The sequence below is a fragment of the Demequina sp. NBRC 110057 genome, from assembly GCF_002090175.1.
Taxonomy (GTDB): Bacteria; Actinomycetota; Actinomycetes; order Actinomycetales; family Demequinaceae; genus Demequina.
Window position 1 is genome coordinate 560,705 of the sequence record NZ_BBRN01000004.1, and the last position, 56,120, is coordinate 616,824.

General features: G+C 71.4%; 52 protein-coding genes, 1 tRNA gene and 1 pseudogene (2 of these 54 running past the window's edge). 23 read left to right on the forward strand and 31 right to left on the reverse strand.

What is annotated here, in order from left to right; genetic code table 11:
* The 5 genes from B7K26_RS07610 to B7K26_RS07625 all read right to left on the reverse strand — a co-directional run.
* A protein-coding gene (locus B7K26_RS07610; RefSeq protein ID WP_159449644.1) for a CDP-alcohol phosphatidyltransferase family protein crosses the window boundary here: on the reverse strand, window positions 1-171 show its 5' portion. 480 nt of this gene lie to the left of the window's left edge; the window shows 171 of its 651 coding nt (coding positions 1-171); it begins with the start codon at window positions 169-171; the stop codon falls past the left edge of the window.
* Between the two features lie 18 nt (window positions 172-189).
* Entirely contained in the window at window positions 190-342 is a 153-nt protein-coding gene (locus tag B7K26_RS12945; protein WP_159449645.1) for a hypothetical protein, read from the reverse strand.
* A gap of 66 nt (window positions 343-408) precedes the next feature.
* On the reverse strand, window positions 409-735 hold the full coding sequence (locus B7K26_RS07615; protein WP_084078329.1) for a plasmid stabilization protein: 327 nt from the start codon (window positions 733-735) through the stop codon (window positions 409-411).
* A 114-nt stretch (window positions 736-849) separates the two neighbouring features.
* Entirely contained in the window at window positions 850-2,532 is a 1,683-nt protein-coding gene (locus B7K26_RS07620) for an alpha/beta-hydrolase family protein (RefSeq protein ID WP_084078331.1), read from the reverse strand.
* Between the two features lie 77 nt (window positions 2,533-2,609).
* Window positions 2,610-6,020, reverse strand: coding sequence for a proline dehydrogenase family protein (locus tag B7K26_RS07625; RefSeq protein ID WP_084078332.1), 3,411 nt, complete (start codon window positions 6,018-6,020; stop codon window positions 2,610-2,612).
* Window positions 6,021-6,102: 82 nt separating this feature from the next.
* Between B7K26_RS07625 and B7K26_RS07630 the strand changes: the two genes are divergently transcribed.
* Window positions 6,103-6,999, forward strand: a complete 897-nt coding sequence (locus tag B7K26_RS07630; RefSeq protein ID WP_084078333.1) for a LysR substrate-binding domain-containing protein — start codon at window positions 6,103-6,105, stop codon at window positions 6,997-6,999.
* Here the strand turns inward: B7K26_RS07630 and B7K26_RS07635 are convergent.
* Entirely contained in the window at window positions 6,941-7,765 is an 825-nt protein-coding gene (locus tag B7K26_RS07635; RefSeq protein WP_084078334.1) for an EI24 domain-containing protein, read from the reverse strand. The genes B7K26_RS07630 and B7K26_RS07635 overlap by 59 nt on opposite strands.
* A gap of 90 nt (window positions 7,766-7,855) precedes the next feature.
* Here B7K26_RS07635 and B7K26_RS07640 point away from each other — a divergent pair, with 90 nt between their 5' ends.
* Entirely contained in the window at window positions 7,856-9,295 is a 1,440-nt protein-coding gene (locus B7K26_RS07640) for an amidohydrolase (protein ID WP_084078336.1), read from the forward strand.
* 80 nt (window positions 9,296-9,375) lie between these two features.
* Here B7K26_RS07640 and B7K26_RS07645 read toward each other — a convergent pair whose 3' ends face one another.
* Entirely contained in the window at window positions 9,376-9,804 is a 429-nt protein-coding gene (locus tag B7K26_RS07645) for an OsmC family peroxiredoxin (RefSeq protein ID WP_084078337.1), read from the reverse strand.
* Between the two features lie 76 nt (window positions 9,805-9,880).
* Here B7K26_RS07645 and B7K26_RS07650 point away from each other — a divergent pair, with 76 nt between their 5' ends.
* The 3 genes and pseudogenes from B7K26_RS07650 to B7K26_RS13230 all read left to right on the forward strand — a co-directional run.
* Window positions 9,881-10,507 carry an alpha/beta hydrolase gene (locus B7K26_RS07650; protein WP_084078339.1) on the forward strand — a complete coding sequence of 209 codons (627 nt, stop codon included), beginning with the start codon at window positions 9,881-9,883 and terminating at the stop codon, window positions 10,505-10,507.
* A gap of 41 nt (window positions 10,508-10,548) precedes the next feature.
* Window positions 10,549-10,692 carry a hypothetical protein gene (locus B7K26_RS12950; protein ID WP_159449646.1) on the forward strand — a complete coding sequence of 48 codons (144 nt, stop codon included), beginning with the start codon at window positions 10,549-10,551 and terminating at the stop codon, window positions 10,690-10,692.
* 42 nt (window positions 10,693-10,734) lie between these two features.
* Window positions 10,735-12,003: pseudogene (locus B7K26_RS13230) on the forward strand (DUF222 domain-containing protein); the annotation flags it as partial.
* 418 nt (window positions 12,004-12,421) lie between these two features.
* Here B7K26_RS13230 and B7K26_RS07665 read toward each other — a convergent pair.
* Both B7K26_RS07665 and B7K26_RS07670 read right to left on the reverse strand, forming a co-directional pair.
* Complete coding sequence (locus B7K26_RS07665) at window positions 12,422-13,486, reverse strand: NUDIX domain-containing protein (RefSeq protein ID WP_307188081.1); 1,065 nt, start codon at window positions 13,484-13,486, stop codon at window positions 12,422-12,424.
* 49 nt (window positions 13,487-13,535) lie between these two features.
* Window positions 13,536-14,357 (reverse strand): M23 family metallopeptidase, encoded by an 822-nt coding sequence (locus tag B7K26_RS07670; RefSeq protein ID WP_084078343.1) that lies wholly within the window; start codon window positions 14,355-14,357, stop codon window positions 13,536-13,538.
* A gap of 284 nt (window positions 14,358-14,641) precedes the next feature.
* On the opposite strand from B7K26_RS07670, the gene B7K26_RS07675 reads away from it, so the two are divergent.
* Window positions 14,642-16,348 carry a M15 family metallopeptidase gene (locus B7K26_RS07675; RefSeq protein ID WP_084078345.1) on the forward strand — a complete coding sequence of 569 codons (1,707 nt, stop codon included), beginning with the start codon at window positions 14,642-14,644 and terminating at the stop codon, window positions 16,346-16,348.
* A 53-nt stretch (window positions 16,349-16,401) separates the two neighbouring features.
* Entirely contained in the window at window positions 16,402-18,285 is a 1,884-nt protein-coding gene (locus B7K26_RS07680; protein WP_084078346.1) for a DEAD/DEAH box helicase, read from the forward strand.
* A gap of 68 nt (window positions 18,286-18,353) precedes the next feature.
* On the opposite strand, the gene B7K26_RS07685 is transcribed toward B7K26_RS07680, so the two are convergent.
* Genes B7K26_RS07685 through B7K26_RS07695 form a run of 3 tightly spaced genes read right to left on the reverse strand, consistent with a single transcriptional unit; the run spans window position 18,354 to window position 20,939 of the window.
* On the reverse strand, window positions 18,354-18,635 hold the full coding sequence (locus B7K26_RS07685; RefSeq protein ID WP_084078347.1) for a hypothetical protein: 282 nt from the start codon (window positions 18,633-18,635) through the stop codon (window positions 18,354-18,356).
* A 43-nt stretch (window positions 18,636-18,678) separates the two neighbouring features.
* Window positions 18,679-20,352, reverse strand: a complete 1,674-nt coding sequence (locus B7K26_RS07690; RefSeq protein WP_084078348.1) for an AarF/ABC1/UbiB kinase family protein — start codon at window positions 20,350-20,352, stop codon at window positions 18,679-18,681.
* Between the two features lie 38 nt (window positions 20,353-20,390).
* On the reverse strand, window positions 20,391-20,939 hold the full coding sequence (locus B7K26_RS07695; RefSeq protein WP_234998740.1) for a PadR family transcriptional regulator: 549 nt from the start codon (window positions 20,937-20,939) through the stop codon (window positions 20,391-20,393).
* A 129-nt stretch (window positions 20,940-21,068) separates the two neighbouring features.
* Here B7K26_RS07695 and B7K26_RS07700 point away from each other — a divergent pair, with 129 nt between their 5' ends.
* From B7K26_RS07700 to B7K26_RS07720, 5 genes are all read left to right on the forward strand, one after another.
* The gene (locus B7K26_RS07700; RefSeq protein ID WP_084078349.1) at window positions 21,069-21,845 is read left to right on the forward strand and encodes an enoyl-CoA hydratase/isomerase family protein; all 777 of its coding nucleotides are present in this window, start codon (window positions 21,069-21,071) and stop codon (window positions 21,843-21,845) included.
* Window positions 21,842-22,681, forward strand: a complete 840-nt coding sequence (locus tag B7K26_RS07705) for an NAD(P)-dependent oxidoreductase (RefSeq protein WP_084078350.1) — start codon at window positions 21,842-21,844, stop codon at window positions 22,679-22,681. Before B7K26_RS07700 ends, B7K26_RS07705 begins: the two co-directional genes overlap by 4 nt.
* A gap of 47 nt (window positions 22,682-22,728) precedes the next feature.
* Window positions 22,729-24,285 (forward strand): SDR family oxidoreductase, encoded by a 1,557-nt coding sequence (locus B7K26_RS07710; RefSeq protein WP_084078351.1) that lies wholly within the window; start codon window positions 22,729-22,731, stop codon window positions 24,283-24,285.
* A 98-nt stretch (window positions 24,286-24,383) separates the two neighbouring features.
* Window positions 24,384-26,819: a glycosyltransferase family 2 protein gene (locus B7K26_RS07715; RefSeq protein ID WP_084078352.1), complete on the forward strand. Its 2,436-nt coding sequence runs from the start codon at window positions 24,384-24,386 to the stop codon at window positions 26,817-26,819.
* A 16-nt stretch (window positions 26,820-26,835) separates the two neighbouring features.
* Window positions 26,836-28,380, forward strand: a complete 1,545-nt coding sequence (locus tag B7K26_RS07720) for a chitinase (RefSeq protein ID WP_159449647.1) — start codon at window positions 26,836-26,838, stop codon at window positions 28,378-28,380.
* Between the two features lie 9 nt (window positions 28,381-28,389).
* Here B7K26_RS07720 and B7K26_RS07725 read toward each other — a convergent pair whose 3' ends face one another.
* The gene (locus B7K26_RS07725) at window positions 28,390-28,797 is read right to left on the reverse strand and encodes an NUDIX domain-containing protein (protein WP_084078354.1); all 408 of its coding nucleotides are present in this window, start codon (window positions 28,795-28,797) and stop codon (window positions 28,390-28,392) included.
* A gap of 75 nt (window positions 28,798-28,872) precedes the next feature.
* Entirely contained in the window at window positions 28,873-29,325 is a 453-nt protein-coding gene (locus B7K26_RS07730; protein WP_084078355.1) for a hypothetical protein, read from the reverse strand.
* 96 nt (window positions 29,326-29,421) lie between these two features.
* Between B7K26_RS07730 and B7K26_RS07735 the strand changes: the two genes are divergently transcribed.
* The 3 genes from B7K26_RS07735 to B7K26_RS07745 are packed head-to-tail and all read left to right on the forward strand — an operon-like array spanning window position 29,422 to window position 32,300.
* Entirely contained in the window at window positions 29,422-30,555 is a 1,134-nt protein-coding gene (locus tag B7K26_RS07735; RefSeq protein WP_084078356.1) for a class I SAM-dependent methyltransferase, read from the forward strand.
* A 10-nt stretch (window positions 30,556-30,565) separates the two neighbouring features.
* Window positions 30,566-32,086 (forward strand): SDR family NAD(P)-dependent oxidoreductase, encoded by a 1,521-nt coding sequence (locus B7K26_RS07740; protein WP_084078357.1) that lies wholly within the window; start codon window positions 30,566-30,568, stop codon window positions 32,084-32,086.
* A gap of 4 nt (window positions 32,087-32,090) precedes the next feature.
* Window positions 32,091-32,300: a hypothetical protein gene (locus B7K26_RS07745; protein ID WP_084078358.1), complete on the forward strand. Its 210-nt coding sequence runs from the start codon at window positions 32,091-32,093 to the stop codon at window positions 32,298-32,300.
* A 94-nt stretch (window positions 32,301-32,394) separates the two neighbouring features.
* Here B7K26_RS07745 and B7K26_RS07750 read toward each other — a convergent pair.
* From B7K26_RS07750 to B7K26_RS07760, 3 genes are all read right to left on the reverse strand, one after another.
* Window positions 32,395-32,468: transfer RNA gene (locus tag B7K26_RS07750), tRNA-Pro, on the reverse strand.
* A gap of 92 nt (window positions 32,469-32,560) precedes the next feature.
* Window positions 32,561-33,175, reverse strand: a complete 615-nt coding sequence (locus B7K26_RS07755; RefSeq protein ID WP_234998741.1) for a YitT family protein — start codon at window positions 33,173-33,175, stop codon at window positions 32,561-32,563.
* Between the two features lie 175 nt (window positions 33,176-33,350).
* On the reverse strand, window positions 33,351-34,568 hold the full coding sequence (locus tag B7K26_RS07760; RefSeq protein WP_200811013.1) for a cobalamin-independent methionine synthase II family protein: 1,218 nt from the start codon (window positions 34,566-34,568) through the stop codon (window positions 33,351-33,353).
* Window positions 34,569-34,800: 232 nt separating this feature from the next.
* Here B7K26_RS07760 and B7K26_RS07765 point away from each other — a divergent pair, with 232 nt between their 5' ends.
* A complete protein-coding gene (locus tag B7K26_RS07765) occupies window positions 34,801-35,439 on the forward strand; it encodes a Pr6Pr family membrane protein (protein ID WP_084078359.1) in 639 nt (212 codons plus the stop codon).
* A gap of 10 nt (window positions 35,440-35,449) precedes the next feature.
* Window positions 35,450-36,586, forward strand: coding sequence for an NAD(P)/FAD-dependent oxidoreductase (locus B7K26_RS07770; RefSeq protein ID WP_084078360.1), 1,137 nt, complete (start codon window positions 35,450-35,452; stop codon window positions 36,584-36,586).
* Here B7K26_RS07770 and B7K26_RS07775 read toward each other — a convergent pair.
* From B7K26_RS07775 to B7K26_RS07785, 3 genes are all read right to left on the reverse strand, one after another.
* Window positions 36,556-37,791: an MFS transporter gene (locus B7K26_RS07775; protein WP_084078361.1), complete on the reverse strand. Its 1,236-nt coding sequence runs from the start codon at window positions 37,789-37,791 to the stop codon at window positions 36,556-36,558. The genes B7K26_RS07770 and B7K26_RS07775 overlap by 31 nt on opposite strands.
* 91 nt (window positions 37,792-37,882) lie before the next feature.
* Entirely contained in the window at window positions 37,883-39,832 is a 1,950-nt protein-coding gene (locus tag B7K26_RS07780) for an acyl-CoA dehydrogenase (protein ID WP_084078362.1), read from the reverse strand.
* Window positions 39,833-39,875: 43 nt separating this feature from the next.
* Complete coding sequence (locus B7K26_RS07785) at window positions 39,876-40,496, reverse strand: TetR/AcrR family transcriptional regulator (RefSeq protein WP_159449648.1); 621 nt, start codon at window positions 40,494-40,496, stop codon at window positions 39,876-39,878.
* An 88-nt stretch (window positions 40,497-40,584) separates the two neighbouring features.
* Between B7K26_RS07785 and B7K26_RS07790 the strand changes: the two genes are divergently transcribed.
* The 5 genes from B7K26_RS07790 to B7K26_RS07810 are packed head-to-tail and all read left to right on the forward strand — an operon-like array spanning window position 40,585 to window position 46,330.
* A complete protein-coding gene (locus tag B7K26_RS07790) occupies window positions 40,585-41,853 on the forward strand; it encodes an acetyl-CoA C-acetyltransferase (RefSeq protein WP_084078364.1) in 1,269 nt (422 codons plus the stop codon).
* Complete coding sequence (locus tag B7K26_RS07795) at window positions 41,853-43,202, forward strand: 3-oxoacyl-ACP reductase (protein WP_084078365.1); 1,350 nt, start codon at window positions 41,853-41,855, stop codon at window positions 43,200-43,202. Before B7K26_RS07790 ends, B7K26_RS07795 begins: the two co-directional genes overlap by 1 nt.
* Window positions 43,202-44,047, forward strand: a complete 846-nt coding sequence (locus B7K26_RS07800; protein ID WP_084078366.1) for a MaoC/PaaZ C-terminal domain-containing protein — start codon at window positions 43,202-43,204, stop codon at window positions 44,045-44,047. Before B7K26_RS07795 ends, B7K26_RS07800 begins: the two co-directional genes overlap by 1 nt.
* Window positions 44,044-44,571, forward strand: a complete 528-nt coding sequence (locus B7K26_RS07805; RefSeq protein ID WP_084078367.1) for a thioesterase family protein — start codon at window positions 44,044-44,046, stop codon at window positions 44,569-44,571. Before B7K26_RS07800 ends, B7K26_RS07805 begins: the two co-directional genes overlap by 4 nt.
* Window positions 44,572-44,608: 37 nt before the next feature.
* A complete protein-coding gene (locus B7K26_RS07810; RefSeq protein WP_084078368.1) occupies window positions 44,609-46,330 on the forward strand; it encodes an AMP-binding protein in 1,722 nt (573 codons plus the stop codon).
* Window positions 46,331-46,352: 22 nt separating this feature from the next.
* Here B7K26_RS07810 and B7K26_RS07815 read toward each other — a convergent pair whose 3' ends face one another.
* Window positions 46,353-47,519, reverse strand: a complete 1,167-nt coding sequence (locus B7K26_RS07815) for a diguanylate cyclase (protein ID WP_084078369.1) — start codon at window positions 47,517-47,519, stop codon at window positions 46,353-46,355.
* Window positions 47,520-47,614: 95 nt separating this feature from the next.
* On the opposite strand from B7K26_RS07815, the gene B7K26_RS07820 reads away from it, so the two are divergent.
* Window positions 47,615-48,037 (forward strand): DUF1801 domain-containing protein, encoded by a 423-nt coding sequence (locus B7K26_RS07820; protein ID WP_084078370.1) that lies wholly within the window; start codon window positions 47,615-47,617, stop codon window positions 48,035-48,037.
* A gap of 13 nt (window positions 48,038-48,050) precedes the next feature.
* On the opposite strand, the gene der is transcribed toward B7K26_RS07820, so the two are convergent.
* The 10 genes in view from der to B7K26_RS07870 are tightly spaced (at most 52 nt apart) and all read right to left on the reverse strand, a layout consistent with a single transcriptional unit that may run on beyond the window.
* Complete coding sequence (der, locus tag B7K26_RS07825; protein WP_084078371.1) at window positions 48,051-49,556, reverse strand: ribosome biogenesis GTPase Der; 1,506 nt, start codon at window positions 49,554-49,556, stop codon at window positions 48,051-48,053.
* A complete protein-coding gene (locus B7K26_RS07830) occupies window positions 49,553-50,239 on the reverse strand; it encodes a 1-acyl-sn-glycerol-3-phosphate acyltransferase (protein ID WP_084078372.1) in 687 nt (228 codons plus the stop codon). Before B7K26_RS07830 ends, der begins: the two co-directional genes overlap by 4 nt.
* The gene (gene cmk, locus B7K26_RS07835) at window positions 50,236-50,913 is read right to left on the reverse strand and encodes a (d)CMP kinase (protein ID WP_084078373.1); all 678 of its coding nucleotides are present in this window, start codon (window positions 50,911-50,913) and stop codon (window positions 50,236-50,238) included. The genes B7K26_RS07830 and cmk overlap by 4 nt, the downstream gene beginning before the upstream one ends.
* A complete protein-coding gene (locus B7K26_RS07840; protein ID WP_084078374.1) occupies window positions 50,910-51,959 on the reverse strand; it encodes a prephenate dehydrogenase in 1,050 nt (349 codons plus the stop codon). The genes cmk and B7K26_RS07840 overlap by 4 nt, the downstream gene beginning before the upstream one ends.
* Before the next feature lie 13 nt (window positions 51,960-51,972).
* A complete protein-coding gene (gene aroH / locus B7K26_RS07845; RefSeq protein ID WP_084078636.1) occupies window positions 51,973-52,335 on the reverse strand; it encodes a chorismate mutase in 363 nt (120 codons plus the stop codon).
* Window positions 52,336-52,387: 52 nt separating this feature from the next.
* Window positions 52,388-53,134 carry a pseudouridine synthase gene (locus tag B7K26_RS07850; protein WP_084078375.1) on the reverse strand — a complete coding sequence of 249 codons (747 nt, stop codon included), beginning with the start codon at window positions 53,132-53,134 and terminating at the stop codon, window positions 52,388-52,390.
* Entirely contained in the window at window positions 53,134-53,679 is a 546-nt protein-coding gene (gene scpB / locus B7K26_RS07855) for an SMC-Scp complex subunit ScpB (protein WP_084078376.1), read from the reverse strand. The genes B7K26_RS07850 and scpB overlap by 1 nt, the downstream gene beginning before the upstream one ends.
* On the reverse strand, window positions 53,672-54,541 hold the full coding sequence (locus tag B7K26_RS07860) for a ScpA family protein (RefSeq protein WP_234998742.1): 870 nt from the start codon (window positions 54,539-54,541) through the stop codon (window positions 53,672-53,674). Before B7K26_RS07860 ends, scpB begins: the two co-directional genes overlap by 8 nt.
* A gap of 5 nt (window positions 54,542-54,546) precedes the next feature.
* Window positions 54,547-55,371: a ParA family protein gene (locus B7K26_RS07865; RefSeq protein WP_375537578.1), complete on the reverse strand. Its 825-nt coding sequence runs from the start codon at window positions 55,369-55,371 to the stop codon at window positions 54,547-54,549.
* A 22-nt stretch (window positions 55,372-55,393) separates the two neighbouring features.
* Window positions 55,394-56,120, reverse strand: partial view of a site-specific tyrosine recombinase XerD gene (locus B7K26_RS07870; protein WP_084078378.1) — the 3' portion only. 200 nt of this gene lie beyond the right edge of the window; 727 of the gene's 927 nt are visible here — the last part of the coding sequence; its start codon lies beyond the right edge, outside the window; the stop codon is at window positions 55,394-55,396.

A 56,120-nucleotide genomic window follows, 5' to 3' on the forward strand; every position in this document is an offset into this window, starting at 1 on the left:
GGAGAAGCCGGCGCACGCGAGCACGATGATCGCGGCGACGTCCTGTTCCCCGATGAAGAGCCCGCCGAACACGGCGATGAGCAGGATCCGGACGAACGAGATCACGTTCGGGACCGTCCACACCGCGTGCGACACCGGGTAGGGCCGCTGCTCGGGAGGGGGGAGACTCACCCGAGCGATGCTACCGGACTACTCCTGGGGCGATTCCTGCGCGATCACCTTGTCGACGGTGGCCGCGGCGATGCGCGTTGCCTCGTCCTCCGAGGCGCCGCGCGCGAGCTCACGCGCCTTGATCTGCTCGAACTTGTAGTGCCGTGTGTCCACGGCGTGCTCCTCGGCCATGAGGCGCTCCCTTCGGGTGCGAACAGGGTCCTTCTCAGCGTAGGCCGGTCTCCCGGCGTCCGCGCGTCAGCGGCCAACGGCGCGTTCGAGTTCGGCCTTCGACATGCGCGAGCGGCCCTTGATGTTCCTGCGCTTGGCCTCGGCGTACAGCTGGTCCTTGGTGCGGCCCTGGGCACCGCTGTGGGAACGTTGGCCGCCACGGCGTCCGCTCGACATGTCCTCGGTCGACGTGCGCGAGGCCTGCTCCGACTCGCCGGCGCGCGCCCGCTCCTTGTTCACGGTGCGGGCGGCGACTTCTTCGGCCACCTCCGTCGACGCCCCGGAGTCGAGCTTGGACTCCTTGATGTGCTCGTACTGGCGTTCACGCTTCTTGCTCCATGCCCGCTGCGGCATCGGCCATCACCTCCGTGAGTCGCTTGCGTGGGCGACAACACGGGCGTCGCGTGGCGTTTTCCCGCGGCCGATGCGGTGGCGAGGCCCGTTCGGGTCTCGCCACCGCATCGGGCGTCAGCGGGTGAGGATCCAGTACGGGTCGTAGGTGGCGATCACCTGGGCGATGCGCTCGCGCGCCTCGTCCGTGAGGCCGGCGTCGCCGGTGACCTCCTCGAAGCCGTACAGCGCGATGTTCCCGTACTTGTGGCCCGCGTCCTCCGGCACACCCTGCGACAGGATGAGGTCGATGACGCCCTGGAAGGCCGTCACGCCGGGGATCCACACCATGTCGTCGCTCAGCATCGGCGAGCGCTGGTCGGCGTCGAGCCAATCCGGCTTGGACCAGATGACGGAGGGGCCAATCCACACGATCGGGTCGTCGCCGTGCTGCAGGTAGGCGACGCGGGGCTCGGCCCACTCCCCCTCCGGCTCGGCAAGGTCGCCACGCTGCTCGGCGAAGCGCACGCTCTCGCCGTCCTGGTACGTGGGGAGGTACATCGGCGAGCCCTCGTCGCGGCCGAACGTCGCCTCCTTCCACACCGTGGAGAAGCTCGGGGTGCCGGCGAGCACCGCGCCGTCGGTACGGGTGCGGAGGTCATCGACCGACTCGAAGGCGTTGTTGAGGCCGTACGAGCCGAGCGACAGCCCGTAGACCGTCAGCTGCGGGCGGTCGTCCTCGGGAAGCGCCGACCACCACTCGTATACGGCGTCGAACGCTGCGCGCGTGCCGGTGGGGGCCAGGTCGGGGGTCAGGAGCGCCGAGACGGGGCTCGGTGTCGCGCCGTACTGGACAGTGACGATGGCGGTGTCGCCCGCGTGCAGGTACTCGAAGCCGTCGATGGCGGCCGGGTCGAGCCAACCCGAACCTGTCGTCGCGGCGAGCAGGAGCTGGTCGCGGTCAGCGGCACCCGTGCGCTCAAGCTCCTGGACGGCCAGCTGCGCGCGCTCCTCGGGGGTGTCGGCGGCGTCGATGCCCACGTAGACGCGAATCGGCTCCTGGGCCTCGACGTCCGTGATCGACTCGATCTGCGCCGCGCTCGGGCCGCTGGCCACGATCTTGACTCCAGCCTGGCCCAGGTCCTCCCAGGCCACGAGGCTGTCGGGGCTTCCCGACCGTAGCTCACTCGTGGGCTGCGCGTATGCGGGGTCGTAGGTGTGGTTGCGCTGCCCGTACAGGCCGGTCAGGAGCAGCGACAGCAGCGACGTGCCGACGGCCACGATCACGAGGACGCCCACCGTGGTCGCCGCGCCCGCCCCGAGGCTGACGAGGGGCCCGCGGGGCCCCTCCTCGCGACGGCTGACCTTGGCGGTGAGGCGCACGACCAGCGGGCGCAGCCAGTTGTGGAGCCGCCGAATGCCGCGGCCGATGGCGAAGCCCAGCCACACTCCCAGCAGTGCGCCGATGACGATGTTCAGCCAGTGAAGCCCGTCGGCATCGGCCAGCCCCACTGCCTCGCGCACATCGTTCTGCCAGCGCACGCCGAGCGGCAGCACCGCCACGAAGGCCAGCACGTTCGCCGCGGCCACGATCCAGCCGGGTGCGGACGCGTCCCAGCGGATCCGTCCCACCGACGCCAGACGCACCAGGCGCCACGCGAGGACACCCAGCCCGTACCCGACCGCGAACGCGAGACCCGAGACGAGTCCCTGCCCCCAGGCGGGCCGCGGCAGCAGCGACGGGGTCAGCGACAACACCACGAACAGGACACCCAGCACCGACCCGACCACGTCGAGGCGCTTGACACTCCACTTGAGCATGCGGCCCTCCCTCCGGGCGCCACAGTAGCGCCAGCCGGTGCGCCGCGGGCCCCGAGGCTCGCGGCGACACCCGAGGTTCAGCCGCGCGGCGCGGGCACCTCCCCCGCGAGTAGCGCGTCGCCGACGCGGACGCTCGGCGGGTGAGGCGTGCCGTAGCGGTGCTGGGTGACCGAGACGGCCTGCTCGCGCACGAACGGCAGCAGCTCAAGCCATGCCCCCGTGACGGGCGCCGTGTACAGGGCGAGGTCGGCACGGCCGCGCAGGCCGTCCTCGACCTCGCCGACGACACGCAGGCGGCCGTGGCCCAGCCCGCGGGTGAGCGCGGCCTCGGCGGGCTCGATGTGGACGGCGACGCCGGCCGCGGCTAGGAGCGAGGCCGTCGCCTCGGAAAGGGCCGATGCGGCCGTCACCGTGGCGGCGCCAGTCACGGTGAGCGAGGCTGCGACCACTCGTACGAGAGCATCCGCGTCGTCGCCGTCCCAGCGGATGGGGGTGGCAACCGGAGCGTGGCGCAGGACGTTACGCTCGCCGGTCAGCCCCGAGGGGTCGTGCCCGTGAGCGAGGTCGTCGCTCCATGCCCCGGCGTCGCGCGCCGCTCCGGCACGCACCCAGGCCGGCGCATCTCCGACGAGGCGCGCGACGGGGCCGCTCACGGCATCGGCGAGCGCGGTGCCATCGGCATCGGCCGTACGCAACCAACCCGTGAGCGACGCGACGTAGTGGGGGCCTCCGGCCTTGACCGTGGTGCCCACGACCGATCGCTTCCACCCGCCGAACGGCTGGCGCTGGACGATGGCGCCGGTGGTGCCCCTATTGACGTAGGCGTTGCCCGCCTCGACGGCGCCCAGCCACACGCGGATCTCTTCCTCGTCGAGGCTGTGAAGGCCAGCGGTGAGCCCGTAGTCGACGGCATTCTGGACGGCGATGGCCTCGTCGAGGGTGTCGACGCGCATCACCCCGAGCACCGGGCCGAAGCACTCGGTGAGGTGGAACCAGCTGCCCGGCTTCACCCACGCGCGCACGCCGGGCGTCCACAGGTTCGGAGCGAGTTCGCGCGGCTCGACCCACCAGGACTCCCCCGCCTCGAGGGTGGTGAGCGCGCGGAGGAGCTTGCCCGTAGGCGGCACGATGACGGGACCCATCTGGCTGCGCGGGTCGTGGGCAGGCCCCACCGTGAGCGACGTGACCGCGTCGACGAGCTGACCGCGCAGGCGCTCGGAGTCGGCCGCGCTGCCCACGAGGATGGCGAGCGAGGAGGCCGAGCACTTCTGCCCCGCGTGCCCAAAGGCCGACTGCACCAGGTCGCGCACGGCAAGGTCGAGGTCCGCGCTCGGAGTGATGATGAGGGCGTTCTTGCCGCTCGTCTCCGCGCGCAGGTCGAGGTCGGGGCGGGTCGCGAGGAACCGCTCGGCAGTCTCGAAGGCGCCGGTCAGGATCACCTGGTCGATGCGCGCGTCCCCAATCAGCTGGTCGCCGAGGCGCTCGGGGTCGATGTCCAGCAGCGTCACGAGGCCGGCGGGCACTCCTGCCGCGTCGAGAATCTCGCGGATGACGGCGCCGCAGCGCGCGGCCTCCTCGGCGGGCTTGAGGATGACGGCGCTTCCGGCGGCGAGCGCGGCGAGCGTCGAGCCCAGCGGGATGGCCACCGGAAAATTCCACGGAGGGGTCACGAGCGTCAGCGCTCGCGGCACGGCGCTTGCTCCCGGGACGTCGGCCAGCGCCCGGGCGGAGCGCGCGTAGTACCTCGCGAAGTCGATCGCCTCGGAGACCTCGGGATCCGATTGCTCGAGCGTCTTGCCGCATTCGGAGGCCATCACCTCGTGGAGGATGCCGCGGTGCGCCTCGAGGGCATCGGCCACGGCCTCGAGAAGTCTCGCGCGGTCCGCGGGGCGGCTCGCTCCCCAGTCGCTTCCGGCCTCGTGAGCACGGCCGATCACGGCGTCCAGGCCCGCGGCATCGTCCACCCTGGCGGCGGCGAGGGTGGCGGCGCCGGCGCGTGACTGCCTGGCGCGCTCGAGAGCGGCCCGGCCCTCGTCTCGCACCGCCGGGACGGCGGGGTCGGCATCGGATGCGTTGGCGAAGCCCTCGGCCGGCGAGGCGACGGCCTCGCCGCGGCCCCTGGCGCGCGACGGTGCGTCCTGCGACAGGGTCAGCGCGCGGCGGAAGGCGTGCTCCTGCACGGCGAAGGTGCCCACGTGGTCCGCAAGGTCGCCGACGTCGGCAAGGAAGTTGCCCGGGCTCGCCACCTCCTCGAGGCGCCGCGCCAGGTAGGCGAGGGCCACGTCGAAGTCGCCGGGTGCCACCGCGGGTGTGTACAGGCGCACGCCGCCCATGGAGGCGGCGACCGTACGCGCGATGCCGGGGGCCATGCCCAGCAGCATCTCCAGGTCGATGCCCTCGGCGATTCCGCGGCGCTCGCAGCGCACCCGCGTGAGCGCGATGTCGAAGAGGTTGTGGCCGGCGAGGCCGACGCGAAGGCTCGCGAGGCTCTCGGGGTCGAGCGCGGCGTCGAGCAGGCGCTTGTACTGCGCGTCGGACTCGGCCTTCGAGTCCCACGTGGCGAGGCGCCATCCGTGGGTCTCGGCCTCGATGCGCTCCATGGACAGGTTGGCGCCCTTGACGATGCGGACCTTGAGCGGCGCGCCGCCCGCCGCGGTGCGCTCGCGGGCGAGGCGCTGCAGCTCTCGCAGCGCGCCGAGGGAATCGGGAAGGTAGGCCTGCAGCACGATTCCCGCGGGAAGCTCGAGGAACTCGGGCCGCGTCATGAGGTCGCGGAACACCGCGAGCGTGAGGTCGAGGTCCCGGTACTCCTCCATGTCGAGGTTGATGAAGGTGCGGTCGTGGCGCAGCGCCGCGGCGTACAGCGGCGCGAGCACCTCGGTGACGGACTCGACGGCCTCGTCGAAGGCCCACGCGGGGTGGGGGGCCACGGCCGCGGAGACCTTGATCGACACGTAGTCGACGGCGGGGTGTTCGATGAGCGCGAGCGTGCGGGCCACGCGGCGGTCGGCCTCGCCGCGCCCCAGGACCGCCTCGCCCAGCAGGTTGAGGTTGACCTCGGCGCCGTGCGAGCGCACGCGCCGCAGCGCCCCCTCGAGGCGCTCGGGCCGGGCGTCGACGACGAGGTGGCCCACCATCGCGCGCACCACGCGCCGGGCGGCGCCCACCGTGAGGCGGGGAGCCACGCGACCGGCCACGGCCGCGAGGCTCAGCGCGGGACCGAGCCCCGTGGGCATCCCCTGGGGGGCGATGGCTGCGGCCGAGCGCAAGCCGCGAGCGGCCACGTGCGGGTCCTCGGGCCTCATGAGGCCGTCGAGCAAGGTGGTGAGGAACGCGAGTCCGCCGTCGCGACGCAGCATGTCCTCCATGAGGCGAGCGGCAAGGCCCTGCCGGGTGGTGCGCGCATCGGCGAGCCACTCCCTGACCTGGGCGACGGCGGCATCGGCCTCCGTCGCGAGGGCGCGCTCATGCATGGTGTCCGGGGTCATACCGGCGAGTGTGAGGCCAATCCGGATGCAGCACCAGCGCGGAAAACTGCGCGATATTCCACAGCGATGCTTAACTAAAGAGATGTACGACGTGACCCAGCTGCGAACCCTCCGCGAGTTCGCGGTGCGCGGGACCCTTCAAGAGACGGCGCAGTCGCTCGGGTACACGTCGTCGGCGGTGTCCCAGCAGCTCGCCGCCCTGGCCAGGGACGCGGGCACTCCGCTCACGCGCCGCGTCGGGCGCCGGCTCGTGCTGACCTCTGCGGGGGCAGCGCTCGCCCACGGCGCCGAGGAGGTCCTCGCTGCCCTCGAGCGTGCGCGCTCCGACGTGGCCGCGACGCTGGGGAGCCCCCACGGCACCGTGAGGCTCGCCATCTTCCAGTCCGCAGCGCTCGCGCTGGTGCCCCGCACGCTGACCCTGGTGGGCGAGGCCGCCCCCGAGGTGCGGGTCGAGATCACCCAGGCGGAGCCCGCTCAGGCGCTCGAGGACACGTGGGCGCGCCAGTACGACCTCGTGGTCGCCGAGGAGTACCCGCACCACAGCGCTCCGCACCACGCGGAACTGGTGCGCGAGACCCTCGTGAGCGACGAGATCTCCCTTGCCTCGTGCGCGGACAGTCCCGTACGGTCGCTGGCCGATGCCGCCGACCTCGCGTGGGTCATGGAGCCCCAGGGAGCCGCGTCCCGCCACTTCGCCGAACAGGCCTGCAGGGTGGCGGGCTTCGAGCCCGACGTGAGGTTCGAGACGGCCGACCTCCAGTCGCACCTCGCCCTCGTCACCGCCGGCCACGCCGTGGCCCTCATGCCGGGGCTCATGACGGGCACCGCCCCCGGCTCGGTGTCCCTGGCCGGGCTCCACGCGCCCGCCCACCGCACGGTGTTCGCCGCGCTGCGCGGGTCGTCGCGTCAGGACCCCGCGGTCACCGTGGTGCTGGAGGCGTTGCGGCGCGGCGCGCGGGATCTGCGGGCAGGGACCTGACAAGTGCGGTGCCGCCGGCCGCCGCCGCCGGCATCATCGCGACGACGCCGCCGGGGATGAGGAAGCTCGCGAAGACGGCCGCCCCGAACCCGATGGCGCGTGCCCGGTGTCCCCTCAGCGCCTCGCGACGCTGCGCGAGCGAGACGATGCCGCGGCGGCTCAAGGGATATGCCGTCAGCTCGAGCGCGAGCAGCCACCCGCCGAGCGTGGCCGAGACGATGAACGCGGCCACCGTGCCCACCACGGGGATGAGCCCAATGGCAAAGGCGAGGACGCCCACCGGGATCGTGAGGAGCAGGAGGCGCGCCCACTCCGCGACGCCACGCACAGCAGCGCGCCACCACGGCTCGGGGTCCTCGGCGTCGAGGGTCGGGTCGTGGGCGTCGAGTTCGCGGGAGATGCGCTCGAAGAAGGGCTGACCCACCAGCAGCGCGAGTGCGGTGAAGGTGTAGATGGAGATCAGCGCGGCAGCGCCGATCACCGCGACAGCCACCACGGTGCGCAGCAGGCCGTGAGGCCACGACCCGTCTTGGAATGCCAGGCCCGCCACCCAGTCCCCCGCGGGGAACGCCGCCACGAAGGCCGCCACCACGAGCACGCCGAGCACGAGCGCCGCGATCATGGCGGGCAGGAGTCCCCACGCCATGGTGCGCGGGGCGGTGCGCCACGTCCCGACGCCGCGCACCAGCATCCTCACGCCGACCCCGGCCTCCTTGACGGCCGAGCCTGCCGTGGCGATCGGCTTCACCGGGGACGGAACTCGCATGCCGCGATGCTAGCGGCGCGGGGCCCGGACGACCGGAGGCATCGGCCCTATCCTGGCGCGACACCACCGCCGCTACGGAAAGGCGACCGCATGACCGACGTGCTGCTGACCGACGCCCGCCTGCCTGGATCCGACACCGTCACCCGGCTGTACCTGTGCGACGGCGTCATTGCCGACGCCTCCCAGGCGCCGGCGAGCGCCCAGCGGGTGTCGCTCGAGGGGCGCTGGGTCATGCCGGGGCTGTGGGACCAGCACGTGCACTTCACCCAGTGGGCGATCGTGCGCAGGCGGCTCGACCTGTCGAGCGCCACGAGCGCCGCCTTCGCCGCGCAGATCGTGGCCGCACGGCTGCTCGCCGAGCTCGACGTCCCGGAACCGCTCATCGGGAATGGTTACCGCGACGCCCTGTGGGAGGACGAACCGACGGCGGAACTTCTCGACGCCGTCTCCCCCGAGCGCCCTGTCATCCTGCTGTCGGGAGACCTGCATGCCGTGTGGGTGAACACGGCGGCGCGGTACCGCTACGGGCTTCCCCACGCGGGCGTGCTGCGCGAGGGCGATGCCTTCGGCCTCCAGATGCGCCTGGACCAGGAGGCTCCCGGCGACGAGGACGTCGCCATCTCGGAGGCCGCGGCGGAGGCGGCCGCGCTCGGCATCGTCGGCATCGTCGACCTAGAGATGGCCCGCAACCTGCACGGCTGGACGCGCCGCATGACGCACGGCCTGCAGGCGTTCCGGGTGCGCTCGGGCTTCTACCCTGACGAGTTCGACGAGCGGCTCGACATGGGGCTTCGCGGAGGAGACGTCATCCCCGACACCGAGGGGATGCTCACCGTCGGGCCGCTCAAGATCATCACCGATGGCTCGCTCAACACCCGCACGGCGTACTGCCACGAGCCGTACGCGACGGGAGGCCACGGGGTCCTGACGTTCACCCCCGAGGCGACCACCGGCCTGCTGGCCCGCGCCGTAGCCGAGGGCTTCGACGTGGCGGTCCACGCCATCGGCGACGCTGCCGTCACGCACGCGCTCGACTCGTTCGCCACGACGGGCGCCCGCGGGACCATCGAGCACGCGCAGCTGGTGAGGGACGAGGACCTCGCGCGGTTCGCAGCCCTCGGGGTGACCGCCTCGATGCAGCCCGAGCACCTGTGGGACGACCGCGACGCGAGCGAGAAGATCTGGCCGGGGCGCACGGGCCGCTCGTTCCCCTTCGCCGGCCTGCGCGACGCCGGCGCGAGGATCGTGCTCGGCTCCGACGCCCCCGTGTCGCCGCTCAACCCGTGGCGCGCGATCGCCGCGGCGGAGCACCGCAGCGCCGACGAACGCGAGCCGTGGCACCCCGAGCAGTCGCTCACCCGTGCCCAGGCGCTCGCGGCATCGACCGACGGGCGGTCCCTCGCCGCGGGTGAACCCGCGGACGTGGTGGCCCTGGACCGCGACCCGCTGACGTGCCCGACCGACGAGCTTCTCGACATGCCCGTCGCCGCGACCCTCGTGGGCGGCCGCTTCACGCACTGGGCGATCTGAGGCCCCCTCCCAGACATACGGCAGCCGATGCGGGTGCGAGTGCCGCACGCCGCATCGGCCATCCGAATGCCTGCCCCGGGTCAGTCCAGGAGCGTCGCGCTCTCGAGCGAGATCTGCACGCCGGCGAGCGCCTTCGACACCGGGCAGTTCTCCTTGGCGTCCTCGGCGACCTCGCCGAATCCGACCTGGTCAAGGCCGGGAACCGACGCCTTCACGGTCAGCACCGACTGGGTGACGCCCTCGCCGGGAACGAAGGTCACCTCCGCCTCGACAGAGATCTCGGTGGGCGGGGTGCCCTTCTCGCCCAGCGCGTTCGACAGCGCCATCGCGTAGCACGACGCGTGGGCGGCGGCCAGGAGCTCCTCTGGGGTGGTCGTCGTGGCCGAGCCCTCCGACCGCGCCTTCCAGTTCACGCCGACGGTGGCGACTCCCGAGGCGAGCGCGGTGGTTCCCGAGCCCTCCGTGAGCGAGCCCTTCCAGACCGTCGATGCCTTGCTGTGCACTGCCATGGTGCCTCCCTGAGGTTCGTGCGCGACGGGATCTCCGTCGCCCAGACCAGTCAAGCATGCGCGGCATACTGGCGCCATGACGATTACCGAGGCCGTGCGCGGACCCGTCCCTCACTCCCCCGGCGCCCCCGTCGTGGTCATGCTCCACGGGTATGGATCGCACGAGCGTGACCTCGCGGGGCTTTCCCCGTGGCTGCCGGACGGCACGCCGTGGGTAGCGTTGCGCGCGCCCGGATCGACCGGCTTCGGAGGGTTCGAGTGGTACCCGATCGCGCTTCCCGACGAGCCCACTGGCGAGGGATCGCAGGCGGCGGTCGCGGACATCTGGGAGTGGGTCGACCGCGAGCTCGGTCCCGACGCCTCGGTGATCCCGCTCGGCTTCTCGCAGGGCGGCATGATGGCGATCGAGATGCTGCGGTCACGCCCCGCGCGCGTGCGGGCGACGGTGATGCTGGCCGGCTTCGTGACCGAGGCGGGCGCCGCCGCCGATGCGGCGGTGGCCGCCGACCGCCCGCGGGTGTTCTGGGGCCGAGGCCTCAGCGACCAGGTGATCTGGAAGGCAGCAGTGGAGCGCACCGACCGGTGGCTGACGGCGCACACGCGCCTCACCCGGCGTGAATACCCAGGGCTCGCACACGGCGTCGATGCCGCCGAAATGGAGGACGTGCGGACGTTCCTGCGTGAGGTGCTGTCTGGCGATTGACCGACAGCGCCGATGCCAGACCCCTCTGATCCACTGGAGTCATGACCGCGGACGCGTCCACGACGACCGGCGAGGAGCAACGCCGGTCCCTGTGGCGCGACCGGGCTCTGCGCACGCACGAGTCGACCACCACGCTGCGAGTGGGGCATGTGGAGGCACTGCCCGAGGCCGACATGCTCGCGTAGGGCGAGGCCGTCGGCGAATTGTTCCGGCGGGTGGAACACATGATGGCCGTCGTGGCAATCGTCGAGGAGCGGCGGTCAGGGGTCGAGGATGGCGCGCGCGGGCTCAGCAGGCGCCGCGGCTTCGGCAACGCACGAGGACTCGTGGCCTCGCAGACGGGCGGCACCACCTGGGACGCCTCCCGCCTCATCGAGGCCGGGCGCGCGCTCGCTGAGGCGGAGGAGGCCGAAGCGACATTGCGCATCGAGGCACAGGCTGAGGTGCCCGTGGCGGAGCTGCAGGCGAGGCAGGACGATGACGCTCACGGTGGCGGCGAAGTCCTGCACGGCGACGGCACGCTGGACGGCGGCGAGGGCACTTTGCTGGACAACTCGCCGCCCGGATCCACACTCCCGTCCCCTGCCCCTCGGGAATCAGCTGCGCCTCGGCCGCCCGCACCCACAGCGCCTCTCTTCCCCGAAGTATCCGGGGCATTTACGCGAGGCGAGATCTCGTCTGCAGCCTCTGCGGCGATCACCCGGATGTTGCGGCGCGTCTGGGAGCACTGCGACCACGACGAGGCGCGCAAGGCCGAATGCGCGCTCGTCGCGACCGCACGGCGCGTCAACCACGACTCGCTCACGCGGGCCGTGACGCGCTGGGAGGCGGCTCTCGATCGGGTCCGCGTGGAGCAACGCATGGAGGAGCAGCGGGCGCGGCGCTATTGCGTGATCAAGGAGGAGCACGACGGCATGTTCAGGATCGACGCGCGCCTGGATCCGGAGAACGGCATCGCGCTGTCCACCGTCCTCGACGCGATGGTCGGCGTGCACCTTCGCGTCAAGCGGCGCTCCCAGGACGACGCTCGGCGAGGAATTCCGGTCACGCTAGACGAGAGGTCCCCCGGTCAGGGGCGTGCCGATGCGCTCGGCGACTTCGCGCGCCACCTCCAGGGGTGCGACGTCGACATGCTTCCCCATCCGGCGGCAATGCTCATTGTCCGCGTCGATTACGACCCGCTCACCCGTGCGCTCGGGCGCGAGGGACACCTCGACGGCATGTCAGGCGTCGTGGACGCCTCGACTGCCCGACGGATCGCCGCACGCGCCGGAATCATCCCGCAGATTCTTGGCGGCAGGTCGGTGGTCATCGACGAGGCCCAGAAGCGCTACTTCAGCAAGCGCCAGCGTCGAGTGTTGTTGGAACGCGACCGCGGGTGTGCCAAGTGCGGGGCGCCCCCGTCCTGGTGTGACGCCCACCACATCGTGCATTGGGCCCACGGGGGCCTGACCACGGTGTCGAACGGCGTCATGCTGTGCGTACGCTGCCACCACGACGTCCACCGTCAGAACTGGGAGATCATCGCCACCCAGGACAGTGTGACCTTCATCCCGCTGTCCTCGATCGATCCCGCACGACGTCCGCGGCCCGGCGCACGAAACCTGTACGGAGATCCGGACCAGCTCTTCGAAAGACGAGACCAACCCGTGGACGGCGGTCGAGCGGCGGGCGGCGGTCGAGCGGCAGGTAGCGGACGCGCCACGGATAGCAGGCGCGCGGCCACATGTCGTGCCCGGCCCGCGACCTGTTCCATGCCGGCGCGCGACGAAGCCTGTCCCGATCCTCCACCCGGCGACGGCCACGAGAAAGGGGCTCGCCGTCACACGGCGTCGGCGCTACCGCGTGAGAACACGTGCGAACCGCCCAGACGAGTGACGGCAGCAACTCGGACGACGTCGACTACGACGACTCCTACGACGGCGGCAAGCGATCGAGCAGCCACCGTGTCCCCACCGTCACGGCGCCCGCCGCCTCGACGCGTCGTCGCAACTCGCGGTCCGAGGTCACCACCACCACGCTCGAGCCCGGTGTCGACGCCCCGCCCAAGAATGCGCCGGTCAACGCGCGCACACGATCCACGATGGCGTCATCCCCCGCTCCCGCCGCGGCCACGACCTCAAGGGCGCCTCGACGTTCCTCACCGATGTTTGGCGCAAGCGCGCCGCGGGCCTCGCCCTCGACAACGGCGATCAGCGTCGCCGCGGCCTCCAGCGCGAGCCCCTTGCTCGAGGCGATCGCGAGCGCCTCGTCCCACGGTCCCTGTACGGTCGGGGCCTGCTCGTCGAGGAGGTCGTCGCCCGCCTCCGACCACAAAGCGAGGCGGTGGATCAGCCGTTCGGCGGCACCGCGCCGATCGCGCCACCAGCCATCGGGCACCGACCCCACCACGTTCGCGACATCCACGACCACGGCGATGCGAGGCAGTCCGATGACGGAGCGAAGGAGCTCCCACGCCGCGCCAAAACCCGGATGGAGAGGCAGACTGTCCACCTCGTCGATCGGCACCCAGCGAAGCTCGTGCGACTCGGCATCGGCCGCCCGTGCCTCGAAGGGCGACGTCGCCCTCGCGATCACGGTCGTGTAGCGCCATACGCCACGATCGAGTACCACCGACGCGACCGGCTCCAGCAGCGCCGCCGGCACGTCGGCCTCCTCGGCGGCCTCCCGGCATGCACCCGCGAAGGCGGCCTCGGCCTCGTGCAGGGCCCCGCCCGGGACGCCCCAGGTGTCGCCGTGGTGGCTCCACGAGGCTCGATGCTGCAGCAGGACCCCACGACCGGGATCGTGCACCACGAGCCCCGCCGCGCCGAAGCGGCCCCAGTACCGGGTGCCGTCGGGCGCCACCACCCAGGCATCGCCGGCATCCCGATGCGCCGACAGGCGCGGACCCCGCAGGCTGCGGCTCGTCACCGTGGCGTCGGTGTCGTCATCACCGAGGTGCCCGGCGTGCGCCGTGCCTGAGTCGTCGCTCGTCACGCCGCCAGCCTCGCACACCCCGGCCGCCAGCCGGGGAACGCCGCCCCCGTCAGCGAGGCGCACGTGGGGCGATCGCCTCACCCGCCCGGGGCGGTGCCTGGCCGTCCAGATCCCACGGCAGGCCGGCGGCGAGATAGGGCGACTCGAGATCCTGGCGATGCAGGTGCACCTGCGGCTCGGCCGAGTGCCCCGAGTTGCCGCACGCCGCGATGACCTGTCCCGCAGTGACGGTTGACCCCTGCTGCACGCGCAGCGACCCCCGCCGCAAGTGCGCCAGCACCACGTGCGTACCGTCCTCAAGCCGGATCACCACGTGGTTGCCGAAGACCGCGCGCGGACCCCCGAGCTCCCGCGCCGCTCCTTCGAACAGCATCCACACCCGAGCGAGCCGCGAGGACCGCGATCGATGGTCCCGTGCTCCGTCCGTGACGTGCGCGACCACGCCGTCGGCCGGCGCCAGCACAGGCTGACCGAAGCCGGGGAAGCGTCCGGGACCGAGCAGGGCTCCCGTGCCGTCGGCGAAGCGCGGCCGCTCCACCCCCGTCGGGCTGTAGACCACGGTCATCGCGTACGTTTGCCCCCACGCGTGGGTGCCCAGGCTCGGGCGGCGCGACGACGGGGACGCCACCGCCGTCCACTCGCCCAGCACCGGCGGCGCCAGCGGCACACGGTCGCCGTGCACCCGCGGCGACACGACGGTCGCCAGGAATGCCAGGGCGAACAGGGCAAGACCACCGATGATCGCGAGGTGTCCCGCGTGCATGGTCGGAGGACCCCAGACGCCGGCGATCACCAGCACCAGGCCGGCCACCACGAGGGTCAGCGACAGGTAGATCGCGGGCACACGACAGCGGGCGATGGCGATCGGCATGCGGGCCACCTTAGGCCCCTTCGTTACCTTTCCGAAACCTTTTTGGCCTCTCGTGCGTTGACTCCCTGTCATCGATGTGAGGTGCGCTGCTCCGCACCCGTCGACCAGTGTGATCTCCCCCACGCTCGGCTCGGGACTCCCGTCCCGAAGGCCTGCCTGGGACCGGTCCTAGCCTGGTTGTACCGACGGAGCCGCCCCTCATTCGATTCAGGGCGCAGTCGCTCCGCCTCCACCCGCTGCGCCTCGTCGCCCGCGGATGACACCTCCCCAACCCCCTCCCCACCATGCGTCATTTCCCCCGCCCCCACCGGGCCTTCATCACCACCGTCGCGGTCGTCTGCTTCGGCTCCGGCATGTTCGGCGCCCACACCGCGAACGCCGTCGACAAGCACATCGCCGTCAATGAGGCGCGCGCCGCCGCCAAGGAATTCGAGGAGCGCCGCACTCAGTTGCAGTCCTCCCTCGGGCAGGCCGATGCGGTGGCCGACCAGGCCGCCGAGGTCGACGAGCAAAGCACCATCGCCGAAGAGGCGGCCTCCCTGGAGGAGGCCACCGAGAGCGCCGTGCGCGCAGCAGCGCAGGCAGAGACGGCCGCAGCTAAGGCGGCCGGCACCTCGACCGAGCCCGATGCAGTCGTGGCACCCGTGACCGCGCCTACTGCCGACGAGGTGGCCGCGGCGAGCGAGGCTGCCGAGGCCGGCGCCGACGAAAGCGCCGAGGGTGCTACCAGCGCCACGGAGGACGCCACCGACTCGGACACCACGAACGATGCCGCCGCTACTGAGGAGCCCGCCGCACAGGACGAGTCCGGCGACGTGGCAGACGAGGGCGCCGGCACCACGGGCGACGACGCGGGGAACTCCGATTCCTCCGCCGTCGCCGTCGCCGACGTGCTCGACGTCGACGACGCGGACTACACCGACGCCGACAGCGCCCGCGAGGCGACCGAGAAGCTCGCCGAGGCCACCGCCAAGCTCGAAGAAGCTGCCGCCTCACTCGATACCGAGTCGCAGCGACTCTCCGAGGCCGCCGAGTCCGCCCTGCTGGGCGAGGCCACCATCAATTTTGAATCGCTTGTCGAGGCCGCCAACGGCGACCTCGAAGCGACCTCCGAGATCAAGACGGCGGTCGGCGACAAGATCGCCGACGCCGAGACGCTGACCGCCGTCACCACCGCGCGCGCCAACCTCAAGGCTGCCGCCGGCCTGGTGCTAGAGGCCGACGACAGCGCGACCGCCGTCGAGCGCGTCAATGAGCTCACCGAGTTGCGCACCGCGCTTCACGACGCCGTCCTCGCCGCGCAGGACTCCCATCAGGAGTGGATCGACGCCGAGAACGCTCGGCGTACCGAGGCGAACGCGATTGCGCTCTCCGACTACGAAGATGAGGTCGCGCAGGCCCGCGAGGACTACGCCGCCGCGAACGAGGCCGCGGTCGCGGCCCGCCAGAACGGGTGGTCCGGCCAGCCCACGGGCGTCAGCGGCTCGAACGGCAGGCTCTCCAGCGGCAGCCTGTGCGCCGTGGACTTCGCACCCGGCCACTCCCTGCAGTGCGACGCCGCCGAGGCCCTCGAGGCGGCCGACGCTGACTACTACGCCGAGACCGGATCGCACCTGTCGATGACAGATTCGTACCGGTCGTATGCATCCCAGGTCACCACGCGCGCGAGAAAGGGATCGATGGCCGCTGTCCCCGGAACCTCGAACCACGGGTGGGGCATGGCGGTCGACCTGGACCACGCCTCGGCAACCTGGCTCGCCGCGAACGGAGCCGAGTACGGCTGGGTTCACCCCACCTGGGCGCGCAGCGGCGGATCCAAGCCCGAATGGTGGCACCTGGAGTACGTCGCCACCGAGGTCGGCGCGTTCGAGGCACCCGAGGAGCCCGACCTGCTCGAGCCCGTCGACGATGTGCTCGACGACATCGTCGCCGCGCTGGAAACCGACGACTCCACCACCTCCACCGCCGCCTCCGAGGACTCCGAAGGCTGACGCATCGGCCCTGGTCCCACGCCGGTGGTCGCGCGAGCGCCTACCCTTATCCCATGACGACTGACACACCAGCACCGGCCGACGACCTCGCGCCCGACCAGGGACCCACGTTCGCCGACCTCGGACTGGGTGATTCCGTCCTGAGGGCCATCAAGGCGATGGGGTACGAGACCCCGTCCGCGATCCAGGCCGCGACCATCCCCCCGCTGCTCGCGGGCTCGGACGTGATCGGCCTTGCCCAGACCGGTACGGGAAAGACCGCGGCGTTCGCGCTGCCGATCCTGGACCGCCTCACCCCCGGCCGCAAGAAGCCCCAGGCGCTCGTGCTCGCCCCCACCCGTGAGCTCGCGCTCCAGGTGTGCGAGTCCTTCGAGCAGTACGCCAACCACCGCACCGGCGTGCACATCCTCCCGGTGTACGGCGGCCAGGGCTACGGTGTCCAGCTCTCCGCGCTGCGTCGCGGCGTGGACATCGTGGTCGGCACGCCCGGCCGCATCATGGACCACCTCGACAAGGGCACCCTCGACCTGTCCGAGCTCGAGTACCTGGTGCTTGACGAGGCCGACGAGATGCTCAAGATGGGCTTCGCCGAGGACGTTGAGACCATCCTTGCCTCGACGCCCGAGGACAAGCAGGTGGCCCTGTTCTCCGCCACCATGCCGGCGCAGATCCGTCGCCTGTCGCAGAAGTACCTGCGCGACCCGCAGGAGATCACGGTCAAGCGCAAGACCGCGACCTCGGCGTCGATCACGCAGCGCTACCTCGTGGTGGCGTACCAGCAGAAGATGGACGCCCTCACCCGCATCCTCGAGGTCGAGAACTTCGATGCGATGATCGTCTTCACGCGCACCAAGAACGAGACCGAGACTGTCGCCGAGCGCCTGCGTGCGCGCGGCTACGCGGCCGCCGCCATCAACGGCGATGTGGTCCAGGCCCAGCGCGAGAAGACCATTCAGCAGCTGAAGGACGGCAAGCTCGACATCGTGGTCGCCACGGATGTCGCGGCGCGTGGCCTCGACGTGGAGCGCATCAGCCACGTCGTCAACTACGACCTTCCGATCGACAACGAGTCGTACGTCCACCGCGTGGGCCGCACCGGCCGTGCGGGCCGCACGGGTGACGCGATCGCCTTCGTGACCCCGCGCGAGCGCGGCCGCCTGTCCTCGATCGAGAAGTCGACCAAGCAGCCCATCACGCCGATGCCGCTGCCCAGCGCCGAGGACGTCAACGCGACCCGCCTCACGCGCTTCGACGCGTCGATCACCGCAGCGCTGGAGCAGCGCGACCGCATCGACCGCTTCCGCGACATCATCGCCCACTACGTCGAGCACCACGACGTGCCGGAGGCCGATGTCGCGGCCGCTCTCGCCGTCGTCAGCCAGGGCGAGACTCCCCTGCTGCTCGACCCGGCGGACGACCGCTCGTCGGTGGGCTTCCAGGACCGCAAGCGTCGCGAGCGTGACGGGGACCGCGACGGCGGCCGTCCCGACCGCGGTCCCCGCCCGTCCGGCGACCGCGTCACCTACCGCATCTCGGTGGGCAAGCGACAGCACGTCGAGCCTCGTCAGATCGTGGGCGCGATCGCGAACGAGGGGGGTCTCGACCGCTCCGCGTTCGGACGCATCACCATCAAGCCCGACTTCTCGCTCGTCGAGCTTCCGGCCGATCTCCCGCAGGACGCCCTGCGCGCGCTTGAGCGCACGCGTATCTCCGGCCAGCTCATCGAGCTTCAGCTGGACCGCGGCCCCGGCTCGTTCAAAAAGCGCGACGGCGGCCGTGACGACCGCGGATTCCGCGACCGCGGCCCGCGCGACGGCGGCCGTGACGATCGCCGCGACGGCGGCAACCGCTACGACAGGCCGCGCTCGGGTGGCGGCCGCTCGTACCGCGACGACTCGCAAGGCGGTAAGCCGTTCCGCAAGCCGCGCCACAAGTAGCACCGCGATACGACTCGACGGCCGCCCCGGCAATCGCCGGGGCGGCCGTCGTCGTCTCGGTGACCGGGTCAGACCTCGGTGAGGGCGAGGCCGTCGATCTCGCGCGTCTCCCACACGTCGAAAGGGTCGTCCGCGACGGCCGCTCGGGCGAGCGGCGCGAGGCGCTCGAAGGCGTTGCGGTCCGTGAAGACCGCGAGCCCCACGAGCCTGTCGGATCCCGCATCGGCCAGCGTGGAGACGCTCACCAGCCCCTCGCGGCCACGTAGCGCGTCGCCGTAGCGATGCATCGACTCGATGAGCGCCTCACGGTGCTCGGGATGCGGATGGTGGATGGACATGAGCGTGAACATGCCCTCACGCTACGGCGCGGCGGCTCGCGCCGCTTAGCGGCGCTTACCGGCCCCCGCGTCCCCCGAATACCGTGCCGATCAGGGGGATCACCGAGAGGACCATGAGCGTGGTGCCCAGCCCGGGCGAGGCCGCGTGCACGAGGGCTCCCGCGAGCAGCACCGCCGCGAAGATCAGCCCGCTGACCAGGCGCGAGGCCGTGCGTTCAAGGCGCAGCACGATCCCCTCGAGCCGCGGCGCCGAGACCGGCAGGTCACCCGCCTCCAGCTGGGAAAGGATGCCGTCGAGCCTGCGCGGCAGGCCCCACGCGAACCGCACGATCTCGACCGCCTCGCGACCTGCATCGGCCGCAAACGACTTCGTCTCGTCCCGCAGCAGCTGCTGCGCATACGGCTCCACCGTGTCCCACACGTTGTAGGCGGGGTCGAGCGCCGTCGACACCCCCGAGGTCAGGGACAGCGCCCTGATGATGAGGAGGAAGTCCTCCGGCATCTGGAAGGGAAGGTCGAGGACGAGGTCGCCGAACTCGGCGGCGAACGCGCGGAACTCGCGAGGGTCGACCTCCTTGAGCTCCGCGAAGCCCATGCCACCGAAGCGCCCGAAGAGGCTCGATAGCGCCTTTTCGAGCTCCTTGGTGTCCGCCGTCGGCAGCAGCACGCCGGCGGTGTTCATCGCCTTGACGAGCCCGGCGCCGTCGCGCGCGGCGACCGCGATGACCAGAGAGCGCAGCGCGGCGCGCAGGTTGGCGGGGACCTCGCCCATCATGCCGAAGTCGACGATGGTGAGCCGCCAGCCCTGCTCCACGGAATCATCGGGCGTGACGAAGAGGTTGCCCGGGTGCGGATCGGCGTGGAAGTAGCCGTGCACAAAGAACTGGTCGAGCATGACCTCGGCGAACACCCGCGCCACGGCGGCGGGGGCGATCTCGGCCTCCCTGAGCGCGGCGTGGTCGGTGATCTTGATAGCGGACACGTCCTCGAGGACCAGCACCCTTCGCGAGGTGCGCTCCCACACCACGCGGGGCACGTGAACGCGCGGGTCCTCGGAGAACAGTTCCGCGAAGCGCTCGGAGGCGGCGGCCTCGTGGAGGTAGTCCACCTCCTCGCGGCTCACGGCCGCGAACTCCTCGATGAGCGCGGGCATGTCGACGCGGGTGCGCACGCCGCGCACCTTCATGAGCCAGCGCGCGACGCGCCTGAGCGCCGCCAGGTCAACGTCCACGATGGCGCCGATGCCGGGGCGCTGGATCTTGACGACCACCTCGGCGAAGCCGGCGACGGCGGCATCGGCCTCGCGCAGGCGCGCCCGATGCACCTGGCCCAGCGAGGCGGCGGCGACGGGGTCGGGGTCGATGGACTCGAGCGCCTCGGCGAGCGGCCGTCCGAGCTCGGACTCGGCCAGTTCACGCAATTGAGTGAACGGAACGGCAGGCACCTCGTCCTGCAGCCCCTCGAGTTCCTTCGTGATCTCCGGCGGCAGCACGTCGAGCCGCGAGGACATGAACTGCCCCAGCTTGATCATGAGCCCGCCGAGCTCGACGGCGAGGCCACGGAATCGGCGGGCGAAGGCCTGCATCCGGTCCGCGCGCGTGCGTTCGGCGATGCGTCCGAGGCCCACGAACGGCAGGGCGATCTCGTACCACCACTGCACCGCGAACTGCCACGCGGCGAAGCGAAGAATGCGTCGGTAACGGGCACGGTCCAGCCGGGTGTCGGGCATCGCCTCTCCTCGATCCCGACCGGGCCGCGGACCTCCCGTCAGTCCTCCGCCAGGATCGTGTAGATCTTACGTCGCGCGTCGTTCAGGACCTCCGCAGCACGCTCCTGCTGATCGGACGATCCCGAACGCACTACCTGGGCCACCGCCTGCGCCAGCTCGGCGCCCGCCTTGGGAGCGCCGCCGAACCGCGGGCCGTCACCCTCGGGTTCACTCCAGGGGGCCGATGCGGCGGCCGCCTCGGCCTCCGCCTTGCCCTCCTCGGTGAGGGAATACACCTTGCGGTCGGCGGTGGTCTCGGCGTGGACAAGACCCTCGTCGGCGAGCAACTGCAGCGTCGGGTAGACCGATCCGGCCGAGGGCTTCCACCGGCCGTCCGTGCGCTCGGTGATCTCGCGGATCACCTGGTAGCCGTGCATCGGCTCCTCGTGCAGCAGTGCCAGCACGGCGGCGCGGACGTCTCCCCTGCCCATCCTGGTACCAACGCGCTTGTCGAACTGGCCGCGCAGCTGCTCCATCGCGTCCCACATGGCGTCGCCCGCCTGCGAGGGGCTGAAGCCGCCGTGACGTGACCATTGCTGTGAACCCATGATGACCTCCGAGCGATAGCGAACGATATATCGCTATCAGAACACGCCGGGGCGCCCCGCGCAAGGGGCATGTCGCCGGCGCGTGTCAGGATGGCCGCGACGGTTCACCGACGAACCACGGGAGGTTTCATGCCTGACGGCATCCGTCTGGACATCGACGGGCCCCTCGCCCGCATCACGCTCGACCGGCCCGCGCGCCTCAACGCCCTGGACTTCGCCATGGGCGGCGCCTATCGCGACGCGTGCGTGACCGCCACCTCCACGCCAAGCGTCGCGGCGATCATCCTCTGCGCCGAGGGCCCGGCCTTCTGCGCTGGCGGCGACGTGCTCGCCATGGCCTCGTCCGGCGCCACCGGAGCGGAGGTCACCGCCGCCGCGCACGTGATCCACGAGGGCATCCGCGCGCTGACGTCGAGCGCCATCCCGGTGGTCGCCGCGGCACGCGGCGCGGTCGCCGGCGGGGGCATCGGCCTCCTGCTCGCGGCTGATGCCGTGGTCGCCTCCCCCACGCTGCGCGTCGCCGGGCGCTACGTAGACGTGGGCCTCACCCCCGACCTCGGCGTCAGCACGCTTCTCGCCCGCGCCGTGGGCGAGCGACGCGCGCTCGCCATCCTCACGCTCGGCCGTGAGCTCGATGCCGAGACGGCGCTGGCGTGGGGAATGGTCGACGAGGTGAACGTCGAGCCCGAGGCCCGTGCCGAGGGGATCGCCCGTTCCTGGGCCGAGGGCGCGAGCGCTGCCTTCGGGCACGCCAAACGGCTGGTGCGCGCCTCCTCGCAGCGGTCTTTCGCGGAGAGCCTCGACGACGAGGCGGCGACCATCGGCGCCGCCTTCGACACTGACGAGGCGCGCCGGCGCATCGGCGCCTTCGCCGCGGCCAGCGCGGCACGGGAGGCGGGACGATGACCGCCTCCACCCTCGCCGGTCGAACCCTGCTGATGTCGGGAGGAAGCCGCGGCATCGGCCTCGCCATCGCGCTGCGCGCCGCACGGGACGGCGCCAACGTCGCCTTCCTCGCCAAGACCGACACCCCTCACCCGCGCCTCGAGGGAACCATCCATACGGCGGCCGATGCCGTCGAGGAGGCCGGCGGGCACGCGCTCGCTGTCGTGGGAGACGTGCGCAGCGACGAGGACATCGCGCGCGCAGTCGGCGCGACCGTCGACGCCTTCGGCGGCATCGACATCGTCGTCAACAATGCGAGCGTGATCGACCTGTCGAGGAGCCCCGAGCTCGCGGCCAAGAAGTACGACCTGATGCAGGACGTGAACGTGCGCGGCACCTTTATGCTGTCCCGCGCCGCGCTCCCTCACCTCGCGGCGGCGGCCTCGCCCCGCATCCTGTCGCTCTCCCCGCCGCTCAATCCCAGCCCCCAGTGGCTCCGGGCCCATACCGGGTACACGCTCGCCAAGTTCGGCATGACCATGGCGACACTCGGGCTCGCAGCCGAGGTCGAGGCGCACGGCGGCGCCGCCTGCACCCTGTGGCCGCGCACCACGATCGCGACGGCGGCGGTGCGCAACGTCATCGGCGGGGACGCACTCATGAAGGTGAGCAGGACGCCCCAGATCTACGCCGACGCCGCGTACGAGGTGCTGACAGCCGACCCCGAGACGGTGACCGGCCGCAGCCTCATCGTCGAGGACATGCTCGCGGACGCGGGCGTCACGGACCTGTCGGGTTACGCGGCGGTGCCGGGGACACCGGACGAGGCGATGTATCCGGACATCTTCCTGGACTGATCGGGTCCGTCGGGAATGCCGCCGCGCCGCGGCGCGGTTCCTTACCCATGACGCCCACCGACGCCGACGCGCCCAGCACCCCGACGGGCTCCGAGCCCTGGCTTCGCGCCGTGCCGCGCGCCGATGGCGAGGCGCCGCTGGTGCTCGTGCTGGGGGCGACCGGGTACATCGGCGGCCGTCTGGTGCCGCGGCTCCTGGAGGCGGGCTACCGGGTCAGGGTGCTCACGCGCTCGGCAAGGCGCGTCGCCGCGCTGCCGTGGGCCGACCGCGTCGAGGCTGTCGAGGGCGACGCGACGGACGACGCCGCCATTGCAAAGGCCATGGTGGGGGTGGACGTGGTCCATCACCTCATCCACTCGATGTCCGCCGCCCGCGACTACGGGCGCATCGACCGAGGCATCGCCCTGTCGGTCGCCACCCATGCCTCCGCGCAAGGCGTGGGCCGCATCGTGTACCTGAGTGGTCTGCACCCCGACGGCGTCGACCTGTCTCCCCACCTCGCCTCCCGCAAGGAGGTGGGAGACATCCTCCTGGCATCGGCCACCCCGACCCTTGTCCTCCAGGCCGGCGTGGTCATCGGTGCAGGATCGGCCTCCTTCGAGATGGTCCGCCACCTCACCGAGGTGCTCCCCTTCATGCCCGCTCCGAAATGGGTGATGAACCGCATCCAGCCCATCGCGGTGCGCGACGTCCTGCACTACCTCCTGGGCGCCGCCCGTGTGGGCGGCGACGACAACACCGCCGTCGACATCGGCGGACCCGACGTGCTGCGCTACGCCGACATGATGAACCGCTACGCCGCCATCGCGGGGCTTCCCCGACGTCGCGTGCTGCCGCTGCCGGTCCTCACGCCGCGGCTCGCCTCGCACTGGGTGGGGCTCGTCACGCCGGTGCCGCGCAGGATCGCCAGTCCGCTCGTGGAGTCGCTGCTTCACTCGTGCGTCGTCAAGGACAGGGCGATCGACGCGATCATCTCTCCCCCGCCCGACGGGTTGACCGGCTACGACGAGGCGGTGCGGTGGGCGCTGGGGCGGCTCGAGCTCGACGCCGTCGAGACCAGCTGGCAGGACGCGTCCGTGCGCGGAGTGCCGAGCGACCCGCTGCCGAGCGACCCGGACTGGGCGGGACGAACCGTCTTCACCGACGAACGCCACCGGGACACGAGCGCCGATGCCGGGGCCGTGTGGGCGGTGGTCGAGCAGATCGGCGGCGCGACCGGCTGGTATTCGGCGTCGGCGCTGTGGGCCGCCCGTGGCTTCATGGACCGCATCGCCGGCGGCGTGGGGCTGCGACGCGGTCGCCGCACGCTCAGCCACGTGCGCGTGGGAGACGCGATCGACCTGTGGCGCGTGGAGCGAGTGGAGCCCGGCAGGGTGTTGCTGCTGCGCGCGGAGATGCGTGTCCCGGGCCGCGCGTGGCTGGAGCTCGCGGTCGAGCCCGCAGCCACGGGCGCGGTGTATCGACAGCGGGCAGTGTTCTTCCCCCGCGGCCTCACCGGCAGGCTCTACTGGCTCGCGATGCTGCCCTTTCACGGGCTTATCTTCACGGGAATGGTCAACCGCATTGTCGGCCTTGCCGAGCACCCGAGGAGCGGACGGGTGTGACCAAGATCACGCGACACTCTGGTCAAAGCGCCCATCCCCGCCTAAGATTTTTCGGGGCCGCGAATCGTCGCCCCCACCAACGCTGAGGTTCACCATTCATGTCATCCCCTGAGATCGGGGTCGGCGGCGCCATGCCCGCCGCCACGCCCGACACGTCCGCACGCGCCGACGAGGCGACCCCGCACGAGAACCCCCTCGACGTCCTGGCGATGGCGCCCGAGCACGAGGTGACGGCCGATGCCCCCGCCCCTCCGCGTCGCAGGCGACGCCAGTGGGGCGCCGAGCGTCCGCGTCCGCCGCTGCCCGCGATCGAGCCGGCCGCGAGCACCGCGGCGACCTGGCTGGGCGGCTTCGCCATCGTCGCCACGGTGGTGATGTTCGCCGCCTACCTCGCGATCACGATCGTGTCGCAGATCCTCGACGAGGGCTTCATGGGAAGCGCCTTCGTGTGGCAGGCCATCGCGTACGTCATCGTGATGGGCTTCCTCATCTTTTCCACGTTCTCGTACCTGCTGGCGCGCCAGGGGGCGCTGTACCGCTCGCGCGAGCACGTGCGCACCCCGCGCGCCGAGATCGACGCCTTCTTCGCCGTGTCGCGGCCCACGCTCACCGCCCTCGTGCCGTCCTACGCCGAGGACCCGAGCGTCGTGAGGGCGACCGCCCTGTCTGCCGCGCTTCAGGAGTACCCGGGCATGCGCGTCGTGGTCCTGCTCGATGACCCGCCGCACCCGTCCGAGCCTGCCGCCGCCGCGAGCCTCGATGCGTGCCGCGCCGTGCCCGGCGAGATTCAGGACCTGCTTGCCGTGCCCCACGCACGCTTCGTCGAGTCGCTTGAGGCTCACGAGGCCGCCGCGCTTGAGGACGGCGCGAGCAGCCCCGATGCCGTGCGCTCGCTCGGCCGCGACTTCCGGTGGGCGGCTCAGTGGCTGCGCGAGCAGCAGGAAGGCTACGTCCGGGCGAACAACGCCGACGACTTCGTCGCGGACGAGGTGCTCGGCGGCCTTGCCGACGACATGGAGACCACGGCGCAGGCGCTCTTCGCGTCGCTTGACGCGGGGGCCGCGCTGCCGGCCGCGCGCCTCAGCCAGCTGTGCCGTCGCCTCGTGTGGACCTTCGAGGCCCAGGTGTCCTCGTTCGAGCGCAAGGCCTACGCGAACCTCCCGCACGACGCGAACAAGGCGATGAACCTCAACGCCTACCTGGGCCTCATGGGTCACCGGGTGCGCCGCGTGGAGACGCGCTCCGGCCCCATGCTGCGCATCACCGATACCGAGGACGGCCTGCTGGTCCCCGACAGCGACTACGTCCTGACGCTCGACGCTGACAGCGTCATCCTGCGCGAGTACTGCCTGCGCCTGGTGCACCACCTCGAGATGCCCGGCAACGAGCGCATCGCCGTGATCCAGACCCCGTACTCCGCCTTCCGCGGCGCGACCACGCGACTGGAGCGCATCGCCGCCGCGACGACCGACATCCAGCACATGCTTCACCAGGGGCTCACGCACTTCGACGCCACCTTCTGGGTGGGCGCCAACGCTGTGATCCGTAAGTCGGCGCTCAACGACATCGTCGAGGTGTCCTACGTGGGCGGCCAGGAGGTGCGCCGCTACGTCCAGGACCGCACCGTCATCGAGGACACCGAGTCGAGCATCGACCTGGTCGCCCACGGGTGGAGCCTCTACAACTACCCCGAGCGGCTCAGCTACAGCGCCACTCCCCCGGACTTCGGAGCCCTCGCCGTCCAGCGCGCCCGCTGGGCCAACGGCGGCCTGCTGATCGCCCCCAAGTTCCGCCGCCTGGTGCGCGCGCGCAAGAAGGAGGGCAACCGCATTCGCCGCTCCTCGATCATCCTGCGTGTCAACTACATGGCGTCGATCTCGTGGGCGAGCTTCGGGCTCGTGCTACTGCTGACCTACCCCTTCGACGACCGCCTGCTGAGCCCCATCATCGTCGCCGCTGCCCTGCCGTACTTCCTGGCGATGTCGCACGACTTCCACCGCATGGGCTACAAGCGCACCGACGTGTTCCGCGTCTACGCGTTCAACCTCATCCTGCTCGCCGTCAACTTGGGTGGCACACTCAAGTCGCTGCAGCAGGCCGCAGCCAAGTCGAAGATCTCGTTCGCCCGCACGCCCAAGGTCGCGAACCGCACCGCGGCGCCCGCGCTGTACGTGATCGCCGCCTACGCGATCGCCCTGTGGTCGTTCTACAGCCTGGCCAACGACATCCGTCTCGAGAACTGGTACCACGCCACGTTTGCCGCCTTCAACGGTGTGCTCACCACGTACGCGATCGGCGCGTTCATCGGCTTCCGCAACTCGATCGTCGACATGGTGCTGGGCGCAGTCCACTGGGTCCAGGTGCCCCGCAAGCCGCGTCCCTCCACCGAGGAGCGCACGGCGGCCGATGCCTGGGAATCGGTGTTGTACTTCGGCCCCGATCACGACCCGACCTCCGACACGCCCCCGCCGGTCGCCGTGTCCACGACCACCCGTCCCCGCTACGGCGACACGCGCGCCCGCCAGCGCGACTGAGCCGCAGGAGCCACGCATGACCTCCACCACCCGTGCCGCGCGCACCACCCGTGTGTCCAAGACGCGCCTCCTCATCCTGCTCGTCGTCGTCGGCGCGCTGGGCTGGTTCGGCTTCCGTGCCGTGTCCGCCGCGGCGACCGGCCCCGTCGTCCCGGGACCGTCGACGTTCAGCGCCTACGTCGACGTGACGGCCACCCCCGCCTCGACCTTCGAGACGCCCACCGGTGCGGCGCAGTCCCAGGTGACGCTGTCCTTCATCGTGTCCGACCCCTCCGACGCCTGCACCCCCAGCTGGGGCGGCTACTACTCGCTCGACGAAGCGAACGAGGCGCTCGACCTCGACCGGCGCATCGTCCAGCTGGAGTCCGTCGGGGGCCACGCCCGTGTCTCGTTCGGGGGCCAGGCCAACTCGTCGCTCGCAGTCGGATGCACGGACGACGAGGCGCTGCTGGGCGCCTACCGCGACGTGGTGGAGCGCTACGACCTCGACACGATCGACCTCGATGTCGAGGGCGCCGCGCTCGACGACACCGCGAGCATCGACCGGCGGGCCACCGCCATCGCCTCGCTCCAGGCGGAGCGCGCCGACGACTCCCCGCTCGCGGTGTGGCTGACCCTTCCCGTCGACGAAAACGGGCTGACCGACGCCGGCGAGGACGTGGTGCGCCGCACGCTCGCCGCGGGTGTGGACCTCGCCGGGGTCAACGGCATGACCATGAACTTCGGCGCCGACACGGCGACCACCGCGCAGTCAGAGCTCGTCGAGTCCGCGGCGGTCGCCCTGCAGGCCCAGGTCGACTCCCTGTATGCCGCGGCCGGCACGTCGCTGGGTGAGGCTGCCGCATGGGGCCGCGTGGGACTAACCGTCATGGTCGGTCAGAACGACGTCTCCTCGGAGCGCTTCACACTCGACGATGCGACCGCCGTCAACCAGTTCGCGCTGGATCACGGCGTGGGACTCGTGGCGATGTGGTCGCTCAACCGTGACGCCACCTGCACCTCCCCGCTGCCGACGGTGACGACAGTGGTGCAGACGTCCTGCAGCGGCATCGACCAGGAGGGCGTGTCGTTCGCCGACACCCTCGCCAAGGACCTGCCGTCGGCGGCAGCGCTCGCCGATTCCTCGGCCGAGCCCTCGATCCAGTCAAGTTCCGAGGCATCGGCCGATGCCGGCTCGCAGACCGACGACCCCGCCACGAGCCCGTACCCCATCTGGGACGCGCTGGGCGTCTACCCGGCCGGTACCAAGATCGTGTGGCACCGCCAGGTGTACGAGGCGCGGTACTGGACCACCGGAGTCGCTCCCGGCTCCGCCGGCGCCGACGGCGAGGACCCGTGGACGCTGGTGGGCCCGGTGCTCCCCGGCGAGACGCCGGCTCCCCTGCCGACAGTGCCCGCGGGCACCTATCCCGACTGGGACGAGGACGAGGCGTACTCGTCGGGCGACCGCGTCCAGGTGGACGGCGTTCCCTACGAGGCGAAGTGGTGGAGCCAGGGCACCGAGCCCGGCGTCACCGTCGAGGGCGGCAGCCCGTGGGTGCTGGTGATCCCGGCTGAATAGACCTTCGCGCTAGCCCAGCAGCGGCAGGACGTGGTGCTCGAGCAGCGGCGCGAGGTCGCCGGGAAGCGGCGCGGCGGGGTCGAGCCAGCGCAGCTCGTCGATCTCCGCCGCGGGGCGGTCCACCTCGACGGCGGCGTGAAGAAACACTGTTCCCTCGACCTGGTGCCCCGGCTCGTTCGCGGCGGGGGCGGTGAAGGTGCCGAGCAACTCGAGGTCCGCGGCCTCGAGCGTGACGTGAATCTCCTCCTGGCATTCGCGCACGGCCGCCTGGGCGGCGCTCTCGCCGGCCTCCGGCTTGCCGCCGGGGAGCATGAAGCGCGAGGTACCGCGCTTGCGGACGGTGAGGATGTGGCCGGCCTCGTCGCGCAGGACGACGGCGCTGACGCGGATGAGGGTGCTGGGGACTGAGTCGGTCATGCCGACCAGGCTACGGGCCCGCGGACCCCGGGAGCGCCTGCTCGACCGGGGTGCCGCGAGGCCCGCGGATGTCCGTCAGGACAGGGGGCGGACCACCTCGGCGCCGGCCTCCTCGACCGCGCTCGCGTGGTCGGCGTCGGTCGTCATGAGGAGGTAGTTGTCGCCCTCGAGGATGGCGGTGGTGGAGTCGGCGGACTCACGGTTCGCGATGTCCTCGGCGAGCGAGTCGGCGTCGGTGTAGATCGCGAGGGTGGACTCGGGGACGGTGTCCCCGTCCACGTCGCAGGTGTACTCCCAGCCGGCGACCACGCCGGCGCCGGCGACACGGCCGCCCGCCCAGGTCTCGCAGCCGGTCGCGGTGCGCACGGAGTCGAGGGTCGAGGACACGAGCGAGGCGTCGAACGACTCGGCGGCCGAGGGCGAGGCGCTGGCGGAGGCCGAGGCGTCGGTGTCGGCGTCAGAGCTGCACGCCGTCAGGAGGGTGGCCGCGGCGATCATGCCGACGGCTGCGGGGATGGAGAAGCGCATGAGGGTTCCTCTGCTCAAGGGATGAAGGTGTCTGGTAGACCCGAAAAGTGTAGTCCCACGGCGGCCCCTCGCGACGTCCGAGGCTAGGCTTCGACGGTGATCCCACCCCGTGAGCAGCTGCTCGAGACGCTGCGCCGCTGGCCCGACGTCGAGGCGCCCGACCTCGTCGCCGTCGACGCGGCGGATCGGCTCATCCTGGACGAGTCGCGCGCGCATCGGGTCTCCGCCGGGCGGGGCGACGTGGTGGTGATCGGCGATGCCTACGGCGCGCTCACCCTGGGCGCCGTTGCCGACGGCGCGACCGGGATCCGCACCCACGTTGACGCCCTGACCGGCGAGCAGGCGCTCGACGCCAACGCCGCGCGCACGGGCCTGGGAGAGTACTACGAGGCGCTGCCTTTGGACGCGTCGCTCGTGAGCGACGCCCGCGTCGTGCTGCTCCGCCTTCCGCGCTCCCTCGACGCGCTGCGCGACATCGCGGGCCTCATCGCCGCCCACGCCGTCCCGGACGTGGTCGTCATCGCCGGCGGCCGCCTGAAGCACATGTCGGTGTCGATGAACGCCGTGCTGTCCGAGCACTTTGGGCGCCTCGACGTGAGCCACGCGCGCCAGAAGTCTCGCGTGCTCATCGCGCGGGAGCCGCACGACGGGCGCGATCCAGTGCCCGCCGCCGCCCGCGTGGCGGGAGTTGAGGTGCGCGCGTTTGGCGGCGCCTTTGCCGGGGCCAAGCTCGACATCGGCACCCGGCTCCTGCTCGACCATCTCCCCGCCGCACCCGCCGGCGGGACCCCTGACGACCCGTACATCGACCTTGCCTGCGGCACCGGCATCGTCGCTGCGTGGATGGCTACGCGGTATCCGGAGGCGTCGGTGTACGCGTCGGATCAGTCGGCGGTCGCGGTGCGCTCCGCGCGGGAGACGATGCTCGCCAATGGCGTCGAGTCCCGCGTCGAGGTCGCGCGCGACGACGCCTTGTCCGCACGACCGTCCGGCAGCGCCTCGCTGATCGCACTCAATCCCCCGTTCCACTCGGGTGCGGCCGTCACGGATCTGCTGGCCCCGCGCCTGTTCGCCGATGCTGCCAGGGTCCTGCGCCCCGGTGGGCAGCTGTGGTGCGTGTGGAATTCGGCGCTTCGGTACCGGCCGGCGCTGGAGAAGGCCGTCGGGGCGACGGAGCAGGTGGCGCGCAACGCGAAGTTCACCGTCACCGTCTCCACACGGCGTCCGTAAACTAGAGCGAGTGTCCACACCGCCCGCACCCGCCGAACGCCAGCACAGCATCGACCCCGACGATCTCGAGACCACGCTGCGTGTGCTCGCCTCGCTGAGCGACGTCGACGAGCAGGATCCTGACTTCGTCACGGTGCGTAACGCGACGGCCCACATGATCAAGGCCGTGAAGCAGAGCCGCCGCCGCGAGCGTCGCGCCACGATCGCCGCCAACGACACTGCCGTCGTGGCCGCCACGGCGACCGGCGCATCGGACCGTATCGATGACGAGACGCGCGGCCTCACGCTCGAGGCGCGCGCTGCGACGCCGACGGCGGGCGAGTACCTCAAGGCGCGCCCGTGCTACATCTGCAAGCAGAAGTACACGGTGGTCGATTCGTTCTATCACCAACTCTGTCCGTCGTGTGCGGAGACGAGCCACGCGAAGCGGCACGCCGGAACCGATCTGCGGGGTCGCCGCGCGCTGCTGACGGGCGGCAGGGCGAAGATCGGCATGCACATCGCGCTGCGGCTGCTGCGCGACGGGGCCGACCTCACGGTCACCACGCGCTTCCCGCGCGACGCGGTGCGTCGCTTCGCGGCGATGCCCGATGCCGCCGAGTGGCTCCACCGTGTCACCGTGGTCGGCATCGACCTGCGAGACCCCGCCCAGGTGGTCGCGCTCGCCGACTCTGTCGCCGCGGGCGGTCCACTCGACATCCTGATCAACAATGCAGCGCAGACGGTGCGCCGCTCCCCCGGCGCCTACGCGCCGCTCGTGGAGGCCGAATCCGTGCCGCTCGAGCAGGGGCTCTGGGACGACGGACATGGGCCGCAGCTGCTCACCCTGGGACGCACGGCCGATGCCCACCCCGTCAGTATTGAGGCTTCCGCCGCGACGCATCCGCTGCTCGCCTCGGCCCACCTGGCGGAGATGGGCTCGAGGGAGGCGCAGCGCCTCACCGAACAGGCCCTCGCCCCCGGGTCGTCGTCGCTCGCGCGGCTCGCGGACGGCACCGCGATTGATGCCGGCGGCCTGGTGCCCGACCTGCACGGCACCAACTCGTGGGTACAGGCGGTCGGCGACGTCACGCCGCTTGAGCTTCTCGAGGTGCAACTGTGCAACTCGACAGCCCCGTTCATCTTGATCAACCGCCTGCGGCCGGCTCTCGCGGCCGCCGCCACGGCATCGGCCTCCGGCCGTTCCTACGTGGTCAACGTGTCCGCGATGGAGGGCGTCTTCGAGCGCGGATACAAGGGGCCAGGTCACCCCCACACGAACATGGCGAAGGCCGCGCTCAACATGCTGACGCGCACGAGCGCCAGAGAGATGTTCGAGTCCGACCGCATCCTCATGACCAGCGTCGACACCGGCTGGATCACCGACGAGCGCCCCCACCCCACCAAGGTGAGGCTGGCCGAGGAGGGCTTCCACGCTCCGCTCGACCTCGTCGACGGCGCGGCGCGCGTGTACGACCCTGTGGTGCGAGGCGAGGCCGGCGAGGACCTCTTCGGGGTGTTCCTCAAGGACTACGCGCCCTCGAAGTGGTGAGCCGATGATCCGCCTGCCAGCGCCCGGTGCGCGCGTGGTGGTGCGCTATTTGCTGCCCGATGGTTCCGCGACCGATGCACTCGGGACGCTGCTGAGCGCCGACCGCGAGACGGTGGTGGTCGACGGAAAGCGTGGGGTCGTGAGAATCGCGGTGTCGGAGATTGTGGCCGCGAAGCCGGTGCCGCCGGCGCCGGAGCGGCGGCAGCGAGCTTAGAAGGCGACTGCAACCGCGCAGTAGCACCCGCACGTGAGAATGAAAAAGAGCCGTCCTCCCCGGTATCTACCAGGAAGGACGACTCTTCTCTCGGTCGGGCTGACAGGATTTGAACCTGCGACCCCCTGACCCCCAGTCAGGTGCGCTACCAAGCTGCGCCACAGCCCGAACAACCCGCCTCGAAGGACTCGATGTCCTCGCCTTGGGCCGTGGAATAGTTTACACAGATCGCGGGGTCTCGATGACCACAGCGGCCCGCGTCAGCCGAAATACCGGCCCGGACGGTGGTTGATCGCGAGCGTCAGGTTGAGTAGCACGGCGCCGAGGATCGAGCACAGCAGGATCGGGAACGGCACGAGCGCCAGCGACGCGATCACGACCACCAAATCGAGGGATCCCTGCACGTACCCGGCCCTCCAGCCACGCGTCTCCTGCAGCCACGCGGCGAGGATGCCGAAGCCTCCCGCGGAGGCACCGTGGCGGAAGATGATGAGCATTCCCACGCCGATCGACAGCCCCGCGAACACGGCGCCGTAGACCGGGTTGACGTCGCTCACGTCCAGATACAGGCCGTGCACCGACGTGAACACCGACACCAAGGTCACCGAGATCAGCGTCTTGACCGTGAAGGTCCACCCCATGCGCCGCACCGCGAGCCAATAGAACGGCACGTTGATGAGGAAGAAGATCAGCCCGAACGACGCCCCGGTCACATAGCTGCCGAGGATCGCCACACCGGCAAGACCACCCGACACTCCCCCGATCTGGTCCAGCAGGAACAGGCCGAAGGACATCATCAACGCCCCGGTGGGCAGCGCGAGCGCGTCCTCCCAGAGCGCGTGCTTTTCGGCAATGGGCGGGTCGACGACGGACAAGGCTGAACCTCCGAGGGTGGGGAAGGCGGACGGACGATGCGCGGGTCGCGCGCCGGTCTATGGTGCCAGAGCCGCGTGTCGTCGGCGTTTCGGGAAGCCGGCCACCGCATCGGCCGCACAAACAACGGCGCCGGCCCCCGCAGGGAGCCGGCGCCGTCACTCAACAGAGCAGGTATCAGCCGCCGATGCGCTTGGCCGCGATGCGCGCGCCCTCGCCGAGCGACGCGAGCTTGGCCCACGCGATCTGCGGGTGGACGCGTCCGCCGAGGCCACAGTCGGTCGAGGCGACCACGTGCTGCGGGCCCACGATGTCGGCGAAGCGCTCGATGCGGTCAGCGACGAGCTCGGGGTGCTCCACCACGTTGGTCGCGTGGCTCACGACGCCGGGGACCAGGACGGTGCCCTCGGGGATCGACACGTCGCGCCACGCCTTCCACTCGTGCTCGTGGCGCACGTTGCCGGCCTCGAAGGAGAACTCGCCAGCATTGACGGTGAGCAGCAGGTCGAGGATGTGACGCAGCTCGAGGTCAGTGGTGTGGGGTCCGTGCCACGAGCCCCAGCAGATGTGCAGGCGCACCTGCTCGCGCGGAAGGCCCTCGATGGCGTGGTTGATGGCGTCGATGCGCGTCTGGAGGAAGGCGCGGTAGTCGGCGACCGACGGCTCGGGGTTGACCTGGTCCCAGCTCTCGGCGAGCGAGGGGTCGTCGAGCTGCACGGTGAGGCCCGCGTCGACGATCGCCTTGTACTCCTCGCGCATCACGTCGGCCCAGGCCCAAATGTGCTCGGCCTCGTCCTTGTAGTGGGCGTTGCCGATGCGCGCGGCGGAGCCGGGAGCGAGCGACGTGAGGAAGCCGTGCGTCTGACCGGTCGCGTCCAACGCGCCCTTGAGGTTCGCGATGTCCGCGGCGATGAGGTCGTGGCCACGGTAGGAGATGTCGGACACGGTGAGCGGCCAGAACGGCGGCTCACCCAGCAGCACACCCGACGTCGGGTCCTGGTAGGCCTCCGCGAAAGCGACCCAGTCGCGGCGGTCGTTCATCGTGGTGAGCTCCACGTGGCCGGGGGTCGAGCGCACGGGCTCGGGCATCGGCGCGTCGGCCGGGGGCAGCGCCAGACCGGCGGTGCGCTGGAACGAGTAGCTCCACCACGCGCCGAAGTCGTGCGAGGCCGTCATCGCCTTGCCGTACTCGCCGTCGCCCACGCGCGTGATTCCCGCGTCGAGCTGGCGCTTCACGAGCGAGGTAACCGCGGCGGCAGCGGCCTCCTTGTACTCGTCGGTCTGGATCAGCGTGAAGCCGTCCTCGGCCACCTGCAGGGTCTTGGTCGCCTCGACGAGCTCGGCCGAACGCGGCAGCGAGCCGGCCGTGGTGGTCTCGATGGTCAGATCAGACATGCAAATCCTCGTGGTCTCGGCGCGCGAGCGCACGCCTGGTTTCCCGGTGGTCTCGCGCCAGCAATGCCCGCGCGGTGGCGCGGATCCGAGGCCTCGTTTGATGCATGGCGTCGCCGCCTATCCTGCCACCACTCCCGTCGACACCCCGACGTTTTGCCACACCTTCCCTCGTACCCCTCGTTTTCGGCAAGCCTTTCTTGTTTTTGCGTAAAGTACGAGTAAAGTGCAACCCGTGAGCAACGACGCCGCACTCCGTGCCCTCCGACTGACCGCCGCCCTCGCGATCGCCTTGTCCCTCGCGTTCCAAGGGTGGGCCGACCTGACCCACGGCACCTTCACGTGGGGCCAATTGCCCGGGTACTTCACTCCCCTGGCGGCCATCGCCGGCGTGGTCTCGCTGACCGCATCGGCCATCGTGGGCGAGCGCTACCTGGTGTGGCTCCAGTTACTCCGCGTCAACGCCGCGACCTACCTCGCGATCGCCGGCGTCGTCTACTGGGCGGTCCTCGCCCACTACTCCCAGCCGTACTTCCCGTGGGCCAACGCTGTCCTTCACGGCGGCGCCGGCATCGTGCTCACCCTCGATTGGCTGCTGGTGGGTCGCCGCCGCCGGCTCCCCGTGAGCACCTGGTGGACGGTGCTGTGGGTGCCCGCCGGCTGGGCTGGGTACCTGCTGCTTCGCGCCGCCCGCGACGGCTGGGTCCCCTACCCCTTCCTGGACCCCGCCCGCGGGTTCGTCACGATCGCCACCACGCTGGCGCTGATCGCCGTCGCCGGGCTCGCGTTCGTCGCGCTCCTTCACTGCAGCCTGTTCCTGCGCCGCGGCGAGCGTGCACGCGCCGACTTGCCCCGAGGGCACCACGGGGCGTAAACCTGACGCCGTGACCGCGCCCACCCCACCCATCCTGGTCATCGGCGCCGGTCAGGCCGGCCTGTCCGTCGGCTATCACCTGCTCCACCGCGGCATGGTGCCCGGCGAGGACTTCCGCATGGTCGACCGCGGCCCCACCGCCGGCGGCGCCTGGCAGCACCGCTGGGGTTCCCTGCGGCTTGGCGACGCCCACCGCATTGCGGACCTGCCGGGCATGGCCGATGCGGGGGTCACCTTCGACGACGCTCCCCGGGAGCCGCCGGCCTCGGCGGTGGTCCGCGACTACTACGCGACCTACGAGCGCCACTACGGCCTCGCCGTCTCGCGCCCCGTCGACGTGACCGCGGTGCGTCGAGGCGCCGACGGCGGCTTCGTCGTCGAGACGGCCGATGCCGCCGCGCCCTTGACCCCGCGCATCGTCGTCGCGGCGGTCGGCACGTGGGGCAGCCCCCGACACCCGAGCACCCCTGGCGCGGACGTGTTCCGCGGGCGCCAGCTGGTCACCCCCGACTACACGTCGGCCAACGACTTCGCTGGCCTGCGCGTCGCCGTGGTCGGCGGAGGGGCATCGGCGCTGGGGTTCCTGCGCGAGGTGGCCACCACGGCGCGCTCCGTCACCTGGTTCACGCGCCGCCCCGTGGTGTTCCACGATCGCGACTCGTCACTGCGCGAGGACCTGGGGCGCGAGTCGGTCCGGCTCCAGGACGAGGCCGCCCGGGCGGGACGGCCCCTGCCGAGCATCGTGTCGACCACGGGCATGCCGCTCACGCCGCCCATCGCCAGAATGCGCCGGGCAGGCCTGCTGACGCGCTCCCCGATGTTCACGCGACTCGTGACCGACGGGGCGGTGCTGGCCGACGGCTCGCACCTCCCGCTCGACGCCGTGATCTGGGCCCTGGGATTCGAGGCGGATCTGGGCCCCCTGGCCCCGCTCGCCATCGACGCACGCCGCGGCGTGAGCGTGGCCGAGGGGCATGCGATCGACGTCCCGGGCCTGTTCCTCGCGGGCTACGGCCCCCAGGCGTCGACGATCAGCGCCAACCGCGGCGCGCGCCGGATCGCGCGCGACGCCGAGCGCTACCTCGCGGACGGCGCGTGGCCGCCAGCACCGACGCGCTACTCGGCGGCAACCGCCACGGCCGGGTGAGGCTGCGCCGCGGCACGCTTGGTGATGGCGCGACCCGCCAGCGCACACATGACGCCGGGTACGCACAGCGCGAGACCCACCCACGTGGGCGAGAGGTATCCGTAGCCCGCGGCGATGACCGCCCCTCCGAGCGCGGCACCGATCGCGTTGCCGATGTTGAGGGCCGAGTGGTTGAGGGCGGCCGCCATGGTCTGACTCTCCCCCGCCACGTCCATGAGGCGCGTCTGGATGGCTGGCGACAGGGCGGCGGCCGATGCCCCCACCAGGAACAGTCCGACGAACAGCCCCACGAGGGTGGCCGCCGCGACGATGACCACCAGCAGGGACGCCGCCAGTGCGGCGAAGAGCAGGAAGATGGCGCGCAGCGCGCCACGGTCGGCGAGGCGCCCGCCGAGAAGGTTGCCGACCGTCATCCCGAGCCCAATGGTCATCAGCGCGAAGGGCACCAGGCCCTCCGAGGTGCCCGTGACCTCGGTCGCCAGCGGCGACACGTAGCTGTAGACGGCGAAGAAGCCGCCGAAGCCGAGCGCGCCGGTCAGCAGCGCGAACCACACCGCCGGTCGTCCCAGCGCGCCCACCTCGCGGCGCATCGTCGCCGAAGGATCCCCGCCCTGTTGCGGCACGCACAGCGCGATGGCCACCGCGGCGATCGCGAACATCACCGCCACGGCAAGGTAGGCGACGCGCCACGTCGCCGCCTGGCCCAGCGCCGTGACCGCCGGCACTCCCACCACGTTGGCGATCGTGAGGCCGGCCAACACGAACGCGGCGGCCTGGCCGCGCTTCTCGGGTCCCATGAGACTCGCTGCCACGAGCGCCGCGATGCCGAAGTAGGCGCCGTGCGGAAGCCCCGCGACAAACCTGGCGGCGACGACCGTGCCGAACGTGGGCGCCACCGCCGAGGCGACGGTACCCACGGTGAAGACCACCGCGAGAACGGTGAGGACCGTCTTGCGCGAGTACTTCGCGGCCGCCGCGGCGATGGTGGGCGCGCCCACGACGACGCCGGCGGCGTAGGCAGAGATCAGCCACCCCGCCTGCGACAGCGCCTCCTCCTGGCTCGCGGCCCAGGTCTCGGGAAGCAGGTCACGGGCGATGTCGGGAAGCAGCCCCATCGCGACAAACTCCGTGGTGCCGATGCCAAAGCTGCCGATGGCAAGGGCAAATAGGGCGAGCCGGGTGCGGGCCGGGGTCATCGTGGGCATGGCGGGCCGATCGTCGAGCGGGTGGGGACACGCTCAACGTCGAGCCAGGCCAGGATAATCCCTGGCACACACCGTGATTTCTGACCGTTTGTCAGTCCCGAAGGATCGCCGCGCCCAGCCAGGACTCCGGGATTCCCATGCCTTCCACGAGGCCCAGCGCGTGCGGGCGTAGCCGCCGGCACAGGTCATCGAGTTGCTGCCCGATCGCCTTGGATCGCGAGGAGCTGATGCGGTTGTGCTCCAGGAACCACGCCCGCTGGTCGTGGATCGACGACAGCGCGTACAGACTGCACAGGTCCTCGAGCACGCCGCGCGCCTCCGGGTCCTCGCACCCGCGGATGCCGTCGATGAAGGCCTGCAGCGCGAGCCGCTCCAGGTGCGCCTTCGCGGCGAACTGCACGTGCTCGCCCAGCGCATTGAACGCCTCGAAGGAGTCTCCCGATGCCGTCGACGCCGCCCGCATGCGGCGGGCAAGCGACTCGAGCGAGTGACGCGCGCGCTCCTCGAACATGAGCGCGTGCCAGCGCCGATCGGTGAGCGTGGTCTCCTCGGGCTTGCGGCGGACGGCGCTCGCGAGGCGGTCGAGGACGAGGTTGGCCGATGTCGCCTCGACCACCGTCTCCCCCGCCACCTTCGCGGTCGCCTGCATGACGCCGCTGCGGTCGAGCTCGCTCCACTCGCGCTTGAAGTCCGTCAGCAAGGCCTTCGTGACCGACTGGAGCAGCACAGTGTTGTCGCCCTCGAAGGTGGCGAAGATGTCCACGTCACGGCGCATCTCGGTGAGCTGGTTCTCGCTCAGGTAGCCCGAGCCGCCGCACGCCTCGCGCGCCTCCTGGACCGTCTCGTTGGCGAACCAGGTGGTCATCGCCTTGAGTCCGGCGGCGCGCGTCTCGAGTTCGCGCTGTTCGGTCTCGGTGCTGTCGCCGGGCCCCTGGACGTGAACGAGAGCCTCGATCAGCTCGTTTTGCGCGAATCCCAGCGCATACGACCGCGCGATGCGTGGCAGGAGGCGGCGCTGGTGCACCAGGTAGTCGAGCAGCAGGACGCCGCCCGGGCGCCCGGCGGCGGGGAACTGGCGGCGGCGCAGGGCGTACCGGGTGGCGATCGACAAAGCGCGGCGTGCCGTGATGCCTGCCCCTCCGCCGACGCAGACGCGGCCACGCACCAGGGTGCCGAGCATCGTGAAGAAGCGGCGGTTCGCGTTCTCGATGGGCGACGAGTAGGCGCCGTCGTCGCCGACGCCGCCGAAGCGGTCCAGGAGCATGCGGCGCTCGACGCGAACATGATCGAACCGGATGGTGCCGTTGTCGACGCCCAGCAGCCCTCCCTTGTGGCCCTGATCCCCCGTGGTGATGCCGGGCAGGTCGTTGCCGTCGTCGTCGCGCAGCGGCACCAGCACCACGTGCACGCCGTGGCAGGTGCCGCCGACCCACAACTGGCCGAAGACGGCCGCCATCGTGCCGTCCTTGGCGGCGTTGCCGATGTAAGCCTTGGTGGCCCCCGGCGTGGGCGAGTGAACGTCAAACTCGTCCGTCTCGGGGTCATACGTGATGGTGGTCTCGAGGCTCGCGACATCCGAGCCGTGGCCCAGCTCCGTCATCGCGAAGCCGCCCAGCAGGCTCAGGTCGGTGATCCCCGGCAGGAACGTCGCGTGGTGCCACTCGGTGCCGAGGTTGGTGACCGCGCCCCCGAACAGCCCAAACTGCACCCCCGACTTAATGGTCACCGACAGGTCGCCGTGGGCGAGCATCTCGAAGGCCATGACCGCCGTGAGCGGGTCGGACACCGAGTTGGGCCCGTCGGGCACCCCCGCGTGCCCGAAGCCGTGGCGCTCGAGCTCGCGCAAGCGCCCCAGGGTCCACTCCCGCGACTGCGCGACGTCGAGCCCGGGGTCGCGCAGCAGGTCGTCGGCGGGGAACGTCGCCCGCCCCACGGACCGTTCCGCCGCATAGGGGCCGTCGAGCGCGGTACGCAGCCTGGCGCCCAGGGCGGTCAGATCCTCGTGGTGGACGGGGGTCGCGGTCTCGTCGGTCAACGTCATTGTTGCCTCTCCTTGAGTGGTGGCGGGTGGGGACGGGCCCGCGCTAATGCGGGGCGAGGGCGCCCGCGAAGGCGGGCGTGAACAGTGCGGAGATGCGCGCGACCACGGCGTCGCGCGGCTCGCGTGCGGGGGCGTCCATCCATCGGTCGCACACTGCCTGGATGAAGCCCACGAGGCCGTGTGCCCAGGTCTCGGCGGTGGCGCGATCCACGCCGCTCGCGCCGGCGTGCTCGACGAGGATCTGCGCGACGTAGTCGGCGATCACCACGGGCACTCGCCCGCCGGGATCGACCGCGCCGCCTCCACCGGGGCCGTTCATGACGAAGCGATAGATGTGGGGGTCGCGCTCGACGAGGCTGAGGTAGCCGTCGGCGAGGGTGTCCGTGAGGTGCGTGAGGTCGCCGTCCTCGGTGGCGGCGAGCGCCTCCGTGAGGCCGTCGCGGATATACGCGTGGACGGACTCGACGACGGCGTCGTACAGCCCGGCGCGATCGCCAAAGTGGCGATAGATCACCGTCTTGGAGGTGCCGGCGCGGGCGGCGATCTCGTCCATTCCCACCCCGGCGCCGTGGACGCGGATGGCGCGCAGTGCGTCGGACACGAGGGCGCGCCTGCGGTCAACCCGGTGCTGATCCCAGCGTGCGTCCCTACCGTCGATGGCCATAGCGCCGACCATACCCGATACCCGGAGTATCTGCTACCGTGAGTATCGCTGAACAACACTGACGAGTTCCACCAATGACGGAGGCAGCATGTCCCACAACGCCGTGGTGATCGGGGGAAATCGCATCCCCTTCGCGAAGGCCGGCGGCCCGTACGCCGAGGCCTCGAACCACGACCTCTTGACCGCCGCGCTCGACGGGCTCGTCGCCCGCTTCGGGCTCGCGGGTACCAGGGTCGGCGAGGTCGCGGGAGGCGCGGTCCTGAAGCACCCCAAGGACTTCAACCTCACGCGCGAGGTCGTCCTCAGCTCCGCCCTCTCCCCCGCGACCCCCGCGTGCGACCTCCAGCAGGCGTGCGGCACCGGCCTCGAGACCACCATCTACATCGCGAACAAGATCGCGCTCGGCCAGATCGACGTGGGCATCTCGGCCGGTGTGGACTCGGCGTCCGATGCCCCCATCACCGTGAGCGACGGCCTCAAGCGCGCGCTGCTGCGCGCCAACAGGGCCCGGTCGGCCGCCGAGCGCGCCAAGGCGCTCGCGGGCATCCGCCCCCGCCACCTCGCCCCCCAGGCTCCCGGCGTCGCCGAGCCCCGCACCGGCCTGTCCATGGGCGAGCACCAGGCCCTCACCACCGAGCGCTGGGGCATCGGCCGCACCGAGCAGGATGAGCTCGCCGCCGCGAGCCACCACCACCTTGCCGCCGCCTGGGACGACGGCTTCTTCGACGACCTCGTCACGCCCTACCTGGGCGTCGCGAAGGACGCGATCCTGCGCCCCGACACCTCGGTCGAAAAGCTCGCAAAGCTGAAGCCCGCCTTTGGCGGCCCGCAGGGCACGATGACCGCGGGCAACTCCACCGCGCTGTCCGACGGCGCCGCGACAGCGCTCCTCGCGAGCGAGGAGTGGGCGCGCGAGAACGGCATGCCCGTGCTCGCCCGCTTCGTCGACGCCGAGGTCGCCGCGGTGGACCACCCGGGAGGCGACGACCTGCTGCTCGGCCCCGTGGCCGCCACCGGCCGCCTCCTCGCCCGCCAGGGGCTCACCCCCAACGACTTCGCCCTCATCGAGATCCACGAGGCCTTCGCCTCGACAGTGCTGGCCACCCTGAAGGCCTGGGAGGACGAGGACTACTGCCGCGGCCTCGGGCTCGACGGCGCGATCGGCACCCTCGACCGCGCCCGCCTCAACGTCGCCGGCTCCTCGCTCGCCGCCGGCCACCCCTTCGCGGCCACCGGCGCCCGCATCTTCCCCACCCTCGCCAAGCTCCTGCACGAGCGAGGCCCGGGTTCGAAGGGCCTTATCTCCATGTGCGCCGCCGGCGGACAGGGCGTCGTGGCGATCCTGGAGGCGGTGTGATGAGCGCGCTCGAGAAGGCCTTCACGTCCAAGCCAGGCAAGGCGATCGCGGCGAAGGCGGGCCTCAAGGACCCGCCGCGCCTGCGCCGCGGGCGCACGTGGCCCGAGGGCGCGATCGTCCTCGCGGAGATCGGCGACGGCAGCCTCGCGCGCCGCACGCTGACGCTGCTGGGACGATCTGTCGAGTCGCCAGTGGTCGACGACGGCGGCGAGCCCACCCCCGGGTATGGCGCGCGCATCGGTGCCCTCGTGGTCGACGTGACGGGACTGACCACCATCCCCCAGCTCGAGGAGCTGCGAGCCGTGCTGCGTCCCGCGGTCAAGGGCATCGAGCGGGCGGGGCGGATCGTCATCGTCGCCCACCCCTCGGCGGGAGACTGGGAGCAGAGGTCGGTCGCCCGCGCGCTCGACGGCATCAATCGCACCATCGGCAAGGAGCTGCGCGGCGGCGCCACCACCACGCTTCTCCACGTCGCCCAGGAGGCCACCCCCGGCGACCTCGTCTCGACCCTCGGCTTCGTGCTGCAGGGCCGGTCGGCATTCGTCGACGGCCAGGCATGGACCGTCGCGGCGGCCGAGCAGCCGGCGGAGACGCTCCAGGAGCGCCCCCTCGAGGACCGCGTGGTCGTCGTTACGGGAGCCGCGCGCGGCATCGGCGCGGCCATCGCCCGCACCCTCGCGCGCGACGGTGCCAGGATCGTCGCCGTCGACATCCCTCCCGCGGGCGAGGCGCTCGCCCAGGTCGCCAACGAGGTGGGCGGGACCGCCCTGCAGCTCGACATCACAGCGGCCGATGCCGGCGCGGCCATCGCGGCGCACGTGGCACGCTCGGGCCGCCCCCTGTACGCCGTCGTTCACAACGCCGGCATCACTCGCGACAAGATGCTCGCGAACACCGACGCCTCGCGCTGGGCGTCCGTGCTCGACGTGAACCTGGCGGCACAGATGCGCATCAACGAGGTGCTGCTCGACCCCGCCACCGAGGGCGGGCTAGCGGACGGCGGCCGCCTGGTGGGCATCGCGTCGACCTCGGGCCTCGCCGGCAACAAGGGCCAGACCAACTACGCGGCCTCGAAGGCGGGTGTGGCAGGCCTCGTCGAGGCGATGGCCCCCGACCTCGCCGAGCGCTCCGTTACCGTCAATGCCGTCGCGCCGGGATTCATCGAGACCGAGATGACCGGCCGCATCCCCTTCGTGCAGCGCGAGATCTTCCGCCGCTCCAACTCCCTCAGCCAGGGGGGACGGCCGGAGGATGTCGCCGAGACCATCGGCTACCTCCTCGACCCACGCTCGCAGGGGGTCACAGGCCAGGTGATCAGGGTGTGCGGCCAGAACCTGGTGGGCGCCTGATGAGCACGGTCACCCTCGACGCCATGCCGGGAATGGGCGCCGCCTTCGCGCGCGCGCTCGTCCCCAGCCGCGCCAAGGACGCGCGGGTGCCCGCTCATGAGGTTCGCGTGCCGGGCCACCGGCAGGACGTCGCCCGCCTCGCGGACTACTGCCGCGTCACGGGCTTCACGCTGCGCGACGCGGTGCCGCCCACCTGGATTCACGTCCTCGCGTTCCCACTTCACGTCCATCTGCTGGGCGACGCCGACGCGTCGGTGCGCCTCGCCGGGGCCGTCCACGTGTCCAATGCCATGACGCTTCACCGGCCGGTGTCGCTGACCGAGCGGCTCGACCTCGCCGTCACGGCCGGCAACGTGCGCGCCCACCGGCGCGGGGCCCTCGTGGACCTCAGCGCGACGGCCCAGGCGGATGGGGAGACGGTGTGGTCCGGCGTCAGCACCTACCTTGCGTCGGGGATGAGGGCGCCCGGCACCCCCGACGACTCCCCTCACCCGCCGTTCGCGCCCGTCACGCCGCACGCCAGGTGGCGACTGGGTTCGACGCTCGGGCGCGACTATCGTCGCGTCTCGGGCGATCCCAACCCGATCCACACCAGCAGGCTCGCGGCGAAGGGCTTCGGCTTCTCGCGCCCCATCATCCACGGCATGTGGACCCACGCGCGGGCCCTCGCCGCGCTGGAGCAGCGCCTGCCGGCCGTGTACTCCGTCGAGGTGGACTTCGCGAAGCCCGTGGCACTTCCCGGCACGGTGGGCTTTCATGCGGCCGATGCGGGCGGCGGCTGGGACGCTGCCGTCACCTCCCGTGACGGCACCAAGCCCCACCTGCTGATGCGGGTGCGCCCGTGAATCTGTGGCTGCGCCTGCTGCTCACGCGCCTGCGCTCCCGGCGACGCGCACGGCTCTCGCTGTGGGACGAGGCAGTCACACCGTTCCGCGTCGCCCCCACGGATCTCGACCTCCTGGGCCACATGAACAACGGCCGCTACCTCACCCTCATGGACCTCGGCCGCCTCGACCTCATGATCCGCTCGGGGTTCTGGGCGGACCTCGACACGCACGGATGGTTCCCCGTGGTCGCTGGCCAGACCATCACGTTCCGCAAGGAGCTACGTCTGGGCCAGCGGTTCGAGATCCGCACCAGGATCCTCGGCCTCGACGACCGCTGGGGATACCTCGAGCAGCGCTTCTGTGTGGGCGACACCGTCCACGCCCACGCGCTGGTGCGCACCAGGTTCCTCAAGCGCGAGGGCGGCACCGTCGACCACGACGAGCTCGAGAGGGCCGTCGGCGGATTCCCCGCGCACCTGCGTGTCGACGACTGGATGCGCGAGTGGACCCGCGCCACTCGCGTACCCTCGTCCCAAGCCTGACCACCGATCCCCGCCATCGACATCAATGGAGATGCAGATGACCACTCAGCCCGCAGACATCGACCCCGTCGGCGACGCCTCGCGTCCCTGGTTCGACCACTACCCGCCGGGGGTCACCCCCCGCATCTCGGCGCCCGAGGAGCGCTCGCTCGGCGAGCTCGCCCACGCCGCGGCCGAGCGTCACGGTGACCGCACCGCGTTTTCCAACCTTGGCGGCACGTTGTCGTTCCGCGAGGTCGACGCGATCGCGACAAGGATTGCGTCGTACCTCCAGAACGAGTTGGGACTCGTCAAGGGCGACAGGATCGTCCTGCAGATGCCCAACCTGCTGCAGTACCCGGTGGCGTTGTACGGCGCGCTGCGCGCTGGCCTCGTCGTCGTCAACGCCAACCCGCTCTACACCGCGACCGAGCTCGCGGCGGTGATCAAGGACGCCGAGCCTCGCGCCATGATAGTGCTCGCCAACTTCGCCGACAAGGCCGCGGCCGTGGTGGGCGGGTCGACCATCGAGCACATGATTGTCACCGAGGCCGGTGACATGCTTCACCAGCCCAAGCGCACCATCGTCAACCTTGTCGCCAAGTACGTCAAGAAGATGGTGCCGGACTACCAGCTGCCAGGAGCCATCCCGTTCCGTGCCCTCCTGACGGGCGACCCCGCTCGCTTCGCCGACCCCGGCGTGGGCCACGACGACCTCGCGTTCCTGCAGTACACCGGTGGCACCACGGGCGGCACCAAGGCGGCGATGCTCACCCACTGGAACCTGCTCGCCAACCAGGCCCAGTTCATCGGCCAGATGCGTGCCGTCCTCGACGAGGACTCGACCGTCATCGCCGCCCTCCCGCTGTATCACGTGTTCGCCCTCACGGTGAATTGCATCGGGTTCTTCCGCCTCGGCGGACACAACGTGCTCATCACCAACCCGCGCGACATCCCCGCGTTCGTCAAGACCATCGACCAGACCAGGCCCCACGCCCTCGTCCTCGTGTCGACGCTCGCCGGAGCGCTGCTGGAGAACGACGCGTTCGCGAAGGTGGACCTGTCGCGCCTGCGTATCTCGGTGGCGGGCGGCATGGCGCTGCGCTCGGCCGTCGCGCACAAGTGGAACGATGTCACCGGCACCGACATGGTCGAGGGCTACGGGCTCACCGAGGCCTCCCCCGTGGTGAGCGTGAACCCTACCCACCTGCCGCCCCGCATCGGCACCATCGGCGTGCCGCTGTCCTCGACCGACGTGCGCGTCCTCGCCGACGACGGCACCGAGGTTCCGCTGGGCGAGCCGGGAGAGCTCGCCGTCAAGGGCCCGCAGGTCATGAAGGGCTATTGGCGCAAGCCCGAGGAGTCGGCGGCGGTCCTTACGGACGACGGCTGGCTCCTCACGGGCGACGTGGCCACCATCGATGAGACGGGCTACTTGGCGATCGTTGACCGCAAGAAGGAGATCATCGTCGTCTCCGGGTTCAACGTCTACCCGGGCGACATCGAGGACGCCGCGATGCAGCACCCCAAGGTGCTCGAGGCCGGCGCCATCCCCGTGGCCGACGACCACGCGGGCGAGGTTCCCAAGCTGTTCGTGGTGAAGCGCGACCCCTCGCTGACCGAGGCGGAGCTGTCGGCGTTCCTCAAGGAGCGCCTCACGGGCTACAAGCGCCCCCGCCACATCGAGTTCCTCGACGAGCTCCCCAAGACGAACGTCGGCAAGGTCCTGCGCCGCGCCCTGCGCGAGCGCGAGGAGGGTAAGGCGGACGCCACCGCCTGACCGGACCGGGTCGTGGTCGGCGTCAGTCGTCGCCGTCGATCACGACCCGCGCCCGGCCCGCGGCCTTGGCGCGGTACATCGCAGCGTCGGCTCGCTCGATGGTGGGGCCGAGCGCCTCGGCCCCCGTTCCCTTCGCCACGCCGAAGCTCACGGTCGTCGACGGCAGGCGATCGGTGCGCAGCCGCCACGCGAAGCGGGTCGCGAGCCGGTCCAGCCGCGCCGCCGTCTCCGTGACGTTCTCCCCCGGCACCGCGACGGCGAACTCCTCGCCGCCCATGCGTCCCACCACGGCGCCCGGGTCCATGGCCTCGCGGACGGAGTCGGCGAACGTCATCAGCACCGCGTCGCCCACCGCGTGGCCGTGGGTGTCGTTGATGGCCTTGAAGTGATCCACGTCCGCGACCACCACCACGATGCCGCGTCCGGTGGCGAACAGCCGACCGGCGCCGTCGACCCACGCTGTGCGGCCCAGGATGCCGGTGAGGTCGTCCCTCGTGGCGCGCCTGCGCAGCTCCTGGGTGCGCTGGTCGTAGCCGAGCGCCGAGACCGAGAAGGTCACGGCCACCAGCACCACCAGGAGCACGATCGTGGTCGCGCCGGCCCCCGCGACCGAGGTGAAGGCCTCGGAGGTCGGGCCGCCAGCGAGGAACAGCACCAGGCGCACCAGGTAGTACGCGGCGAGCAGGGAGGCAGCGAGCGACGACACGACGAGTGCCATGAGCGCCTCCTGCTGGTCGCGCCTGTCCGGCGCGGCGCGCCTCGAGCGCCACGCGGACCACATGTCCCACGCACCGAGCCCGAAGAACAGCCCCATGAGGGCGAAGAGCACGCCGTTGCCTGCCCACACGTTGCGCGAGGGGTCGTCGGCCACCGCGGCAAGGAGCGCCGCGAGCGACGCGACGGGCATGACCCATACCGGCACGCGGCTTCCCCGCAGCGATCTGGTCGCCCACCAGACGCTGACTCCCGCCCAGACCGCGATGACGTTCGAGGCGGGGTTGAGCACCACCTGCGCTGGGGTGCCGTTGAACAGCAGCAGCAGCGGGCTGAGGGTCGACCAAGCGAGCGACATGGTCCACCAGCCCGCAAAGGGCGATCGCGTGGGCCGGTACACCGCGGCCCAGAACAGGACTAGAACGGTCAACGAGACGACGCCGAGCGCGATGCGCAGGGTCGTGACGTCGAGCATGGACAGACCCTATCGAGGGCCGCGTTCTCCTACCCAGTCGGTGTGAGCGATCCGCCCCCGTGGTGTCGCGCGCCCCGCGGGCCTACGCTCGGTCTATGGCCGAGTCCGTCACGCGCCCCACCGACGTCCCCGTGGAGACGTTTTTGTCCACTGTCGAGCCCGCCCGCCGCCGCGACGAGGGCGAGCGACTCGTGGAGATCTTCAGCTCCGAGACCGGCGAGGAACCCGTCATGTGGGGTCCCAGCATCGTCGGCTTCGGCACCTACCACTACCGCTACGACTCGGGCAGGGAGGGCGACATGCCGCGCGTCGGCTTCTCGCCCCGCAAGGCGAAGCTCTCGCTCTACGGCCTGACGGACGCCCCCGGCCACGAGGAGCTCCTGGCGCGCCTGGGGCCTCACTCGCTCGGCGCGAGCTGCCTGTACGTCACCCGGCTCGACGCCGTCGACGACGACGTGCTGCGCTCCCTCGTGAGGCTGGGCTACGCGCACGTCGGCGACGACGAGGTCACGTCCTAGTCGAGCGCGACGGTCAGCGCGTCCTCTTGCGCTTCTCGCGCACGCGCACCGAGATCTGGATGGGCGAGCCCTCAAAGCCGAACGCCTCGCGCAGGCGACGCTCGATGAAGCGGCGATACGTCGGCTCGAGGAACCCGCTCGCGAAGATCACGAAGCGCGGCGGGCGGTTGGACGCCTGCGTGGCGAAGAGGATCTTGGGCTGCTTGCCCGAGCGCACCGGGTGCGGGTGCTCGGCGACCAGCTCGCCAAGGAACGAGTTGAGGCGGCCGGTCGAGATGCGCTGATCCCAGCTTCCGAGGGCAAGGTCGATCGCGGGCACCAGGCGGTTGGTGTGCCAGCCGGTGCGTGCCGACAGGTTGACGCGGGGTGCCCAGGTGAGCTGCACCAGGTCCTTCTCGATGGAGCGCTCGAGCAGGAAGCGCTCGTCCTCGCCCACCAGGTCCCACTTGTTGAACACGAGGACCGTGGCGCGGCCCGACTCGATGACCTGGCCGATGACGCGGGTGTCCTGCTCGGTCAGCGGCACCGACGCGTCGAGCAGCACGAGCGCCACCTCGGCCCGCTCGATGGCGGCGCCGGTACGCAGCGAGGCGTAGAAGTCGGCACCCTTGGTCTGGTGCACGCGGCGGCGGATGCCTGCCGTGTCCACGAGGGTCCAGCGGCGGTCGCCGATCCCGACGACCTCGTCGACGGGGTCGCGCGTGGTGCCCGCGACCTCGTTGACGACCACGCGGTTCTCCCCCGCCAGCTGGTTCAGCAGCGAGCTCTTGCCCACGTTGGGGCGACCCACGAGGGCGATGCGCCGGGGGGCGTCGGGGTCGATCTCGACCTGCGGCATCTCGGTGGGAAGCGCGGCGACGGCGGCGTCGAGCATGTCGCCGGTGCCGCGGCCGTGCAGGGCGGACACCGGGAAGGGCTCGCCGAGCCCGAGGTTCCACAGCGCGGCCGCCTCGAGCTCGCCCTGCGGGCCGTCCACCTTATTGGCGACGAGGACCACGGGCTTCTTGGAGGCACGCAGCAGGCGCACCACGTGCTCGTCCGAGGCTGTCGCGCCGACGGTGGCGTCCACGACGAACAGGACGGCATCGGCCATGTCGATCGCGACCTCGGCCTGCTGGGCGACGGACAGGTCGAGGCCCTGCACCTTCGCCTCCCAGCCGCCGGTATCCATCAGCATGAAGTCGCGGCCGGCCCACTCGGCGCGGTACTCCACGCGGTCGCGGGTCACGCCGGGGGTGTCCTCCACGACGGCCAGGCGCTTGCCGATGATGCGGTTGACGAGGGTCGACTTGCCGACGTTCGGGCGGCCGATGATCGCGAGGACGGGAAGCGCCTCCTCGGTGTCGACCTCCTCCTCGCCCGCAAGGGTGGCGAGGTCGGCCTCGGACAGGTCGTAGTCCTCGAGGCCCGCGCGCAGCGCCGCCTCGCGGATCTCGTCGAGGCTCTCCTCGGGGTCGGACGGCACCTGCAGGGGCGCGGGCACGTCGCCCAGGCCGTGGTACTCCTGCTCGTCGGTCATGGTGTCTCCTTGGGAAGCGCCCCCGCATCGGCGGGGAGCGTGAGGTCGGTGGTGGCGAGCGTCGCGTCGATGCGCTCACGCAGGGCCTCGGCGAGCAGGCGTTGCGCGGCCTCCTGGCGCGCGCGACCGCGTAGGGCCTCGTCGAGGTCAAGCGAAAAAGGCTCGCCGAACTCCACGAGGATACGCCGCCCGGGCCGCGGCCACACACCCGTGGGCTCTCCGGTGTGGCGCGTGCCGACCAAAGCGGTGGGCACGATGGGGGCCCCTGACTGGATGGCGAGCCAGGCGGCGCCGCCGTGGACGGCATCGGCCCTGCCCGCTCCCCTGGTCCCCTCGGGGAACACGCCCACCACGTCGCCGCGGCGCAGTACAGCGAGGCCCCGGGCGAGCGCGTCGCGGCCAGAGTCGACCACCTCGATCTGCTGCGCGCCGCGCAATAGGACGCCGAGGGCGCCGCGGAACATGTGCGAGCCGATGAGGAAGTGGGAGCCGCGCGGGATGACGCCGTGGAGCACGGGGCCGTCGATGAGGCCCACGTGGTTGCCCACGATGATGACGGGCCCGTCGGCAGGGATGTTGCCGACGCCGCGCACCTCGGTGCGCCACAGGCCCTTGGCGAGCGCGCGCCCCACCCACCGGGACCAGCGCGGCCCCCAGCGGCTCGGGACGCGCGCCTGGCTCACGCCCTCGCCTCGGCGGCGCGGTCCATGACGCCCTGGACTGCCTCCTCGATGGTGAGGTCCGTCGTGTCGAGCGTCAGCACGCCGTCCGCTGCCTCGTGGAACGAGGACACGGCGGAGTCGGTCTTGTCGCGGCCGAGCACTGCCTGGCGCACGGTGGCGGCGTCGGCACCCTCGCCCGCGCGGCGGGCCACACGGACCTCGTCGTCGGCGGTCATGAGGATGCGTACGTCGGCCTCGGGGGCGATCACCGTGGTGATGTCGCGGCCCTCGGCGACCACGCCGCGACCCTCGGACAGCCCGCCCTCGAGCTCGGCGGCGATCACGTCGCGCTGCATCTGCTGCAGGAGGGGGCGCGCCTCGAGGTTGGTGGCGACCTTGGACACGGTGAGGGCCACCGTGTCGGTGCGGATCAGGCTGGAGACGTCCTCGCCGTCCAGCAGCACGCGCGGGTTGGCGGGGTCGAGGATGAGCTCAACGTTCATGGTCGCGACCATCGCGGCGACGTCCGATGCGTTCGCGAGGTCCACGCCCTCGCGCAGGCACGCCAGGGTCGCGACGCGATAGGTCGCGCCGGTGTCGAAGTAGGCAAGTTTCAGGCGCTTGGCGACCTCGCGCGAGACGGTCGACTTACCGGTCCCTGCGGGACCGTCGATGGCGATGGCGATGCCGGTCATGGTGAGGCGATCTCCCAGTTCTGTGCGGTGAGCGCGTCCACGAGCGCGGGGGCGCTCTCGGGAAGGACGTGCAGGGTGGTGAGACCCACAAGCTGGCGGGGCGAGTGCTCGATGGTGATGTCCTCCACGTTGACGTCCGCCGAGGCGGCGTCGGTGAGGAGGCGAAGAAGCTGGCCGGGGGTGTCGGGGACGATCACGGTGACTGGGATCCAGTCGCGGGTGGGTCCGCCGTGCTTGCCGGGGATACGCGCGACCTCCATGCGGCCGCGCTCGATGAGGTCGGTGAGGGCCTCGCCGATGTCGTCGGCATCCCGCACGTCCTCGAGGTCGCCGATGATGTGATCGAGCGTGGCCACCAGCGAGTGCGAGTTGAGCCGCGCGATGTCCGCCCACATGGCAGGAAGCGACGCGGCGATCCTCGTCACGTCCCTGAGGCCCTGGCCAGCGAGGGCGACGTCGTCGGCGTGCAGCGGGCCGAGCGCGGCGGCGACGGCCGACGCGGCGACCTGCGGCGCGTGGGAGACGCGCGCCACGGCGGCGTCGTGGGCATCGGCCGCCATCTCGATGACGTCTGCCTGGAGCGTGTGGGCGACGGAGCGCACGAGCGCGACGGCGTCGGAGGGTGCCTCGCCGCGGCAGATGACCCAGGGGCGCGCCTTGAAGAGGTCACCCTGCGCGGCCCTCCCGCCGGAGACCTCGCGGCCTGCCATGGGGTGCGAGCCCACGTAGCGCGAGCCGAGGCCCGCGTCGGCTGCCGCCCGTGCGATGGGCGCCTTGACGCTCGCGACGTCCGTGACGATCGCGGCGGGCCAGGCGCGCAACGCGTCGAGCACGGCAGCCGATGCCGCGGCGGGGGGAACTGCTACCACGACGAGGTCGGGGGCGGGGGCATCGGCCGTCCGCACGGTGCCGGCGCCGATCGACTGCCCCAGGCGCGCGGCCTCGGCGTCGGCGTCGCTGATCGTGACCGCCCAGCCCTCGGCGCTCAAGCCGATGCCGATCGAGGCGCCGATGAGCCCGGCGCCGACGATGTGGACGGAGGTCATGGGGAGGGACACCTTACTGGGCGATGTCGCGACGCAGACGGACGGCCTCGTGGAGGTACACGTGGCGCACGTCGGCGCGGGGAACGTCAAGGTCGGCGTGCATCATCACGCGCACCACGAGCGGCAGCGCCGTGGGAACTGCCATCTCGACGGCGCACATGAGCGGCACGTCGGCGAAGCCCATCTCGCGCGCGGCGGCGGCCGGGAAGTCGGAGACGATGTCCGGGGTGCACGTGAAGAACACCGAAATCACCGTGTCCGTGCCGAGGCCGTTCGCCTCCAGCATCGCCGCGACGAGCTCCTGCGTGCGCTCGTGAAGATGGGCCTTGTCGTCGCTCACGAGCGAGGTGGCGCCGCGGATCGCTCGGGTGGTCATGGTGACCATGCTATCGGTGGCGAGCAGGGCCGATGCGCCCGCCGTAGGCCCGTTAGAGCCCGGCCGCCTTCATGAGCGCGCCGAGCTCCTCGCGGTCGAGGCGGCGCAGCTCGCCGGGCCCCAGATTGCCGAGCGTGACGGGGCCGAAGCGGGTGCGCACCAGGTCCACGACGGGGAAGCCCACCTTGTCGAACATGCGGCGCACAATCCTGTTGCGGCCCTCGTGGAGCTCGACCTCGACGAGCGAGTGGCCCCGCGACACGTCAAGGATGGTGCACGATGCCACGCGCACGGGCCCGTCGTCGAGGTCGACTCCCGCGCGGAGCTTGGTGCCGAGCGTCGCGGGGACGGAGCCCGCGACCTTCGCGACGTAGACCTTCGACACCCCGTGGGTGGGGTGCGCGAGGCGGTTGGCCAGCTCGCCGTCGTTGGTGAGCAGCAGCACGCCGGTGGTCTCGGCGTCGAGGCGACCCACGTGGAACAGGCGCTCGGGGAACTCCTTGACGTAGTCGTCCAGCGAGGGACGGCCCTGCGGGTCGGACATGGTCGACACGACGCCGCGGGGCTTATTCAGCACCACGGTGACGGCATCATCGTCCACGGAGATGCGCTTGCCCTTGACCTCGATGATCACCTCGGCGGGGTTCACCCTCACGCCCAGCTGGTCGACCACCTCGCCGTTGACGGTGACGAGGCCCTTCTCGATGAGCACCTCGCACTTGCGGCGGGAGCCCACGCCGGCCGATGCCAGCACCTTCTGCAGCCGGATGCCCTCCGGGCGGTGGATCTCGAGGTCCATCAGCGTCCTTCTCCGTCGACGTCTGCCAGCTCGGGCAGGTAGGGGGCGAGCTCGGGAAGGTCGTCGAGCGACCCCAGTCCCATGCGCTCGAGAAACTCGGTGGTGGTGCCGTACAGCAGCGCCCCGCCCATCTCGCCCACCTCGGTCACGAGGCCGCGGGCGGCGAGGGTCTTCATGACGGAGTCGACATTGACGCCGCGCACCTGCGACACCTGGCCGCGGGTGACGGGCTGGCGGTAGGCCACGACGGCGAGGGTCTCGAGCGCGGCCTGCGACAGGCGCGCGGACTGGCCCTCGACGATGAACGCGCCCACGGCATCGGCGTACAGCCGTGACGAGTAGACGCGCCAGCGCGACTCGACCTCGCTCAGCTCGAAGCCGCGCGGGCGCTCGGGGTCGGCGTACTCGTCGCGCAGGGCCGTCAGGGTGGCGAGGACCTCGTGCTCGGGGACGTCGAGCGCCGCGGCGATGTCGGCGGGCGCCACGGGCTCGTCGACGACCATCAGGATCGCCTCGATCGCTCCCGAGATGTGCGTGTCAGCCATCTGCTCCCTGCTCCGCCTCCGGGGACTCGCCCTCGTCGAACTCGTCGGACACCTCTACCTGGTGCTCGCCGCCGGTCCACCTGACCGTCAGCTCGCCGAGCGAGCGTACCTGGTCGAAGGCCACGACCGCCTCACGGAACAGCTCGAGCAGGGCGAGGAAGCGCGCCACCACCACGTTGACGTGGTCCGCGTCGCGCACCAGCGACCGGAAGGTCATGACGTGCTCGCGCTGCAGGCGGCTCGTGACGACCATCGCCTGCTCGCGCACCGACACCGCTGGAGCGTGCAGGTGCGCGAGGCTCACGCCGGTCTCGGTGTCCTTGGGCCGCAGCGCGTGGGCGGCCAGGCGCGCCAACTGCTCGGGGGTCACCGACCACACGAGCTCGGGAAGCAGCATCGCGAAGTGGGGCTCGAGTGGCACGTCACGCGGCACCCGGCGCGGCCCGCTCAGCAGGCCGTCGAAGGTCGACGCAACTTGTTTAAACGCGCGGTACTGGAGGAGACGGGCGAACAGCAGGTCTCGCGCCTCGAGCAGCTCGAGGTCCTCGAGGTCGTCCACTTCCCCCTGGGGAAGGAGCCGCGCCGCCTTGAGGTCCAGCAGCGTGGCGGCCACGACGAGGAACTCCGACGCCTGCGAGAGGTCCCAGTCCTTCTCCCCCGCCGAGAGCACCGCGAGGAACTCGTCGGTCACCCTGGCAAGCGCCACGTCGGTGATCTCCATCTCGTGCTTCGAGATGAGGCTCAGGAGCAGGTCGAAGGGTCCCTCGAAGTTGTCGAGGTGGACCGAGAAGGCGCCCTTGGCTGGCGCTGCGGGCGCGGCGTCGAGGGCGGTGCCCTCGGCCGCCGTGCCCTGGTCGGTCACGGCCGTCAGGCGGCGACGCCGCGCGCGACGAGCTCGCGAGCGAGCTGACGGTAGGCGTGGGCGCCCGCGTGCTGCGGCGCAAAGGTGGTGATCGGCTCCGCGGCGACCGACGCATCGGGGAACTTCACCGTGCGGTGGATCATGGTCTCGGTGACCTTCTCGCCAAAGCCGTGACGGACGCTCTCGACGACCTCCTGAGAGTGAAGGGTGCGGCCGTCGTACAGGGTCGGGATGATCGCGTCGATGCTGAGGCGCGGGTTGAGGCGGTCCTGCACCTTCGTGATGGTCTCCACGAGCAGCGCGACGCCGCGCATCGCGAAGTACTCGGACGCGAGCGGGATGATCACGCCGTGCGCGGCCACCAGGGCGTTCACGGTGAGGAGGCCGAGCGAGGGCTGGCAGTCGATGAGGATGACGTCGTACTCGTCCTCGACGCCACGCAGGGCGCGGTCGAGCGTGGACTCGCGGGCGACCTCGCCCACCAGCTGCACCTCGGCGGCGGACAGGTCGATGTTGGCCGGCATCAGGTCGAGGTTGTCGACGTTGGTGGAGACGATGACGTCCGACGCGGAGATCGACGACCGCATCAGCAGGTCGTAGATGGTGAGCTCGGCCTCGTTCGGGTTGATCCCGAGACCCGCCGATGCCGCGCCCTGCGGGTCGAAGTCGACCACCAGCACCTTCCGCCCGTACTCCGCCAGCGCCGCCGCGAGATTGACGGTCGTAGTGGTCTTACCCACGCCGCCCTTCTGGTTGCACAGCGCGACGACGCGCGCGGGACCGTGGCTGGCAAGGGGGGTGGGCTCAGGGAAGTCGGTCACGCCCCACACCTTACCGTCGCGGGACCCCTGATCAGCCGCGGGCACGCGGGTGCGCCGTCGCGTAGACCTCCCGCAGCGCGTCCTGCGTGACGGCCGTATAAATCTGTGTGGTGGTCACGGACGCGTGGCCCAGCAGCTCCTGCACCACGCGGACGTCGGCGCCGCCCGACAGCAGGTGCGTCGCGAACGAGTGGCGAAGGGTGTGCGGCGACACGTCGGGAACGCCGGCGCGGGACGACGCGTCCTTGAGGATCACCCACGCGCTCTGGCGCGACAGGCGCCCGCCCCGCGTGTTGAGGAACAGCGCAGGCGTGCCCGTCCCCGCCTGGGCGAGCGGCGCGCGGGCGCGCACCAGGTAGGCGTGCAGCTCCCGAGCGGCGAAGCCGCCGAGCGGCACCACCCGCTCCTTGCGGCCCTTGCCGCGCAGCAGGACGGCCTCCTGCCCCTCGTCGAGGGTGAGGTCGTCGACGTCGAGGCCCACGGCCTCGGAGATGCGCGCGCCCGACGCGTACACGAGCTCGAGCAGCGCGCGGTCGCGCAGCGGGGCGGCGCCGTCCCCCGTCGAGGCCGCCTCAAGGATCGCCTCGACCTGGTCGGTCGAGATCGCCTTGGGAAGCCGCTGCGGCACCGCGCGCGGCTTGACGTCCGAAGACACGTCCTGGGTGCACCACCCCTCGGCGAGAGCGAAGCGATGCCAGCCGCGCACCGCCACGACGGTGCGCGAGGCCGATGCCGGCGCGAGCGGCCGCCCGCCGTCG

Coding starts and splice junctions, on each gene's coding strand:
- B7K26_RS07645 (WP_084078337.1), bottom strand. CDS start 9,804: ATGGCAGTGCACAGCAAGGCATCGACGGTCTGGAAGGGCTCGCTCACG.
- B7K26_RS07745 (WP_084078358.1), top strand. CDS start 32,091: ATGATCCGCCTGCCAGCGCCCGGTGCGCGCGTGGTGGTGCGCTATTTG.
- B7K26_RS07795 (WP_084078365.1), top strand. CDS start 41,853: ATGAGCGCGCTCGAGAAGGCCTTCACGTCCAAGCCAGGCAAGGCGATC.
- B7K26_RS07725 (WP_084078354.1), bottom strand. CDS start 28,797: ATGACCGACTCAGTCCCCAGCACCCTCATCCGCGTCAGCGCCGTCGTC.
- B7K26_RS07760 (WP_200811013.1), bottom strand. CDS start 34,568: ATGTCTGATCTGACCATCGAGACCACCACGGCCGGCTCGCTGCCGCGT.
- B7K26_RS07800 (WP_084078366.1), top strand. CDS start 43,202: ATGAGCACGGTCACCCTCGACGCCATGCCGGGAATGGGCGCCGCCTTC.
- B7K26_RS07625 (WP_084078332.1), bottom strand. CDS start 6,020: ATGACCCCGGACACCATGCATGAGCGCGCCCTCGCGACGGAGGCCGAT.
- B7K26_RS07705 (WP_084078350.1), top strand. CDS start 21,842: ATGACCGCCTCCACCCTCGCCGGTCGAACCCTGCTGATGTCGGGAGGA.
- B7K26_RS07820 (WP_084078370.1), top strand. CDS start 47,615: ATGGCCGAGTCCGTCACGCGCCCCACCGACGTCCCCGTGGAGACGTTT.
- B7K26_RS07630 (WP_084078333.1), top strand. CDS start 6,103: ATGTACGACGTGACCCAGCTGCGAACCCTCCGCGAGTTCGCGGTGCGC.
- B7K26_RS07640 (WP_084078336.1), top strand. CDS start 7,856: ATGACCGACGTGCTGCTGACCGACGCCCGCCTGCCTGGATCCGACACC.
- B7K26_RS07615 (WP_084078329.1), bottom strand. CDS start 735: ATGCCGCAGCGGGCATGGAGCAAGAAGCGTGAACGCCAGTACGAGCAC.
- der (WP_084078371.1), bottom strand. CDS start 49,556: ATGACCGACGAGCAGGAGTACCACGGCCTGGGCGACGTGCCCGCGCCC.
- B7K26_RS07720 (WP_159449647.1), top strand. CDS start 26,836: ATGACCTCCACCACCCGTGCCGCGCGCACCACCCGTGTGTCCAAGACG.
- B7K26_RS07730 (WP_084078355.1), bottom strand. CDS start 29,325: ATGCGCTTCTCCATCCCCGCAGCCGTCGGCATGATCGCCGCGGCCACC.
- B7K26_RS07635 (WP_084078334.1), bottom strand. CDS start 7,765: ATGCGAGTTCCGTCCCCGGTGAAGCCGATCGCCACGGCAGGCTCGGCC.
- B7K26_RS07780 (WP_084078362.1), bottom strand. CDS start 39,832: ATGACGTTGACCGACGAGACCGCGACCCCCGTCCACCACGAGGATCTG.
- B7K26_RS07810 (WP_084078368.1), top strand. CDS start 44,609: ATGACCACTCAGCCCGCAGACATCGACCCCGTCGGCGACGCCTCGCGT.
- B7K26_RS07620 (WP_084078331.1), bottom strand. CDS start 2,532: ATGCTCAAGTGGAGTGTCAAGCGCCTCGACGTGGTCGGGTCGGTGCTG.
- B7K26_RS07790 (WP_084078364.1), top strand. CDS start 40,585: ATGTCCCACAACGCCGTGGTGATCGGGGGAAATCGCATCCCCTTCGCG.
- scpB (WP_084078376.1), bottom strand. CDS start 53,679: ATGGCTGACACGCACATCTCGGGAGCGATCGAGGCGATCCTGATGGTC.
- B7K26_RS07850 (WP_084078375.1), bottom strand. CDS start 53,134: ATGGACCTCGAGATCCACCGCCCGGAGGGCATCCGGCTGCAGAAGGTG.
- B7K26_RS07650 (WP_084078339.1), top strand. CDS start 9,881: ATGACGATTACCGAGGCCGTGCGCGGACCCGTCCCTCACTCCCCCGGC.
- B7K26_RS12945 (WP_159449645.1), bottom strand. CDS start 342: ATGGCCGAGGAGCACGCCGTGGACACACGGCACTACAAGTTCGAGCAG.
- B7K26_RS07785 (WP_159449648.1), bottom strand. CDS start 40,496: ATGGCCATCGACGGTAGGGACGCACGCTGGGATCAGCACCGGGTTGAC.
- B7K26_RS07840 (WP_084078374.1), bottom strand. CDS start 51,959: ATGACCTCCGTCCACATCGTCGGCGCCGGGCTCATCGGCGCCTCGATC.
- B7K26_RS07695 (WP_234998740.1), bottom strand. CDS start 20,939: ATGGGTTCACAGCAATGGTCACGTCACGGCGGCTTCAGCCCCTCGCAG.
- aroH (WP_084078636.1), bottom strand. CDS start 52,335: ATGACCACCCGAGCGATCCGCGGCGCCACCTCGCTCGTGAGCGACGAC.
- B7K26_RS07685 (WP_084078347.1), bottom strand. CDS start 18,635: ATGTTCACGCTCATGTCCATCCACCATCCGCATCCCGAGCACCGTGAG.
- B7K26_RS07690 (WP_084078348.1), bottom strand. CDS start 20,352: ATGCCCGACACCCGGCTGGACCGTGCCCGTTACCGACGCATTCTTCGC.
- B7K26_RS12950 (WP_159449646.1), top strand. CDS start 10,549: ATGACCGCGGACGCGTCCACGACGACCGGCGAGGAGCAACGCCGGTCC.
- B7K26_RS07670 (WP_084078343.1), bottom strand. CDS start 14,357: ATGCCGATCGCCATCGCCCGCTGTCGTGTGCCCGCGATCTACCTGTCG.
- B7K26_RS07680 (WP_084078346.1), top strand. CDS start 16,402: ATGACGACTGACACACCAGCACCGGCCGACGACCTCGCGCCCGACCAG.
- B7K26_RS07675 (WP_084078345.1), top strand. CDS start 14,642: ATGCGTCATTTCCCCCGCCCCCACCGGGCCTTCATCACCACCGTCGCG.
- cmk (WP_084078373.1), bottom strand. CDS start 50,913: ATGACCGGCATCGCCATCGCCATCGACGGTCCCGCAGGGACCGGTAAG.
- B7K26_RS07815 (WP_084078369.1), bottom strand. CDS start 47,519: ATGCTCGACGTCACGACCCTGCGCATCGCGCTCGGCGTCGTCTCGTTG.
- B7K26_RS07715 (WP_084078352.1), top strand. CDS start 24,384: ATGTCATCCCCTGAGATCGGGGTCGGCGGCGCCATGCCCGCCGCCACG.
- B7K26_RS07700 (WP_084078349.1), top strand. CDS start 21,069: ATGCCTGACGGCATCCGTCTGGACATCGACGGGCCCCTCGCCCGCATC.
- B7K26_RS07710 (WP_084078351.1), top strand. CDS start 22,729: ATGACGCCCACCGACGCCGACGCGCCCAGCACCCCGACGGGCTCCGAG.
- B7K26_RS07775 (WP_084078361.1), bottom strand. CDS start 37,791: ATGCCCACGATGACCCCGGCCCGCACCCGGCTCGCCCTATTTGCCCTT.